Origin of the sequence: Brachybacterium sp. AOP43-C2-M15 (genome assembly GCF_052446295.1) — a bacterium.
Taxonomy (GTDB): domain Bacteria; phylum Actinomycetota; class Actinomycetes; order Actinomycetales; family Dermabacteraceae; genus Brachybacterium.
Window position 1 is genome coordinate 224,703 of the sequence record NZ_JBQSWB010000001.1, and the last position, 56,287, is coordinate 280,989.

Here is a 56,287-nt window from a genome sequence, read left to right on the forward strand (position 1 = left end):
GCCGCTCCAGCAGCGCATGTGTCCCGGCCTCGCTGACCTGCAGGTCCACGCCGGGGTGACGAGTGCTGAAGTGCGCCAGCACGTCCGCCACGAGGGAGACGCACAGGGTGGGCGGAGCACCGAGGTGCACCCTCCCTCGCCGCAGACCGGCCAGCTCGTCGAGCTCGCGACGGGCGGCTGCGGCGTCGGCCAGCATGCGGCGTGCGATCGGCAGCAGGACCCGGCCCGCCTCGGTGGGCGCGGCGCCGTGGCGGCCGCGCTCGAGCAGCAGGGCGCCGACGTCGGCCTCGAGGGTCGCGATCTGTCGCGAGAGCGAGGGCTGGGCGAGGTAGAGCTCCTGGGCGGCGCGCGTGAAGGTGCCCAGACGGACCACCGCCTCGAAGGTGCGCAGATGGTCGAGCCGCATGGGCCGAGGATACAGCTCCATAGCGGATGCGCATCGCGGTCACACGATTCCGGTATTAGCCGTATCGACTGTGCGTGCCTAGCGTGGTCGGCATGAGCATCGCCGCCTCCCCCGACCGTCTCCTGACCACGTCCGTCCTCGTCATCGGCACCGGCGGTGCCGGCCTGCGCGCCTCGATCGAGCTGGCCGAGCGCGGCGTCCAGGTGCTCGCCGTCGGCAAGCGCCGCCGGCACGACGCCCACACCACCCTCGCCGCCGGCGGCATCAACGCGGCCCTGGGCACCCTCGACCCCGAGGACTCCTGGGAGCAGCACGCCGCGGACACCCTGCGCGAGTCCTACTACCTCGCCGATCCGGAGGTGGTCGAGACCGTCACCCGCCACGCCGCCCGCGGCATCGAGGACCTCGAGCGCTGGGGCATGCCCTTCGCCCGCGAGGCCGACGGCCGCCTCTCCCAGCGCTTCTTCGGCGCCCACACCCACCGCCGCACCTGCTACGCCGGCGACTACACGGGCCTGGAGATCCAGCGCACCCTGATGCGCCGGGCCGCGGAGCTCTCGGTGCCCGTCATCGACACCGTGTACATCACCCGACTGCTCGTCGCCGACGGCACGATCTTCGGGGCCTACGGCTTCGACGTGGTCACCGGACAGGGCGTGCAGATCAACGCCGACGCGGTGATCCTCGCCGCCGGCGGCCACACCCGCATCTGGCGTGTCACCTCCTCGCGGCGCGACGAGAACACCGGGGACTCCTTCCGCCTCGCCGCCCTCGCGGGAGCCCGGATCCGTGATGCCGAGCTGGTGCAGTTCCACCCCTCGGGCCTGCTCGAGCCCGAGGACGCCGCCGGCACCCTGGTCTCCGAGGCCGCGCGCGGCGAGGGCGGCGTGCTGCGCAACGCCGACGGAGAGCGGTTCATGGAGCGCTACGACCCCGAGCGCATGGAGCTGTCCACCCGGGACCGGGTGGCGCTGGCGAACTTCACCGAGATCGCGGAGGGGCGCGGCACCGAGCACGGCGGCGTGCTGCTGGACGTCTCCCACCTGCCGCGCGAGCAGATCCTCGCGAAGCTGCCGCGGGTCCACCGCACCCTGATCGACCTGCAGATGCTCGACATCACCACCACTCCCATCGAGATCGCGCCCACCGCGCACTACTCGATGGGCGGGGTGTGGGTGCGCCCCGGGGACCACGGCACCGGGGTGGAGGGGCTGTACGCGATCGGCGAGGCCGCCTCCGGCCTGCACGGCGCGAACCGGCTCGGTGGCAACTCCCTGATCGAGCTGCTGGTGTACGGGCGGATCACCGGCCGGGCCGCCGCCGAGCACGCCGCCTCACGCACCGCGGTGCACCGCGACCCCGCCGCGGTCGCCGAGGCCCGCGCCGAGCAGGCCGCGCTGCTCGCGGGCGACGGGACCGAGGTGCCGCGCCGCCTGCAGCGCGAGGTGCGCGACGTGATGACCGAGCACGCCGGCGTGGTCCGCTCCGAGGAGGGCCTGCGCACGGGCCTGGAGAGGATCTCCGCCCTCGAGGAGCGTGCACGGGACGTGACCGCCCACCCGGACGTCTCGGGCTTCGACGATCTCGCCCACGCCTTCGACCTCAAGGGCTCCCTGCTCGCGGCCCGGGCGACCCTCGAGTGCGCGCTCGAGCGCCGCGAGACCCGCGGGTGCCACAACCGCTCCGACTTCCCCGAGCAGGATCCGGCCCTTCGGGGGAACATGGTGTGGACGCCCGGCGGCGGCGTGGACTTCGAGCAGCTGCCCGAGATCCCGTCGCGGATCCGCGCCCTGGCCGAGCAGCACCTCGAGCACTCCCTCCGCGGCAAGCTCGTGGAGTGACACGCCACCCCCACCCGACGAGGAGCACGCACGATGCGCATCACGAAGAGGTTCATGGTCCTGGACGCCGCCGATCCGGGCGCGGAGGCCGCCTTCTGGGCGGGGGTGCTCGGCGGCGAGGCGGTGCTCGCGGCCGACGAGGGCCCCTTCGCCGGGTGGCACGAGGTGATCGTGGACGGCCGGATCGAGCTCGGCGTGCAGCCGACGCCCGACCACATCGCGCCCACCTGGAAGAGCCCTGACCCGTCGGCGCAGAGGCAGCAGATCCATCCGGACCTCTACGTCGCCCGCGAGGACGCCCCGGCCGCAGTGCAGGAGGTGCTCGCGCTCGGAGCGCGGATGCTGCAGGAGGCGGAGGACCCGTCGGTCGACGGCGGGTTCCACGTGCTCGCGGACCCGGCGGGGCACCCGTTCTGCATCTGCTGGGAATGACCGCGGCCGCCCCCGTCCCGGCGGGTGCTCCGCGACGGGCCCCGGGGCGGTCAGGTTAGCCTGCCCGAACCGCAACAGTGCAGGTCAGGCAAGGCTTTCCATGGATGACAAAGTCGGTGGAGGGGTCTATCGTCGTGCCCATGAAGCTCAGCAATGACCTTGAGAAGAAGTTCCAGGACCAGATCACCCTCGAGTTCGCGGCGTCGATCACCTACCGCCAGCTCGCCATCGAGGCGGACGAGCAGGACCTCCCCGGCATCGCCGCGTGGCTGCGCCACCAGGCCGACGAGGAGATCGTGCACGCCAACAAGTTCATCCAGCACGTCTCGGACCGTGGCAACCATGCCGCCATCGGCGCCATCGAGGCGCCCGGCGTGAAGCCCGGCCTCTCGGTGCTCGAGATCTTCGAGGCCGCCCTCGCCCACGAGGAGAAGGTCTCCGAGTCGATCCGCGAGCTCTACCGCAGCGCGGACAAGGAGGGGGACTACGACTCCCGCCCGCTGCTGAACTGGTTCGTCGACGAGCAGATCGAGGAAGAGGCGACCGCCTCCGAGATCATCGGCCGCGTGAAGCTGATCGGCGACGACGGCTCGGGCCTGCTGCGGCTGGACTCCGAGCTGGGCGCACGTCCCACCCAGTCCACCGAGGCCGACGACGACTGATCCCCCGAGGTCGCGGGGGCGCACGCCCCACGACCATCGCCGCGCCGCCCCACCTCGGCGGTGACCGCCGGGCACGCCCCCTGACGCGTCGGAATGCGCCCGTCATTCCGACATGTCAGGGGGCGTGCCTGCGTCGGCGCGGAGCTGCGCCCCGCGGGTCAGGACGTGCTGTGCTCCACGGCCACGCGATGCACCTGGCCTCCCCAGCCGTCCTCCGGGAAGGCGTCGGAGACGCGCAGCAGCACGGCCCTGTCCTCGCCGGGGAGGTACGGGGTCAGATCGAGGGGATGATCGGCCCGGTTGGAGGCGTCCCGGATCGGCTCCTCCTCGCGCAGCACCTCCGTCCAGCTCTCGCCGTCCGGGCTCAGCTCGACCACGAACTGGTTGGAGATGGTCACGGTGGCCTCCGCCGAGGTGGTGCTCGACGGGAACGGGAAGCGGTAGGCGAACGAGCTGGTGCCGTCCGCGAAGCGGCCGGGCTCGTCGGTCACCCCGGAGCCGGAGTCCTCCCACAGCCACGGAGCGTCCTCGTCGGTGCCGGCGATGAACTCGATCCGGCGCGCCGCCACGACGCGCGTCCGGGCGGTCTGCTCGAGGCCCGAGTGCGTGCTCACGTCGACCCGGATCTCGTGCTCGCCGTCGGCGGCATCGGGCGGGACCGTCACGGAGGCGGGGATCGCGACCCTCGCGACCTCGCCGTCCCCGTGCCCTGCCGGCAGCTCCAGGTCGACGGCGCGGGGGAGGTCCACGCTCCAGCCGCTGGGCGCCTCCGCGGTCAGGCGCGCGGACACGCGGCGGGCGCCCGCGGCGGTCGCGGTCACGGTCAGCTCGACCTCGCGGGTCGAGGGGACCCCGTCGGGGATCACCACCGGCGGGCGGGTCAGCGATGCGGTCAGCGACCGCGGCGCGCCGTCGACGGGAACGTCGGCGATGAGGGCGCTGAGGGCGCTGGCCTGGGTGCGCCAGTCGGCGACGTTCGGGGACTCCGCGGTCGCCTCGCCGCTCCATCGCACGCCGAGACGGTCGGCCGCGGTGCGACTGCGCTCCCAGATCGTCGCCGCCTGGTGCGCGACGACCTCCCGGTAGCGGGCATCGCCGGTGGTGTCGGCGAGGTCCATGAGATAGCGCAGGAAGATGCCCTTGAACTGCTTGTGGTTGTCGTTGGTGGTCTCGCCGAGGGCGTCCGTCCACTCGACGAGGATCCCGTCCTCGACCAGGGCACCCTCGACGAGCGCGGCGTCCGCGAAGGCGCGGGCGCGCTCCAGCAGGTCCGGATCGCCGGTGGCGCGCCACAGCTCGAGCGCCGCACCGACGGCCAGTCCCTGGTTGTAGGTGTAGACGTGGTCGCCGTTGTTCTCGCACGAGTCGGTGAGCCCGTCGTTGAGCAGGCCCTCCTGGTTGATCATCCCGCTGTCGAGGTACCAGCCCCAGGCCTCCTGGGCGCGCTCGAGCCACATCGTGTCCCCCGGGATCCGCTGGTGCAGCTGGGCGGTCAGGCGGATCCACTGCCCGTTGGTGACGGCGTTCTTGTAGGTGCGCTCCTCGTCCCACCAGATCCCTCCGCCGCAGGTGCGGGGATCCCAGAAGTCGTTCATGAACTCACCGATGAGGACGGCCATGTCGAGGTACTTCGGGTCGCCCGTGAGGTCGAAGGCGCACATCCAGGTCAGCGCCCACCAGCCGGAGTCGTCGATCGCGCGGCTGGTGAAGTTCCCGTAGATCTCGTCGCCGGAGAGCTCCCCGGCCGGGAAGGGACCCTTGTTCTGCTCGAAGGTGAGATCGAGCTGCTCGAGGTGGCGCAGGTCCCCGCTGCGCAGCATGTAGTCGCCGATGGTCTGCAGCGCGACGGCGGAGTTCCACCAGCTCGAGGGGAACCATGCCTTGTGCTCGTCGTAGTCGCCCATCAGCACGTCGGCGGCGGCCCGGGCGCGGGAGAGCGCCTGGGGACCGTCCGCGCGCGGCGGCGCATCCTGGGACGACGGGTCCGCCTGCGCGGAGGCGGCGGTCGCGAGGACCGGCACGGCGGCGGCGGTGAGGACGGCGAGGGTGCGGCGGGACATCGTCATCGATGTGCTCACGATCTTGGTCTCAGGTGCGGGAGGCGTGGGAGGCGTGGGCGGTGTCCACGCCGTGGGAGCCGTCGAGGCCATCGGCGGCGTCGGAGGGCCGCCTCGGAGGAGAGCGGCCCGGCCGTCGTCGAGCCTTCCATTCCCCGCCCCCGGGGTCAACGACTCCCCCACCTCCAGCTAGTCGCGTTTTCAACTATCGGTTAGGCTGAGGCCATGCGAGCCTTCGGATTCCTCAGCTTCGGTCACTACGGCGGCAGCCCCGCACAGGGCGGCCTCTCCGCACGCCAGATGCTCCACGACGCGGTCGACATCTCCGTCGGCGCCGACGAGCTCGGCGTCAACGGCGCCTACTTCCGCGTTCACCACTACGCGCGGCAGGCCGCCTCCCCCATGCCCCTGCTGGCGGCGGTCGCCGCACGCACCCGGCGCATCGAGGTGGGCACGGGCGTGATCGACATGCGCTACGAGAACCCGCTGTACCTCGCCGAGGAGGCCGCCGCCCTCGACCTCCTCGCCGACGGCCGGGTCGCGCTGGGCATCTCCCGCGGGGCGCCCGAGGCGGCCGACCGCGGCTGGGAGTCCTTCGGCTACACCGGTTCGACCGATCCGCGCGGAGCGGACATCGCCATGTCGAAGTTCGAGGTGTTCCTCCAGGCCATCCAGGGCCGACCGATGACCCGCGCCGCCGCGCAGCCGTACATGTCCGACGCCGCCCCGCACGCCCCGCTGCGCATCGAGCCGCAGTCCGAAGAGCTCATCCGCCGCATCTGGTGGGGCGCCGGCTCCCGCGGGACCGCCGAGCGCACGGGGGCCCAGGGCCTGAACCTCATGAGCTCGACCCTGCTCACCGAGGCCACCGGCGCCGCCTTCGGCGACCTCCAGGCCGAGCAGATCGACGTGTACCGCGAGGCGTTCCGCGCCGCCGGCCACGCACACACCCCGCGCGTCTCCGTCTCCCGCAGCGTCTTCCCGATCGTCACCGAGCAGGACCGCCGTCTGTTCGGCATGCGCCCGGGCGAGGACTCGGACCAGATCGGCATCATCGACGACACCCGCTCGACCTTCGGCCGCTCGTACACCGGCGAGCCGGACCAGCTGATCGACCAGCTGACGGCCGACGCAGCCGTGATGAGCGCCGACACCCTCATGCTCACCATCCCGTCCCAGTTGGGTGTTGCTTATTGTACATCCATCCTCGAGTCGTTCGCGAAGCATGTCGCACCGTCGTTGGGGTGGAGGCCGAACTGGGAGGGGCCGGTCGAAGGGACTGCCGTCTAAGCGGTCCGGGTGTACGCCTGAACATTCCCGCGCAACCGCCGTGTTCTGCCGTGAGTCTGCGGTCTACCGCTGTCTACACGCACTACAAAGGCCGCACCGATTGAACGATGCGGCCTTTGCGATTGATGTGGCGTTACGGCGTGAACTTCGGCAAGACCTCGTCCGTGATGAACTGCTCCGCAACAGACTCATCTACGCCTTCATCCATTGAACTCGAGCTCGATCCAGACCGAGAGAACGACTGAAGCCCCGCAGTCATGCCGTCTGCCGAAACAGTAACGCCTGCGTTGCCCTGCGGATCGTCATCGCCCGCCGCCACGGAGATGTTGAAGTTCATCTCCACGTTGCTCCCAGAGTCATCTTCGTAGAACGCTTTCGCCTGGCATCGGATCGTTGCAGGCTTCGAGTCAGCCTCGGGAAAGTATTCGTCTCCCCATCCGCCATTCTCTGCGTACTTCTCGTCTTCGTATCCGAATTGTGCATCCGCCGGCACATCGAGCTGTAGCTTCTCGTACACGTCTTCAATACTCCCGAAGACTTGCTCGCACATCCCTTCAACGTTGTCGGCGTTGATCGACGAGATGCTTGTTCCTTCGCTTGCCTGTGACTGTTCCTCTGTATCGTCTGCATTGACCTCTGCCGGACCGTTTGAGCATGCCACAAGTGATGATGCAAGTGTTACCGCTCCAACAAGTGCGAGCGAGCGATGTAAAGTCCTCAAAGTTCATCCTTCCGATGTGACGCTTGATGCTGAGATGTGAGTCATGGCTGGAACTTCGGCAACACATCGTCCTTCAAGAACTGTGCGAGAACTTCGTCCTCGGGTAAGTCGGACGTCTGCAATGTCATACCTGCACTCATGTCTTCCGACCGTTCGCTCACTTCATTAACGCCGCTCGGATCGCCCTGGCCAGCCGCGACATTGATGTGCACGGACTCTGCGTCCTCTGCCTGTTCGCTAGCCGTGGCGTGACAACTGAAAGTTGCGGCAGTGGACCCAACTTGCTCTTCGTAGGATTCCGTCCATTCGCCATATGCGTCCATGTCAATGTCAGCAGTATCCACGTCGAGGCTTGACAACACTTCGTCTACTTCGCCGAGGATGCTCGTGCACAGTCCGTCAATGTTGTCTTCGGTGAGCATGCTAAAAGTGACAGTGCTCCCGTCGAAGGGTTCATCTTGTTGCTGCGATTCTTCGGCATCTTCTTCCGCGCCGCCCTGATCGCTCGCTTGGGACTGATCCTCTGTGTCGTCTGCGTTGACTTCCTGCGATCCTCCGCCACATGCTGCGAGTGTCGAGGCGAGGGTGACTGCACCGAAGAATGCTGCGATGCGTTTCGTGGCTACCAACTGCTGTCCTATCGTCGTGGGTCGTTGCCTGATTCGACGCTACAAGGACATTTGCGAGCTCCGGCCGCATGTACAGGCCCTCATACAAGCCCGCACAAGCCCGAACAGGGTGTGCGCAGCTCCGTGGGGCCGCATACGATGGTGCGTAGTTCGATGACGTAGCCGAGGACGCATGGGAGTGGGCGGGTTGAGTCGGGATCGTGGCGATGAGCCGCAGGCACAGGATACGTACGACAGTGTTGTCGGTGATCTGCGCGAACTCCGCGTGAGCGCGGGCGTCATACCCTATGCGGAGATTGCCCGGCGAATCGGGCGGCACCGCGGCCTAGTGAAAGGTGATGGCGCCAATCATGCACCTGCGCGATCCACGGTCTATGATGCATTCCGACTGGGACGCAGCCGACTTAATGCTGACCTTGTTGGGGAAATTGTTCAGGCATTAGGTGAAGACGAGCAATCCATTCGCCTGTGGAAACATCGCTGCTATCAAGCGCAAGCATCGTGTGAACGTAATGATGATCGCCAGGCAATATCCTCTCCGGATCGGGCTGAACCGACGGTCGATACTGAACCCCAGAAATCGCATCGCTCGCGGTACATCTACATCACCGTTGTGATGCTCGCATGTTTGCTTCTGAATGCTTTCGGACACGCTATAGTCGGCAAGCTTCATCTTGCTTTGTTCCTTGACATGGTCGGCACTGCGGCGGCAGCGATCATGTTGGGACCGTGGTACGGAGTTGCAATCGCGCTGCTCGGCAACGCAACCGGTATGGCGATTCACGGGTACATGGCGCTTCCATTCGCATTGGTGAACGCAGCCGGAGCGCTGGTGTGGGGATACGGTGTGCGACGGTCCACCTGGGGGTCGACACTCACTCAATTCTTCCGTTTGAACCTCGCGGTGGCGGTTGTGTGCACCATCGTCGCGGTCCCAATCTTAATGTTGGGCTTCCACGGCGGAACTGGTCACGAATCGGATCAGCTGACTCACACCTTTACATCTTCCGGTCAAAACATGCTGTTCGCGGTTCTCTTCTCCAACGGGATTACGTCGGTCCTTGACAAGCTAGCCACGGGATTCATTGCTCTCATCATCATTCAAGGGTGCGTGTCTCGAATGAAGACGGTTGATCCAGCCTTCTCGACTCCGGTTGACAACTTCTTCCGGTCTTCTGACCGATCGACACTTCCAATCGTGTGGCCCGCACGCCTCTACTCTGCGATCTACGCCCACACTTTCCGCACCCACACATTCGCACGTAGTTGTGGTGTTCTACCGTGAGTCTGCGGTCTACCGCCGTCTACATGCACTACAAAAGCCGCATCGAGTGAACGATGCGGCTCTTGGGGTTTTTCGTGCGGGAAGCTTCAGTCACGCCTCCTTCTTGGGTGTTGCCTTGAAGTCACCCATCGGTGTGATGTTGCGGAAGGCCGGGAAGCACACGGTGATGATCACTGCGAGTAGGATCGCTAAGATCCATCCGTAGGGCATGACGAGCGTGCCGTAAGCTCCGATTGCAGCCCAAACGAGTGTCCGTGGGAAAGCCCGGAGGACGATCCCGGCTACGAACATGATCGGGGCTAGCAGGATGAAGTAGTCGATTCCGGTGTAGACCCAGAATGCGCAACCGATGAGTGTGAGGATGACTGCGAGCTTGTGGTTCTTGATCCATTTCATGACGGATCGTCCTCCTTGTCGTTCTCGATTGTCTTGACAGCCTTGACGATGAGCGACTTGCTAACGGTTTCGGGCTTACCGTTCTTGTCGAATCGGTCCTTGGACAGTTCATTTGCGATTCGCCCGTAGCCCATCTTTTTGGTGCGCATGTCTTTGATTCGCAGCATGTCCGTGTCGGTGAGCTTGCGTGGTCGTCCTAGCTGCACCCCCTCGACTTCCTTGAGGTACTTCAGCTTGGCCTTGGTCGCGCTTCGTACTCGTTCGCGGTAGAGCGATGCGCCCAGTGCCTCGGCGGCGATTTGGAAGAGCTGCATCGTGTCGGTAGCGATGAATCGTGTGTAGCGACCGTCCGTTGTGGTGAATCCGATGCCTTGCTGATTGAGCGCGTCGAGTCCGTTCTGAAGCCCGAGGAAGTCCCTTGAGATTCGGGATGCGTCGACTACGACGAGTTCGAGGTTGTCCTTTTCGTGCTGTTGCGCGATGAATTCCTGTAGCGCGAGCCAGCCTTCACCCTTCACAAGGTTGATTGATCCTGAGACGCCGCGGTCGATGAAGATGTTGCCGTGCTCCACTCCGCATTTGGTCAGGGCGTCAATCTGCTGTTCGATGGTCTGTTCTTTGCCCGACTCCTTCTTGTCGGTGCTCACGCGTGCGTAACCGATTTTTACCGTGTCCATGGGTGTCTCCTGTGCCGTTTTGAGGTGCGTGGTTTATGCACCGTTTCTTATATCGTTTTGGGCGTTTGCTCACCGGTCTGACGCAACGGGTGAGTATTCGAGCGTTAGATGTACGCTCCGTAGGGACCCGACAACGGAAGCTCTGAGCGTCACGGTCGGCGTAACCAAACCCCTGCCCGCTACAGGCCGCGCGATCTGTGGCGAGAACGAGCACGGCGGACGCGGCAGCGCGAGAGTGCGGCGGGCCAGCGCAGAGCACGAGGCGCGCGACCGTCAGATGCACGCCCACCAACCACCTCGGCGCGGCTCTGGCACCGGCGGCGCCGGTGGACTAAGATCGAGGAAACGCCCGCCCGCCCTAAAGGAGCTCCGAATGTCCAAGGTGGACGTCGCGCCCTCTATACTCCGCTGGGCACTTGATCGCGCTGATCTCAACCCAGAAACAAGACGTTATGCCCGCTTCGAGCAATACGCGTCTGGCGAAAAAGTTCCGACGGTCAACCAACTCGAAGAGTTCGCGGCCGCGACCCACGTTCCTTTCGGCTACCTCTTTCTCCCAGAGCCGCCGAAAGAGGAGGTCCCTATTCCGGACTACCGAACTCTCGGAGATGCTGGAGTAGGCGAACCTAGCGCGAACCTTCTCGACGTCATCTATGAGGCTCAGATGCGCCAGGAGTGGTATCGAGAGTACGCCCGGTCGCAAGATGCAGACCCAATCGAGTTTTTCGGTTCCGCCTCGCTTAACGACTCGCCGCTAGAAGTTGCTGAACAGATCCGCGCGGCCTTGGACTTTACGATGGAGCGCCGTGGGCGATTCGGCACATGGGAGGAGTCATTGCGGTATCTGATCGACGCCGTGGAGGACACCGGCGTGCTAGTGATGGTCAGCAGCGTGGTTGGAAACAACACTCACCGAAGCCTAAGCGTCGACGAGTTCCGGGGATTTACTCTTGGCGATCCTTACGCTTCCGTAACATTCGTAAACGGCGCTGACACCAAATCAGCGCAGATGTTTACTCTCATGCACGAACTTGCGCACGTCTGGATGGGCGAGAGCGGCATTTCTGACGAGGATATGAAATCTCCGAGTAAGCTCGCGAATGAGCGATGGGCGAACTCCGTCGCGGCCGAGGTTCTAGTCCCGCTATCCGAGCTCCGCGGGGAGTATCAAGGTTCTTTGAACGCGGCTGAGGTATCGCGGCTCGCCAAGCACTTCAAAGCCAGCACGCTTGTCGTCATACGAAGAATTCGAGACGCACAACTAGTGAACTGGGACACTTACATCTCGCACTACCGCGCCGAAGAAACGCGGCTTAAGGAATTGGCCGTGAAGAAAAAACAGCAGGGCTCAGGTGGCGACTATTACAACACGCGTCCGTTGCAGGTTGGACAGCAATTCTCTCGCGCCGTCATTGTCGACGCTTACGAAGGGCGTACTTTGTATCGAGATGCATTTCGACTATTGGGAACAGTGAAGGCGAGCACGTTCGATGGTCTAGCGAAGAAGCTCGGGGTGGCGTGATGTACCTCCTTGATGCGAACATCTTCATCCAGTCAAACCGCGCGCACTACGGTCTAGACTTCGTACCAGCCTTTTGGGACTGGCTCGACCGCAATTACGCGGCGGGGAAGCTTCAGTCCATCAAGAAGGTGGGCGCGGAAATTGCAGCTGGTAATGATGACCTAACTACGTGGGCAGCCCAGCGCCCAAGCCTGTTCGTCGACCTCGATGGTGCCTGTGGGCCCCACCTAACGGCCGTCGCGGCCTGGGCGACCGGCCATCACTTCACCCCGGCCGCGATCAACGAATTCTTGGGTGTAGCGGATTACCAACTCGTCGCATACGCGCGGGCCCATAAAATGACAGTTGTGACGATGGAGAAGCCCGATCCTCAGCGCAAAAAGAAGATCAAGATTCCCGACGCATGTAACGCTATGGGAGTCGCGTGGGCAGGGCCATTCGACATGCTCCGTACCGAGAAGGCTTCATTCGTGCTCAAGTAGCCGCACTCTCGTAACGAAGCCCGCCTCCTTGCGAGAGACGGGCTTCATCGTTTGTTGTGGGGTGTGGGTCAGGCATTCACCTCCTCGTCATCGTTCAAGTCAGGAAGGCCTGTTAGGTCTTCCTCGAGATTGATTGACGTTGCATCCGACTGTTCGGGCTTGTCAACTTCGGCGGGTTCAGGTAGCGATGGAATGCCGCCGAAGAGATCGTCATCCTCCTTTGGGTAGTTCTTGATGACTTCAATGAGGTCATCGTCACTGGTGTAGGCAAAGCGAACTTTCACAGGGTCGCCGGTCTCCTGCTTCGAGAAACCGATACCTGCGTACTTGTACCCGTTCGCCTTGTTTGATGCAGGGATCGCAGTCGAGTCGAAGCCTCGTTCCGCCGCCTTTTCACCAAGGAACATGTCATTAAGGTAGACACTGTCCTGTCGGAGGACGATTACGTTAGCGAAGTTCACTCGCATACGGCCAAGTAGCTCCTTGTCGGCCGACTGTGTAGCCGCGACCACGTAAATGCCGAGTGATCGTCCCTTAGCGAGGATTCCCGTCAACTGTGAAGCTGTAGCCGCTCCCGGCTTGCCCAAATTTTTGAGCGAGAGCAACAGGTCAAGCAACTCGTCGATGACAAGGACAACCATCGGTGTTTCAGTGGTTGCATCGAGGCTGCGCTTCAAGTCACCCTTTTCAACATCAATCGTGGTTGACCGTGAACGGTTGTTCATGAGTTCGTACACGTGGGAGATCAATTCTTGAGCCTCCTCGGTGTCCTGCACGACATCCTCAAATACTGATGTTTCTCGATACGCTTTCAGTTCGCTCATCTTCGGGTCGATCCCGTAGAACTTCACGCGATCCTGTTCCCAGAAGCGCAGAAGCTGAAGGATCATTGCGTGGATTACTGAACCCTTACCTCCACCTGTGCCCGCAAATACGAGCGTGTGGTGCATAGGAACCGTGAAGATGTTGCCGCTCTGTGTAACTGCGCAAGGGAGCGCGCTGGGTGTCTTTGCCGGGTTGTCTTTAAATAGCTCCGATCCGTACTTTTGACCAACGAGCGGGTCTTCGGCATCGCTCTTGTGTGCAATGATGCTCATGGTGTAGTTGTCCGCTGTGTTGATTCGTTGGGTCTCACGGAGTCCGAGTTGCGCCTTCACTCGGCCTTCCAGATTCTCAATCTCCTTTCGGTCGTGGCCGTCGAGCTTCATGTCAATTCGGTAGTGCTCTTCGAGGTCACCGACAACATTGTCAGCCGCGTGCGGTGCGCGAACAGTGATGCACTTAGCTGCGGCTGCAACTTGTGCCCGAGCGTTGAGCTTGCGTGTTCTCGATACCGGGTTTCGCTTGATCGAAGCACGTACGGCGCGAGGGAATGGCGAAAGCCATGCGAATTGTGCGCCTCCCTTCTTGCCTTCATCGCGGTCATTGATGTACTGATTAGCGGGTGCGTACATCTCGCAAATGTCAGGCTGAGCAAGTAGTTCACGCTTGATTTTGAACAAGCTTCGAGGTGTTCGAGTGGTGAGCCGGCGGATGAGTCCAAGCACGTATGGCGTGCCGAAACGCACCACACAGGCAAGGGCCACAAGCCCGATCAAGATGAATGGGACGTAGGGTTTAGCAGCTTGCAGGAATGGGATGAATGGGCCGAATAGGCCTGAGAGTAGGGTTTCGAGTGCATCTAACATTGTTCATTTACCTCCGTTGCATCGTGTGGATGCTTGTGTGAGTGAGTGCCCGTCACCTAGTTTGGACACGCACTCTGTTGTTGCGTCGCAGTGGGTCACCGTCGCGGTTGCAGATGGGTAGTACAGTCAGCTTCCCGGAGCTAAACAGCCCGTAGTCACCTGCTGCATCAACCTTGCGGAGCAGTGTTTCGACGCCTGAGCCGATGGTGAAATACACCGCTCGGGCGTACACGTAGGGCTTTTCGAGTTCGGCCTTGAGCGTGGCTAGGATCGAATCGTAAGCTTCCCAAGACTTCTTGTTCAGTTCGACTTCAACGAGTAGGTTCTGTGCCTTCTGCTTACGATCCTTGTCAAGGTTGATGACTAGATCAGGCTGGTGAACGTACTTGAGTTTCGAGCCTTCACGTCGTGGGTAGCCGATTGTGTATAGGACGGGGTGTGCTTGGAGCAGGTCGCTTAATGCGATTCGTCCGTCTTGTGCTTCCTTGAAAGCACGCTGTAGCAGTTCAACTCGAAGCTTGCCGTAATCGTTGCTCTTGCCTTGCTTCTTGTTCTCGCTCAGCTTGCGCTGCACGGGTGTGAACGCTGCTCGCATTTCGTGTTCGCTGACGAGTTGTTCAAGTTCAACAGGCTCAACTCCGAGTGATTCTTCGAAGAATCCTTCAGGCGACGCGAACTGTGCGGCAACGTGAGCGATCATCCGGTAGTGCTTTAACCGTTCGAGACTGATGCCGTCGAGTGATGCTTCGTGTGTCAGGTCGTAGTCGAACTCGCGGGCGTAAGCTACACCGAGTTTTGTGAGCCCGTATGATGTGACTCCTGAGACTGCGTCACGAAATTTGGCGAGTGAGTCAAGGTTGTAAAGCTTGCGTAGGTATTGCTCAGTGCCTCTCACTGTCATGAGTTCGCCGCCTGTGCTGATGCGGCTTGGTTGGCTTCGGTTGAGGATTGACAATGCTTCACTGTCGACTCCGGGGAACATTCCGATGAATGCGAGCAGTCGTGCATTGCTTTCGGTAACGCGTCCTCGTGGTGTTCCAAGTCGTACGCTTTTGGGCTTTGAAGGTGTCTCGTTGCTGTCGAGTTCGGGAAGCTTGAAGTCGTTTTCGATGTTTGGCAGGGACATGTTTACTCCTACGACGATGGGTTGTGGTCGTAGGGTTTATATCGGAGCGGTTCGATGTTGAACGCGATGCAGAGCTTACGTGCTGTCTCGACACAAGTTGGGCGATCGCTACTGGCATCGAGTTTGTTTCGAGACTTCCCGATGCAGAGGTTTTCACACCTCGAGAACAAATGTTGGTCTTCCTCATAAAGGAAGCCCCAACAGTTACTAGCCCTAACTTTGGACTACCGCCGCGGCTGCTCCGAAGGCTTCCCTAAGACTCCGAAAGCCTCCTCGAAGACTTCCCAAAGAGTGGTCCACTAGCCAGCTAAAGAATTCTAAAAGTATTCCAGAACTCCTCTAGAGAACTCCAGCAAGCCAGAGTACTCCAGAGAACTCCAAGCAGTCCACTAGCAGTCCTCTAGCAGAATTCCGCCAGCAGTCAGCCTCACCAGTGGCCTTCGCTTGGTAGGCTCGTGGCATGGATGAGATGAGTGAGCACAGTGAGCTGGGACTGCGTGTGATCAGCACGCTCGACGCATGGAACCTCGCGGAGGAGTCACCTGTTGCCTCTGTGGAGGATTGCAAAGCTTTCATCGCTGGTGTTTGGCTGATGCTGGTTGCTGGCGACCTGGAGTATCCGGATGGATCTGCCCCGATTGAGGCTGCGGCCAAAGTCATTGATTGGAAGTTTCAAGATCCCACTGGCGACATGGGCGAGCTTGCGAGGTTGCTGACTGTGTTTGCTGAGCGTTGGCGAGCGGCTGCCTGACGCTGGATTGTAGAGCCTGGATCTCTACTCGATATGATTCTTTCGTTGTGATCGGAGGTCAGTCTGGTTCGCAACATTGAATGTCTTCTTGCACTTTGGGCATTCGTGTGGATCGAAACGGCCCGTAGTTTTCTGGATGAACTGCGGGCCGTTTTTAGTGCAAGAGTGAGATGTGGAATCCTCGTTGACCGTCGATATGATCCATTGAATGTAATTCACACGAAATGGAGGACGGCAATGAACAGGGACAAGTTGTCTAAGAAGGCAAAGCGGATTGCTCAGGCACATGCGAAGCAAGATGTTCCGCCTGCTTTGATTTGGTTGATTTCCCCGCCCGAACTTGGGATCAATGAGTGCTATGTTTGCTACCGTCTCGCCGAGGGTCAGTCGCGTGTCGTTGTCAAGCAACCCCTGCCGGTGACGTTTGCCGAGTGGGAGAGGTATGTGCGTTTCCAGTCGCAGTTCAAGAGGGGCGGCAGTCGGAAGGTCGCAGCTCACGATGAGAACAGAAAGAAGAAGAGGTATTTGGCCCGCACTTCGGAGTCGATGGCGAATAGGCACGCGGATTGGAGCATCCCGCCTCGTGACATTTGGGTTTTGCCGGCCACTGATTTAGGTCCTGATCATTACCGTGTTTGCTACAGGTTGGGCAAGGGCGGTGCAAGGGTTGTCATTGATGAACCTGTGGTTGCGACTGAGGCCATGTGGAATGAGTATTGCCGTAAGCAGTCTAAGTACATGCCCGGCTATCGTCGTCGCGTTGAAGAGGCGTTGGCGAAGACGGCCTGATTCGTTTTCCGATATGTGTGTCCATAACGTTCCGACCGCGTTGATTTTGCTTCGGTCGGATGTTGCAATTTCAATGCGGTCGGGACGTTTTCTTAGTTTGGCCTTCGGGCTGATCTTGACAACTGAATATAGCCACAGCATGACGTGTTCGATCCAACTCCATTATTAGGATCTATACAACGACCGAACACCGGCTTCGGACGAATGCGCCATGCTCTGCGATTAAAGCCCCACGGACGTTCTCCAGGCGGGGGGCACGGTTTCGCGGATCTCATGAGACTCGGTAAAGTGCAAGAGCCGGGTGCAACAAACAACGCTAGGTAGCGCATGTGATTGTGGGCAACGTAAGGAGGCCGTGAAAGCGGTTGTCGATAGGTGGTGATCGACCCTCTTGCACCCCCAACTTCGAGTTGGGGTCTTTGATACACCTCTACCTAATGCACAGGATCGTGCGTTCTCTCTTTTTCTTGTTGGACCTAGTCTCGTCGTTGAGGCTGGGTCCTTTTGTTTGCGCTCTTCGAGTTCCTTTGGGCTGCTTGAGCTGTGCAAAACTGTGGTGCGTGCTTGCTTAGGAGTCTGCGCACCAGCACAGTAACTGCATTTTCCGAACGGAACCACGGTCCAATGGGTTTCCGTGTCGTTCGTTCTCTAGGTCGCTAAAACGGCAGCTATGAGCCACGCCTATTCGTGGCTTGTAGCTGACGCTCTCAGGACGCAGTTTCGCTTGCTACGGAATCTGCGGCTTTCGTGTGTCTCAGGAGTTGAATCAGCCGTGGAGCGGGGCTGCTGCTTCTAGCGCCTTGGCAATTGCCGGGTCATACTGCTCGGGCGCTAGTGCTTGGCCGTCGACTTCAATGCCGGCGATGTATCCGAGGACGAACGCTTGCTCGAAGTCAGTCGGTCCTTGGCCTTTGGTTCGCTGGACGTGCTCGTTGAGCTTGGTTGAGATGATCGCCAGCTTGGCAGCCTGGGGGTTGATGTCTCCTGGTGCGCCTGGCTGGGGGCCGTCTGGGATGTTGAACTCTGTGTTTTCAGTCATCTGTCGAGTGTAACGGTGACTGCGGTCCTAGTGGTCGCTGTCTGTCATGCGGACCTGTCGGCCGACGTCTGCACTCGTTGTTTGAGTGTCCTGGGTGGGTTGACAGCTACTAGTCTCGTGATGTAGTTCCATCCATGACAACGAACACGAACACGAAGTCCACCGCCCCTTCTACTGACGATGTTGTCTTTGACCGCGCTGAAGTTTCGCGTGTTGTGTCTTTGATTCGTCATGAACTGTCTGTGCTTGCTCAGGATGCTGATCGTAAGCGTCCCCTGTATTCGAAGTCTGTCACTGAGGCTGTGGCTCGTCGTGATGCTTCGTTTAAGTCGTTGACGGAGTTCGCTTCGCATTTGGACTCGATGAAGCGGGGCTGACTACACGTACACTGGCCCGCGTGAGCAACAAGTCTCACGCGGGCTTTGTAGTTTCTGTGTTCATGTGTTCGGGTCGCCTCGAACGATGCGTGGTTGGCGGTTCCACGGGAGGGACGATCCTCGTTCTTTCGGATCTGGGTTGTTCCTGCGCTTCTCTTGGTGTTGCTCTACGTATTCTTCGTAGAACATCAGCTCATCGGGTCCGAAGGGAACGTACTCAAGTAGGTAGTAGTACATGCGCCCGTATAGCTCGTCTAGTTCCTCGCTGTCACCTTCGATGGTGCGTGTCATTCCCCAGGCTGCACTGAGTTCACGTTCGAGTGCGTAGATCTGCTCGACGAGTAGTCGTAGGTCGCGATGCGGCGTGTCCAAGTTGTTGAACGCCCGCATTGTGGCTCTTCAAGTGGCTGTTGCTGACCGGTTTGCTTCGCGCTCTTCTGCGATGGTTGTCATGTGAGTGTCAACGTGCTTCGGAAGTTTCACATGGGTGATGACTGCCGGAACTGTCTTTTTGTTGACCTTCTTGGAGACGAACCACTTCTTCACGTGTACGGGTGATTGTTTCGCCTCTGAGAGGATTTGCTCGACTGTTTCCTTCGCTTTTGCGTTGTCGTCTACGTCTGCGAGAGCGGATGCGGTCAGCTTCTGGAGTTCAACCTTCGCGGTCTTCTGCTTTTCCGCTGCGTCGTCTAGCTCTTTCCGTACGTTTTTGATTGCCTCGCGTACATCGACCTCTTCGATCAGCACGCTCAACGATTTTTGGAAGTCGGGAGATGATACGAGCGCGGTTTCAAATGGCTTGTATGCGTCTTGGTCGACCTGTGTGGCATCTTCGATGTCATGCAACTTCGCGTAAAGGTAGCGCAGGTCGCTGGTGGTTGTGACTTCGTCTGTTTTGAGGTCTGTCACTTTGTAGATCGCCATGTGTCGCGCTCCTGTACGTCTCAACAGTCAGTCTCTGCGGTCTAACGGTAGTGCCACGCCTGTGTGCACACATCGTTGCCTTTTGCGTGTCTGCCGCTCGCTCCGCAGTCTACTGCACGTGATGTGTGGCTGCCCTTAGCTCCGCCACACGATTTCGATTCGTTCGAGGAGAGCTTTGCCCCAGCCTGCTCGTCCTCGTTTGCCTTTGTGGATGACTACCGTGTCGATTTCGTTCTGCATCATGAGTTTCTTTCGTGCGATGTCCTCCTCTGAGTCATCCTTGTGTATCCCTGAGTCGGCATTGTCTATGAGTGATTGCACGAATGCTGTCGCGTCACTTCGGGTGACAGGTTCGGCCTGTTTCGCGTAGTGGTCGTCTCTTTCGGTGCGTAGAACTTGTCGTTTCTGGTCGAGTTCGTCTACCTGTGGGAAGACAATTTCGCCTGAGAGTGACCCCGCTTGGTATGCGCTCATGAGTTCGTCTATTTGGGTGTTGGTCCGGTCGAGTTCGTCCTGTCTCGGCCAGTCAGTGTCCGGTTTTTGTTCTTTGTTCGAGTCGCTCGCCTCGGACTTTTGCATCCGATCAAATAGTCGCCTGTACAGCATGGATTGCACGTATATTTCGAGCTTCTTGGCTGTGATGATGTTGTGGCCGTTGCCTGGCTTGCACCCGTAGGTTGGTGTGTCTGTGAGCTGTCCGTACATCTTGCCACCGCAGACGCCGCAGCGTACTTTTCCTGACAGGTACCACGTGCCCTGTCGGACCTTCTTGATGCTCCGTTGTCTGAGCATGACGAGTGCGTCTTCACGATCTTTGAGTGTGATGATTGCTTCCCATTCGCCCATAACGAGTTCGCCCGTAGCGTCTCGTAGGGGTTCGCGGTGGTAGGTTCGCACTCCGGCGGTGCGCCAGCCGACTAGCACCCTGTTTATGGTCTGCCAAGGCCATTCAGCATTGCCCGCTGCTGTCTTGATGCCTGCGCGTTCCCACTCTTGTCGTATCTGCGTGACGGAAGCACCTTGTTTGAGCTTTTCGACTGCCGCTCGTATGTGTGTGGCTTCGGGCTCCCGGATTGTGAGTCCGTCGTCTTCCCAGCCAAATGCGCGTTGCCGTTGGAGCTTGGGTTTACCTTGAAGCGCGCGGTGGAGGGATGCGGCTCGTTGGCGTTCTGCGATCCTGTCGGACTCTGCTGCGTCTACTGATGCTTTGATCCTTGCGACCATGCGGCCGTCGCTTGTTGAGAGGTCATCGTCTCCCGAGGCGACTGTGTGGATGACAACTGCTGATTGCTCGTGGAGTTGTATGAGGTCCTCGAGTTCGAGCATCCGTCTGGTGAGTCGCGAGTTGGAGTAGGCAAGTAGGTGGTGGAAGTTCCCGACTCTCGCGTCTGCAATCATTTGTTTGTAGGCGGTTCGCTGTTTTGTGTCTGATGTCCTGTCGGAAGCGCCTATGTCGTTGTCTGTGTACACCTCGACGACGTTTAAGTGGAGACGGTCGGCAAGCTCGCGGCACAGTCGTTCTTGTCGCTCTACGCCTTCCCCGTCCCCTTCGGCATCGCGACTGATCCTGCAGTAGATGGCTGCATCTTTGCTCGCGCTCACGTTTGCTCCGTCCTCTGACCACTCTTTAATACATGCTAAGTGATCCCGAACCAGGCGGGCGTGGACCTCAACCTCCACATCCTGGAGAGCTTCGCGCAGCACGTCGCGCCGGCGCTGGGCTGGAGGCCGAACACGGAGGGGCCCGTCGTCGGCGACCCCGTCGGCGCGCCGACGCCCGGCACGGACGAGGTCTGAGACCCCGCTGCGGAGGGAAGCGCGGCCGGCCGGACAGGCCGACGCGGCGCGCCGCGCCGGGCCGGTCCGTTCGGCGCCCCGCGTCGGTCAGAGCTCGGCGGCCGTCCGCAGCCCCCACAGCGCCCAGACCCCGGCCAGCACCAGCAGCCCCGGGGGCACGATGCTGATCGCGCTCCTGATCGGCGCCTTCCCTCCGCTCTCTCCGCGCTCCCCGCTCCCGGAGGGGCGCGGCGTCTCCTGCCGCCAGCGGGCGAGGGCGTCCACGACGGTCTGCACGGACGCGGGGACGTGCCGCTCCACGTGCAGCCGGCGCCTCTCGTCCCGGCGCACCCTCCGACCGGCGCTCGGCAGCGCCCAGACGCCATGGGCCCTCCCGTCCTCCGCGTGGACAGTGAGACCGAGGCGGACGTCGAGACGGTCGATGCGGGAGAACGGGATCGTGGTGGTGCGGGCGATGCCCACGATGGTGAGCGCCTCGGGGGCGAGGACGACCCGGGGACGCAGGTAGCACACCCACGCCACCGCCGCGAGCACGGCGGGGAGGCCCAGGAGGGCGGGCACGCGCTCGAGGGGGATCTGGATGACCATCAGCAGCGCCGCGAGCACGGCCGCAGCCAGCGCGAGCGCTGCGACCACCGGCGCGCGGCCGTTCCGCAGCACCAGTGGGCGCACGGGGTCAGCGGACTCCCCCGAGGATCCACGTGGCGCATCCTCCGGTCCGTCACGGGGCTCCGACCGGTGCATGACCCGAGTCTAGGGCCCTGTCACGGTGGCACCGCCTGCCCATCGCCGCGCCGCCCCGCGTCCGGACACGGCACCTGCCCCACGCGCCGCCCCCGCCCGGCGCTCAGGGCATCCTCGACCGGCATTCCCGAGCTCCCCGACCTCATGGACCGGGCCTCCCGATGCCATCCCCCCACAATCACGAACTGGTAACGAAAGGCCATGCGTCGTCAGGACGGTGGTCCCCGGGAGCATTCGATCCCTAGAGTCGGGGCACCCCATACCGAGAGAACCGACCTTCCGCAAGTCGTGATCACGCCTCGACCACGAGGCACGGTCACCCATCGCCCTCGACGTCGAGCACACCAGGAGCAGACATGAGAAGACGAGAATTCGGAGCGGGGGTCGCGGTCACCGCCGCGGCCATGATCGCCGCGTCCTGCACACCGCCCGGCGAGGACGACGACAACGGCGGCGACGGTGGTGCCGGCAGCGTCCTGAACATCGGCTGGAACGAAGCGTTCCGCAGCATGAACACGGAGACCACCAACGGCAACGCCGTCTCCAACTCGATCATCACCTACATGATGAACGACAACTTCGGCTACTACGACGACCAGCTCGAGGTCCAGCCCGGAGCACTCGGGACGATCGAGCAGGTCTCCGAGGACCCCCTCCAGATCAAGTACACCTTCGCCGACGACGCGACCTGGTCGGACGGGACCCCCGTCGACGCCGCGGACATCGTCCTGCAGTGGGCCGGGATCTCCTCGAACTTCAACACCGAGGAGGAGGGCGACGTCGAGGACGAGCGCGATGACGAGGGAGAGCTCGAGGACCTCTCCGAGGGCTCGGTCTTCTTCGACGCGGCCAGCCCCGGCGCAGCGCTGATCACGGACTTCCCGGAGATCTCCGAGGATCGCAAGGAGGTCACCTTCACCTACTCCCGGAACTTCGCCGACTGGGACGTGGAGCTCGGCTTCGGTGCGGACGGCGTGGGCGTGCCCGCGCACATCACCGGCAAGCTCGCCCTGGGCGAGGAGGATCCGGAGGCCGCGAAGCAGGCGGTGCTCGATGCGATCGAGAACGAGGACAACGCCGCCCTGTCCGAGATCGCGAACGCCTGGAACACGGGCTTCAACTTCACCTCGATGCCCGAGGACACGGATCTCATCGTCCACAACGGTCCGTACAAGATGGTCGACTTCGTCGAGGGCCAGTACCTCACCCTCGAGCGGGAGGAGAACTACTCCGGCCCCACCGAGGTGGGCGTCGACCAGATCACCGTCCGCATCAACGGCGATCCGATGGCCTCGGTGCAGGCCATCGAGAACGGTGAGCTGGACATGATCCAGCCGCAGGCCACGGCCGACGTCCTCTCCGCCGCGGAAGCCATCGACGGCGTGACCGTGGACGGGGGCGAGGGTGCCACCTACGAGCACTTCGACCTGACCTTCGACAACGGCGGTCCGTTCGACCCCGAGACCTACGGCGGGGACGAGGAGACGGCCAAGCTCGTGCGCCAGGCGTTCCTCAAGACGCTCCCGCGCGAGCAGATCCTCGAGACGATCATCCAGCCCCTGAACCCGGACGCCACGCTGCGCAGCTCCTTCACGATGGCTCCGGGCTCGCCGATGTACGACCCGATCGTGGCGGGCAACGGGATGGACGAGGAGTTCCCCGGCAGCGACCCCGACGCCGCGCGGGCGCTGCTGGAGGAGGCCGGCGTCGAGTCGCCGGCGGTGCGCGTGCTCTACGACGACACCAACGAGCGCCGTGTCCAGCAGTTCACCCTGATCAAGGAGCAGGCGGAGGCCGCCGGCTTCGAGATCATCGATGAGGGCGACGTGAACTGGGGCTCGCGCAGCGGCGACGGCACCTACGACGGATTCCTCTTCGGCTGGCAGGCCACGAGCACCGGCGTCACCTCGTCCGATGCGAACTACCGCTCCGGGCAGCAGAACAACTACGGCGGGTACTCGAACGAGGAGGTCGACGAGCTCTTCGACGAGCTCCAGGTCGAGCTCGACGAGGACCGCCAGCTCGAGATCCTCACCGAGGTGGAGAAGCATCTGGTCGACGACGCCTTCGGGGTGGTCCTCTTCCAGCACCCGCAGCTGACGATCTATCGGGACCGGGTGGAGAACGTCTCGAACACGACGGTCTCGCCGACGATGTTCTGGAACTACTGGGAGTGGCAGGTCAGCTGAGCCCCACCGCGTCTCGTGAGATCGAGACGTCGGCCGCCCTCCCGGGGACGACCGCGGCACGCCCGGCGAGGGCGAGGCGCCGCGGTCGTCCCCACGACCCCCCGATCGTGATGTGCCGATGATCAGATTCCTGCTCCGCAGAACCCTGTCGACCGCTCTCGTGCTGCTGGTCGTCACCTTCGTCCTGTACCTGCTGCTCGACCTGACCCTGGACTACTACTTCGACCTGCGGGCGAGCACCGCGCCGAACATCGAGCAGCTGTTCGCCAACCGTGACCGGCAGCTGGATCTCGACACCCCGGCGGTCGTCCGGTACCTCCAGTGGCTCCTCGGAGCCTCCGGCTGTCTGGTGGGATCCTGCGATCTGGGCTCGGCCTGGTACGTCGGCCAGGACGTCACCTCCCAGCTGCCGGGCGCGATCGCGAACACGATCAAGCTGGTCACGCTGGCGACGCTGGTGTCCATCGTGATCGGCGTCTTCGTCGGCATGGTCTCCGCGATCCGGCAGTACACGGGCTTCGACTACTTCATCACCTTCCTGAACTTCCTGCTCTACTCGCTGCCCGTGTTCTGGGTCGCGGTGCTGCTCAAGCAGTACGGGGCGATCGAGTTCAACAACTTCCTCGCCGATCCCGTCATCGGGTGGGGGACGATCATCGTGGTGTCCCTGATCTCCGGTGTGGTGTGGACGGCCGCGCTGGGAGGCCGGCTCCGGCGCCGCGCGATCTCCTTCGTCGGCGCCACCGTGGTCACCCTCGCGACCATCTGGGTCATCCTCGCCACCGGGTGGCTGAACGAGCCGTCGTTCGGGATCGTCGGCGTCGGCGTGCTCGGCCTCGTCGCCGCCCTGGTGACGACGTACCTCTCGACCGGGTTCGGGAACCGGCGGGCGCTGCTGACCGCGCTGGCGGTCGCGGTGATCGGCATCGCGCTCTACATGCCGCTGCTGAACCTCTTCTACTACGTGTCCATGACCTGGCTGTGGATGGCGCTGCTCTTCGTGGCCGCTGTCGCGATCGGCCTCGGCGTCGGCCTCCTGCTCCGCGGGCCCGACCCGTGGGTCTCGGCGCGGGGCGGAGCGATCACGGCCGGGCTCATGAGCCTGATCGTGTTCGTCGACCGGATGTTCCAGGAGTGGCCGCGCTACAACCAGCATCCGGCGATCAACAATCGACCCATCGCGACCATCGGCGCGAGCACCCCGAACCTCGAGGGCGGCTTCTGGATCACGAACCTCGACACGTTCACCCACCTGCTGCTCCCCTCGATCGCCCTCATCTGCATCTCGATCGCGTCCTACACCCGCTACACGCGCGGGTCGATGCTCGAGGTGCTGGGCCAGGACTACATCCGCACGGCCCGCGCGAAGGGCCTCCCGGAGCGCACGGTCGTCATGCGCCATGCGCTGCGCAACGCCCTGCTCCCGCTGGCCTCGGTGGTCCCCGTCGACATCATCACCATGATCGGAGGTGCCGTCATCACGGAGTCCATCTTCGGCTGGAACGGGATGGGCAAGCTCTTCATCGACTCCATGAACCGCAACGAGCTCGACCCGATCATGGCGTACATCGTCATCACGGGCCTGCTCGCCGTCATCGCCAACCTGGTGGCGGACTTCCTCTACGCGGTCCTCGACCCACGGATCCGGGTGAACGCCTGATGAGCACTCCACAGCCCGAGAAGGGGGACGTCGCCTTCAGCCCGTCCTCCGGCACCACCGACGACGTCGCCGAGAACGCGATCGAGCACAAGGAGACCGAGGGGCTCAGCCAGGGCGCGATCGTGCGCCGGAAGTTCTTCCGCCACAAGGGCGCCGTCGGCAGCCTCATCATGTTCGCCCTGATCGCGCTGCTCGCCTTCAGCGCCCAGGGCGTCGGGCCGATCCCCGGCTGGTGGATCCACGACCACACCAGCTCCGCCCCGATCGAGAACCCGGCCGGCGCGCCGACCTGGTCCCTCTCGGACCCGCTGAACCCCGGCAGCCGCCCCTTCGGCCAGGACGAGATCGGCCGGGACAACTTCGCCCGGGTCATGAAGGGCATCCAGATCTCGATCATGGTGATGGCCATCATCGGCCTGGTCTCGCTGGTGATCGGCACGATCGTCGGCGCCCTGGCCGGCTTCTACCGCGGCCCGCTGGACCGTCTGCTGATGCGCGTCACCGACGGCTTCATCATCCTGCCCACGATCGTCATCGGATCGATCCTGGGCAAGCTCGTCAGCGGCCCGAACTTCTCCCTGTTCGGCATCCCGCAGGGGCTCTACATGGCACCGATGCTCGCGATCGCCCTGGGCTGCATCCTGTGGACATCGCTCGCCCGCCTGGTGCGAGGGGAGTTCATGGCGCTGCGTGAACGGGAGTTCGTCGACTCCGCCCGGGTCTCCGGAGCGGGGGACGTGCGCATCATGGTCAAGCACATGCTCCCGAACTCGATGGGCGTCATCATCGTCGCCACGACCCTGCTGATGAGCCAGGCGATCGTGCTCGAGGCCGCGCTGAGCTTCCTCGGCTTCGGGATCCGCCCGCCGCAGATCTCGCTGGGCCAGCTGATCAACGAGTACCAGTCGGCCTTCGCGAACCGCCCCTGGCTGTTCTGGTGGGCGGGCCTGTTCATCATCCTCATCGCGCTGTGCGTGAACTTCGTCGGCGACGGCCTGCGCGACGCCTTCGACCCCCGCACCAAGTCCATCCCCTCGCAGCGGAAGATGGATCGTGCGGACCGTCGTGCCGGCCGCCTCGGCGAGGACGGCGGCTCGGGCACGAGCACCGCGCCGCGCGGGGGAGCGTCCGCGACGGCGGGGTCGACCCTCGACGACGGGGCCGACGGCACGGCGACCGCGGACGGAGCGCCCGAGGGCACGGGATCCGCCGACGCAGGATCCGGCGCCGTGGATGATGACGACGAAGGAGATGAGCGCCGATGACCGCACAGCACCGGGACGGGTCCGCCCCCGCCGACGCCCCCGCGCCCATTCTCTCGGTCCGCGACCTCGGGGTGCGGTTCTGGGTGAACGACGAGTGGTTCACCGCCGCCCGCGGGCTCACCTACGACCTGCACCCCGGCGAGGTGCTCGCGATCGTCGGGGAGTCGGGTTCCGGCAAGTCGCAGTCCTCCATGTCGCTGCTGGGCCTGGTCCCGCGCAACGGCCGGGCCTCGGGCTCGGCGACCCTCAACGGGCGCGAGCTGATCGGGATGAGCCAGGAGCGCCTGCAGCAGGTGCGGGGCAAGGACATCTCGGTGATCTTCCAGGAGCCCATGACGGCGCTGAATCCCGTGTACACGGCGGGCTTCCAGATCACCGAGACGCTGCGCGCCCACACCGTGATGGGTCCGCGGGAGGCCAAGCAGGAGGCCCTGCGCCTCATGCGCCTGGTCGAGATCCCCGATCCCGAGGAGCGCTACGACTCCTTCCCCCACCAGCTCTCCGGCGGGCAGCGCCAGCGCATCATGATCGCCCAGGCCCTGGCCTGCGAACCGAAGCTGCTCATCGCCGACGAGCCCACCACCGCCCTCGACGTGACCGTGCAGGCGGAGATCCTCAAGCTCATGCGCGATCTGCGCCGGAAGGTGGACGCCGGCATCATCCTCATCACGCACGACATGGGCGTGGTGGCGGACATGGCCGACCGCATCCTCGTCATGAAGCAGGGCGAGGTGGTCGAGGAGGGCACGGCCGCCGAGATCTTCACGAGCCCCCAGCACCCCTACACCCAGCGGCTGCTGGACTCGGTGCCGCACCTGGGAGCAGGATCGCAGGAGGTGGCCTTCGGCTCCGACGCCGAGGCGGCCGACGAGGCCCAGTCCGCCCCGGTCATCCCGATCACCTCCGACGAGACCTTCGTCCACCCCGGCAGCGAGCCCTCCGAGGGGGCCGCGGCGCTCCAGCTCGCGGGGACCTGCATCGAGTACCCGGGCACGGGGAGGAAGAAGGCGTTCCGCGCCGCCCACTCGATCGACCTCACGATCGGCCCCGGTGAGGTCGTGGGGCTCGTCGGCGAGTCCGGCTCGGGCAAGACCACGATCGGGCGGGCCGCCGTCGGGCTCGTCCCCGTCGTCGAGGGCTCCCTCACGGTCGACGGCTTCGAGGTCGCGGGGACGACGAACAAGCAGCTGCGCCAGATGCGCAGCACGGTCGGCTTCGTGTTCCAGGACCCCGGGTCCTCGCTGAACCCGCGCCTGCCGATCGGCGAATCGATCGGGGAGCCGATCCTGCTCCACCAGGACCTGGACGCCGCCGAGCGGGGCCGTCGCGTCGAGCAGCTGCTCGACGCGGTCGAGCTCCCCCGCTCCATGCGCAACCGCTACCCGCACGAGCTCTCCGGCGGGCAGCGCCAGCGCGTCGGCATCGCCCGGGCCCTCGCCCTGCGGCCCAAGCTCCTGGTCGCGGACGAGCCCACCTCGGCCCTGGACGTCTCCGTGCAGGCCACGGTGCTCACGCTGTTCCGGAACCTGCAGGAGGAGTACGGCTTCGCGTGCCTCTTCATCAGCCACGACCTGGCGGTCGTGGAGATGGTCGCGAGTCGGATCGCGGTGATGCGCCGCGGGCACCTGCTCGAGGTCGGCCCGTCCGCCGCCGTCGTCGGGGATCCCCAGCACCCCTACACGCAGCGCCTGCTGGCCGCGGTGCCGGTGCCGGACCCCGTCGAGCAGCGTCGGCGCCGCGAGGCGCGCGACGCGATGATCGCCTCGACCGCGGAGGACCTCGCCGGCTGAGGGCCCCGTCCGATGAGGGCCCCGCCGGCTGAGGACCCCGGGGCCGGTGCGCCCGTCGACGCGCCCACCGCGCCGGAGGACACGTAGCCTCGCACCATGCTCCGCATCGCCACCGCCAACGTCAACGGGATCCGGGCGACGCATCGGCGCGGTTTCGGCGACTGGCTGGCCGGGCGCGGATGCGACGTGGTCGCGCTGCAGGAGGTGCGGGCGCAGGTCGACAGGATCCCCGCCGGGTCCTTCGGCGCCTATCACGTGGCCCTCGACACCGGCTCCCTCCCGGGCCGCAACGGCGTCGCCGTGCTCACGCGGGAGGCACCCGTGGCGGTGCGGACCTGGAGCGGGGAGGCGCACGTGGGCGGGCCGACCGTCGGGTCCACGGCAGCGGACGGGCCCGCGGCCGCAGTCGGTCCCCGAGCTGCCGACGGGTCGACGGGAGGGGACGCCGCCCTCCGGCCCGTCCCGGCCCCGGACCGCGTCCCGCTCGCCCGCGGGCTCGGGCGCTTCGCCGCGGAGGGCCGCTACCTCGAGGTCGACCTCGCGGACGCGCCGCTCACCATCGCCTGCCTCTACCTCCCCAAGGGCGGCCTGCCCGCCGCGCTGCAGCGTCCCGAGCGGATGCGGGAGGCGCCCGACGGGGGTGCGCGCTACGCCCGCAAGATGGCGTTCATGGCCGCCTTCGCCCGACATCTCACCCGCACCCGGCGTGCCGCCGCGGCCGCCGGTCGCGAGTTCCTGCTGATGGGCGACCTGAACATCGCCCACACCCGCCAGGACCTGGCCGCGTGGCGACGGAACCAGCACAACGACGGGTTCCTCCCGGAGGAGCGCGAGTGGCTGGGGCAGCAGCTGACCCCGCGCACCCTGGTCGACGTCGTGCGCAGCCTGCACCCCGATCAGGACGGCCCGTACTCGTGGTGGTCCTGGCTCGGGCAGTCCTTCGCGAAGGACTCCGGCTGGCGCCTGGACTACCACCTCGCGACCCCGCGCCTGGCCCGGAGCGCCCTGCGTGCCGAGGTCGACCGGGACGTCCGCGGCGTGCGGCTCTCCGACCACTCCCCGGTGGTCGTCGACTACGACATGCCCTGACCTCCCTCGACGGCGACCACCGCCCCGCCGCGGCACGGGCGCGTCACCACGATGAACCCCGGCCGCCGCGCCGATGGCCGGTCGACGAGCGGTCGGTGACAGGTCGATGACCGCTCGATGACGACCTCTGCGAGTCGTCGCGAACCCCGCGACGCCGACGCTCCGCCGTGATACTTATGAAAAGAATTCTCTTCTCAGAAAAGGATCATGATGGATCTTTCCGCCGGCCTCCTCCCCGTCGACCCCGTCCTGCCCACCCGCTTCGTCGCCCCGGACCGCCGCGCGAACCTCGCCCGGCAGCGCCGGATGAGCCGCCGCATCTTCACCGGCGCCTCGCTCACCACGCTCGCCGCCGCCGGTGTGCTCGGCGTGCAGCCGGCACGGGCGGACGGCGGCTGGCAGCAGCAGGACCCCTTCACCCTCGGGATCGCCTCGGGCGACCCGACCAGCAGCTCCGTCGTGCTGTGGACCCGCCTGGCGGTGGACCCTCACGTCCTCGACGGCCGCGGCGGCATGCCGAACGCTCCCGTGGAGGTGCGCTGGGAGCTCGCGAGCGACTCGACGTTCCGCAGCATCGTGCGCCGGGGGACGGAGACCGCCCGCCCCGAGGAGGCGCACAGCCTGCACGTCGAGCTCGAGGACCTCCCCGCGGACTCCGAGTTCTTCTACCGCTTCCGCGCCGGGCGGCACGTCTCCCCCGTGGGTCGCACCCTGACCACCCCGGCCGACGGCAGCACCCGGACCCTGCGGATGGTGCACCTGTCCTGCTCCCACTGGGAGGGCGGCTGGTTCACGGCGTACCGCCGGGCCGCCGAGGAGAACCCGGATCTCGTGTTCGCCCTCGGCGACTACATCTACGAGGGCGGGCCCGGCACCGACGTGGTCCGCACCCACCCGCACAAGCTGTGCACCACGCTCGAGGACTATCGGCTGCGCTACGCGACCTACAAGACCGATCCCGATCTGCAGCAGCTCCATGCGGCGGCGCCGTGGATCGTCACCTGGGACGACCACGAGATCCAGGACAACTGGGCCGGGGAGTACCCGAAGGACGGCGTGCCCACCGACGCCTGGGCGGCCCGCAGGGCCGCCGCCACGCAGGCCTACTACGAGAACATGCCGCTGCGGCGCTCGAGCGCGCCGGTCGGCTCCTCGATGCAGCTGTTCCGCCGCCTGCACTGGGGGGACCTGGCCACCTTCCACGTCCTCGACACCCGCCAGTACCGCGACCTGCAGGCCTGCCATGACGGCGGCTCGACCTGGTGGTTCACCGACTGCGAGGAGCAGACGGATCCCGAGCGCACGATGCTCGGGTGGGACCAGCGGCAGTGGCTGATCGACGGGATGACGGAGTCCTCCGCGCCCTGGCAGCTGCTCGCCCAGAGCGTCTTCTTCGCCAAGCGGGACAACGCCGCCGGCCCCGAGACCACCCTCGGATCCGACGGATGGGACGGCTACCGGGCCGAGCGCGACGAGATCGTGAGCACCTGGAGCGAGCGCGGCATCGCCAACCCCGTGGTGCTCACCGGGGACGTGCACGTCCACTTCGCGAACGAGCTCAAGGCCGACTTCTGGGAGCCGGACTCCCCCACCGTGGGCGTCGAGCTGGTGACCACCGCGATCACCTCGGGAGGGGACGGCAGCGAGGTGGTCAACGGTGAGGAGGAGGTGCTCGCCGAGAACCCCCACATCAAGTACATCCGCGGGCGGCGCGGCTACGTCCTCTCCGAGTACTCGACCGAGGAGCTGCGCGTGGAGTTCAAGACCATCCCCGAGGTCACCCGTCCCGATGCGGAGGTGAGCGTGGACCGCACCTATGTGGTGCCGGTCGGGGAGCCCGCGCTGCACGAGGTCTGAGATCTGCGCGAGGTCCGGGATCTGCGCGAGGTGGGAGGACCGCGGGCGCACGGATCCGCGAGGACGCGGATCGAACCGAGGGCGTCCGGCGGACCGGCGAGGATCACCGTCGCCACCCTGGCCCTGCCCCCGAGGTTCCCATAGAGTAGGAGGCCGTGGGCGCCGACCGGTGCGCTCGATCAGCACCGCTCCACGGAGGACCCGATGCCCGCGCCGCAGACCGCCGCCGCCCCGGCTGCGCCTGCCGTGCCCGCTCCCGCCGCACCAGTGCCCGCCGCGCCGTCGGCCGCGACCACCGGCACCCCCTCCGCCCGCCGCCTGCTGCGTCCCGAGTCCGCCGCGCGCCCCCTGACCCTGTGGGGCTCCTCCTCGATGAGCTCGGAGGGCGGGGCCGAGGCCACCGCGCTGCCGATCCGCATCCACGAGCACCTCGCGCTCTCGGCGGCCCCCGCCCCGGTGCACGCCTTCGGCGTGGGTGCCACGAGATCGCCGCACACCCTGCTCATGCGCGGCCTGGACACGCCCGCCCTCGAGGTGCTGGGCGACCCGGATCCCGCCACCGGCGAGGTCCGGGTGGCCCTGGACCCCGGTCTCGACCCCGCCGGTCCGCTGCGGGTGCCAGGCCGCGTGGACGGCACCGCCGGCATGCTCGACGGCAGCTCGGGCAGCTGGCTGTTCACACCGGCGGCTCCTGCCGCCAGGATCGACGGCGGCACCTTCGCCTCCTCCCTGGCCGAGATCGCGGAGGGCTCGCGCCAGGTGCTGTGGGCGGGCAAGAACAACATCCTCGACGTCCCCGGGGTGCTCGAGGACACCCGCCGCCTGTACGAGGCGGTCCCCGAGGGCGACTCGCTGGTGCTGGGCCACTGGTGCACCGAGAGGGATGCCCGGGGCTCGACGACCGGCGAGGCGGTGGCCGAGGTCAACGCCGAGCTCGCCGCGCGGCACGGCGAGCACTTCCTGGACCTGCAGCGGCTGCTGACCGACGAGGAGGGCCTGAGCAGCTCGCCGCTCGCACCGCTGCAGCTCCTGGAGCAGGGCACCACGCTGGAGGCGCTCGGCCGCGCGGTGGTCCCGCCGCTGCTGGTCGCCGCCGACGGCATCCACCTCAACGGCTGGGGGAACCTCGTGGCGAGCTGGGCGATCGTGCGCAGGATGCGAGAGCTGCAGTGGCTCTGAGACGCCCCGCCGCCCCGCACCTGCGCCCCGGCCGCCCCGGAGCGCCGACCGCCGCCGCGCACGCCTCTGCACCGTCCCCGGCACCCGCCTCCGCACCCGCATCGACACCCGCATCGGCACCCGCCTCCCGCGCCGCGGGGCCCGCACGCGTCCTGCGCGCCCCGAGCCGCCGCACCCTGCTGCTGGCGGGGGCTGCGGCCGCCGCGGCGGGCGGCACCCTCTCGGCCGGCGTGCTCCTGACCCGCGCTCTCGGGCCCACCACCAGCCCGTTCACCGACGTGGCCGACGGCGCCGCGGGGCTCGAGGAGATGATCTGGGCCGAGGAGACCGGGGTGCTGCCCGCGGCGGGCGGCACCTTCTCCCCGGGCGCGTCCGTGACCCGCGGGGAGGTCGCCGCCGCGCTGCACCGCTTCGCCGGCACTCCCGAGGTGCCGCTCGAGGGCATGCCCGTGCTGATCGTCGACCTCGACGAGGCCCCTGAGCAGGTCTCGGCCCTGCTCTGGCTGCACGGCCGCGGAGCGCTGTGGGGCGATGCCGAGCTCAAGGTGCACCCCGCACGGCGGGCCACGCGCGACTGCGCGGCCGGCATGCTCGCCGCCCTGCTGCGCCCGGCGCTGGCCGCGGTGGGCGCGACCTGGGACCCGGCGGCGGGGACCACGGACGACTCCCCGGCCGGGATCGCGCTCCCGCAGGACGCGGCCTGGCTCGCGGCGGCGGGCATGGCGCCGGGAGCCGACGCCGGATGGCAGGGTGAGGCGGACGTGACCCGCGCCGAGCTCGCGGCCGCCCTGCACCGGGCGGACGCCGTCATCGCCGACGCGCTGGGCTGAGATCCGGGCCGGGCGGCGCGATTTCCCTCGTCCGCCGTCCGTGCTCCGGCATAGGGTGGAGACCATGCCGACGACGCCCGCCCATGCCGCGTACCTCCGCCACCCCGATGTCCGGGGCGAGCTCCTGACCTTCACCGCCGCGAACGACGTCTGGCTGGCCCCGCTGGCCGGCGGTCGCGCCTGGCGGCTGACCGACGAGGGCGCCCCGGTCGCGTACCCGCGCTTCTCCCCCGACGGGGAGCACATCGCCTACACCTCTCGCACCTCGGGCGGCCCCGAGGTCTGGGTGATCGACGCCGAGGGCGCCACCGCCCCGCGACGGCTGACCTCCTGGGGCCGGCCGAGCACGAAGGTCGTCGGCTGGCTGCCCGACGGCCGCATCGTCGCCTCCACCAGCTACGCCGCCCCGATCGCCCGGGACGCGCAGCTCTGGGCGATCACCCTCGACGGTGAGGCCGAGCTGCTGCCGCTGGGCCGCAGCGGCGAGGTCGCGATCCACCCCTCCGGCACCACCGTGGTCTCCACCCCGTGGCGCCGCGACCAGGCCTCCTGGAAGCACTACCAGGGCGGCACCGCGGTGAAGCTGTGGATCTCCCACGAGGACGTCCCGCTCGAGGCCCCGACCGAGGCGCACGCCGGCCGGTCCTGGGAGCCGCTGCTGGACGAGATCCTCGCCTCGAAGCTGCGGATCGCCTGGTACGGGGACCGGCTGCTGTTCGCCGCGGACACCCCCGGCCCCGGCGCGGCCCTGACCGACCGCGCCGCCGCGAACCTCTGGTCCGTCGCGATCGACGGCTCCGACCTGCGCTCCCACACCTCCTTCAGCTCCGAGCAGGGCTACCTGCGCGAGCCCGCGACCGACGGCACGAGCATCGTGTTCAGCTCTCGCGGACGGCTCTTCGCGATGGACTCCCTGGACGCCGAGCCGCGCGAGGTCGAGATCCTGGCCGCCGGCGTCGGCGCCTCGCGGCTGCCCCGCCCGGCCTCGCCGAGCAGGAACCTGCTGGCCATGCGCCCGCTCCACGACGCTCGCGCGAGCGTCGTCGAATGGCGCGGCAGCGCCCATGCGCTCACCCACCGCGGCGGGCCCTCGCGCCTGCTGGCCGGGACGTGCGGACTGCGCCTGCGCGAGGTGCGGCCGCTGGGCCGCTCCGACTTCGCGCTGTTCGTCTCCGATGCGGAGGCGCAGACCGACAGGGAGAGCGGCGGGATCGGCTCCGACGTGCTCGCCCTCGCGCGGCTGGACGGCGGCGGGGAGGAGATCCGGCTCGATCTCGGCGAGGTGGGACGGATCCTGCACGCGATCCCCTCCCCGGACGGCTCCAAGCTCGCGATCTCCACCCACGACAACGTGGTGCGCCTGGTGACCCTGCGCGGCCTCGAGGACCCGGCGCGCTCCAGCACCTCCGCCCCGCGCCGGAAGCAGGCGGCGGCCGCGGCCTGGGAGCAGGATGCCGAGCACGCGGTGCCCGCGCCGCGGCTCGACCACGTGCGCGAGATCGGCCGCAGCGGCGGCGGCGAGGTGCGCGACCTGGCCTGGTCGCCCGACGGCCGCTGGCTGGTCTGGGCCGAGCCGAACTCCTGGCAGCTCAGCCGCCTGATGATCTCGGACACCGAGGACCCGGAGCCGACGGGTCGCGCCCTCACCTCCGGGAAGTACCAGGACTCCGCCCCGGCCTTCAGCGCCGACGGCAGGCACCTGGCCCTGCTGAGCCTGCGCACCTTCGAGACCGCGTACGACGACATGGTCTTCGATCTGGGATTCGTCAACGCCGAGCGGCCCTTCCTGCTGCCGCTCGAGCGCACCACCCCCGATCCCTTCGGCCCGCACCCCGACGGCTGGGGCCCGGCCGAGCCGGACAGGACCTCCGCGCCCGACGCACCGGGCACGGAGGGCGGCGGCGCCGGCGACCCCGGCAGCTCCGCTCCCGGCGGCGCGGCAGCGGCCTCGGCGAGCACGGAGGCCGCGTCCGAGGCGTCCTCGCACCCGGCCACCTCCCACAGCGCGGCCGGCGCCGACGAGGCGCAGCGTCCGCCCGCGACCCGCGTCGACCTCGAGGCGGTCGAATCGCGCCTGGTGCCCTTCCCGGTGGTCTCGGGCTACTACTCCCATCTCACCGTCGTCAGCGGCGGCTTCGTCTGGCTGCGCCATCCGCAGCAGGGGGTGCTGGGCAGCTCCCGCGCCGGCGTGGAAGGAGAGGCGCCGGCGCCGACGCTCGAGCACTGGAGCCTCGCGGACCGCAAGCTCACCGTGCTCGCCGAGGGCGTGACCGACCTCGCCGTCTCCGGGAACGGCGAGACGCTCGTGATCACCCAGGGCGAGAACCGGGTGCAGGTGCCCGCCGCCCGGAAGGTCGAGGACGAGGACCCGGCGCGCGTCGTCATCGACACCTCCCGCCTGCGCCTGACCGTGGACCCGGTCGAGGAGCGCCGCGGCATGCTCTGGGACAACTACCGGATCATGGCCCAGCAGTACTGGCGCGCGGACATGGACGGCATGGACTGGCACGCCATGACCTCCTGGTACGACCCGGTGATCGAGCGCGTGGTCACCGAGGACGACTTCCAGGACCTCATGTGGGAGGTCCAGGGCGAGCTCGGCACCTCGCACGCCTACGTGCAGGGCGGGGTGTACAAGGCCGATCCGCCGATGCTCCCGGCCTACCTGGGTGCGGACTTCGCCGTCGAGGACGGGCGCTGGGTGATCACCCGGATCCTGCCCGGCGACTCCTCGGACCCCGACGCCCGCTCCCCCCTGCTCGCTCCCGGCGTGGGCGCCGAGGTGGGCGATGCGGTGGTCCGCGTGGACGGCCGTCCCGTGCTCCGCGAGGGCGTGGAGGCCGCACTGGTGGGTGCGGCGGGCAAGCCCACCGAGCTGGTGCTGCTGCGCGACGGCGCCGAGCACCGGGTCGCGGTCACGCCGCTGGCCGATGACTCCGCGCTGCGCTACCAGGCGTGGGTCGAGTCCCGACGGGCGCTGGTCGACGAGCTCTCCGGCGGGCGCCTGGGCTACCTCCACATCCCGGACATGGTCTCCTCCGGCTGGGCGCAGATGCACCGCGACCTGCGCGAGGCCACCACCAAGGAGGGTCTGGTCGTGGACGTGCGCTACAACAGCGGCGGGCACACCTCGCAGCTGGTCACCGATCGCCTGGCCCGGCGGGTGCTGTCCTGGGACTACCCGCGCCACGAGCGGCCGGGCACCTACCCCTCCTTCGCGCCGCGCGGCGCGGTGGTGCTGGTGACCAACCAGGAGGCGGGCTCCGACGGCGACATCGTGAACGCCGTCGCCAAGGCCATGCCGATCGGGCCCGTGATCGGGACCCGCACCTGGGGCGGCGTGATCGGCATCGACGGCCGCTACGACCTGGTCGACGGCACCGGCGTCACCCAGCCCAAGTACGCCAGCTGGTTCGAGGGCGTGGGCTGGTCGATCGAGAACTACGGCGTCGAGCCCGACATCGAGGTGCCGCTGCCGCCGAACGCCTGGGTGAGCGGGCAGGACCCGCAGCTCGAGCGCGGCGTCACCGAGGCGCTCGCGCTGCTCGAGGACACGCCCGCTGCGGTCGCTCCGCCGCTGCCGGCACCCCGCTTCGGCCGCCAGGAGGGCTGATCCGCACGGTGCGGGCGGGTGGCGCAGCCGGGTGACGAGACCGGGTGGCGCAGCCGGGCATCACCGACGGGGTGGCGCGGGCCGGGAGGCCCTCGCCGCCCCGTCAGCGCAGGGCGTGGGCGGCGATCCCGGGGTAGCGGACGGCCAGGTCCTCGCTCGGCGCCGCACCCCGGAACGAGGGAGCGTCTGCCCAGATCGACCCGTCGGCCCAGGACGACCCGGTGCGTCGCTCCGCGGTGCGCGCGATCGGACGGAGGTCGTCGGGCTGGAGGTCGCGGGCGATGGTCTCGTTGCCCAGGGCGATGCGGTCCAGCGGGGTGAGGAGGCCGTGGGAGCGGGGGCGCGGCGCGATGATCCGGGCGGCGAGCAGCCGGGTGAGCGCCCCGAGGGCGACGGTCACGGAGGCGATGAGGAGGATGAGGGCGATGCCGATCAGTACGGAGAGCATGCCTCGATCCTGCGCGCGCCATCCCGTAAGGACAAGCGATGATTCGCACCCCTCTGTTCAGCTCGACTGAATGGACGTAGGGTCGTCCCATGCTCGATCCCGTGAAGCTCCGCGTCCTGAGATCCGTCGTCGAGACGGGCAGCCTCCGCGCGAGTGCCGAGGCGCTCGGCTACACCCCGTCGGCCGTCAGCCAGCACCTGTCGGCGCTGCGCAGGGACACCGGCGTGGCCCTGGTCGAGCGCACCGGCCGCGGCATCACGGTCACCGCCGCCGGCTGCCTCATCGCCAAGCACGCCGGAGCCGCGCTCGACGCGCTGGACGATCTCGAGCGGCTCTCCCGGGAGCTCGCCGAGGGCCGCACCGGCTCCCTGACCTTCGGCTACATGACCTCCGTCGCCGCGACCTGGGTCCCCGTGATCGCCCGGGACGTGCGCCGAGCCTTCCCCGACCTGTCCTTGGACCTGCTGCATCGCGACTGCTCGGTGCAGGAGACCGGCAGCCGCGCCGACATCGTCCTCACCGACGACGTCACCCCCTCCTTCGGCCCGGACTGGGTCGAGACGGACCTGCTCGAGGAGGTGTACTCCGCGCTCGTGGGCGCGGAGCACCCCCTGGCGGACCGGGAGGACGTCGCCCTGCAGGAGCTCGCCGACCTGCCCTGGGCCACCGACGACCCTCTGGACTCGTGGTGGTTCGACCGCATCGCCGCCGCCTGCCGGGCGGCCGGCTTCTCGCCGCCCGTCGAGGCCAATCCCTCGGACTTCGCCGCGGTCACCGGCTTCGTCGCGACCGGCGACTACGTGAGCGTCCAGCCCTCGCTGATCACGGCGGACGTGCGCTCCGACCTCGTGGCGGTCCCGCTGCGTCCACCGGCCCCCACGCGCCGCGTCCAGATGCGCGTGCGCCGCTCCACGACCGCCAACCCGGCGGCGCGCTTCATCATGGACAGGGTCCGTGCGATCGCCGTGGAGACCGCCGAGCGGATCCCGGGCGTCGTCGCGCTGTGATCGGCGGCATCGCCCCTCACCGGGACTTTCGCCCGTGCCGGTCGAGGGGCTCCAGGCCTAGGATGAGGTGACCGACGGCGGACTCCACCCCGGGGGCGCCGCCGTCGGACCTGAGAGCCCCCGGCCCAGGAGGTCGAGATGCACGACGACGACGTCACCGCTCAGTCCCCCCTGCCCGTCGATCCCGACGCCCGCCCCCATGGGGTCCTCGTCGGCTACGACGGCTCCGACCACGCACTGCGGGCGCTGCACTACGCCGCACGGGCCGCGAAGCGCCTCGACTGCATGCTCACGGTCGTGACCGCCTACACGGTCCCCACCATGGCGTACGCGGACGCCGCTCTCCTGCCCAGCGTCCCCGCGCCCGTCGCTCGGCTCGCCGCCGCCCAGGAGGTGCTCGACCGGGCGCGCGAGCAGCTGCACGGCTACTCGGGGGCGGTCGATCTGCGCACCGAGCACGGCGATGCCGCGGGGGTGCTCGTGCGGCTCTCCGCCGCGGCGCAGCTCGCCGTGGTCGGCGCCCGCGGCCGCGGCGGCTTCTTCGGACGCCTGCTCGGCTCCGTCTCCTCGGCGCTGCCGGCGCACGCCCACTGCCCCACCGTGGTGGTCCCGCGCCAGTACGAGATCCTCCTCGACCAGGGCGCGGCGAGCTTCGCCCTGCTCGAGGACGACTCCCCCGTCGTGGTGGGGGTGGACCGCTCCGAGCAGAGCAGCGCCACCGTCGAGCTCGCGGCGCAGGCGGCGCTGACCCGTCGCGCCCCGCTGCACCTGATGATGTCGATGCCGATGCCGGAGAGCTGGGGCAGCTCCTACATGGCCTGGCTCCCCGACCCCGACCTCCTCGAGCGGCATCGCGCCGAGCTGGCCGAGGGCCTCGAGGCCGACGCCCAGGACCTGCGCACGCGGTACCCGGAGCTCACGGTCACCTCCGACGTGGTGCTCACCGAACCGGTGACGACCCTGCTGGAGCACACCTCCGCCGCCCAGCTCACCGTGCTGGGCACCCGAGGCCATGGGCGCATGGCCAGCACCCTGCTCGGCTCCGTCTCACGGGCCGTGCTGCAGCGCGCCGAAGGGCCCGTGATGGTGGTGCCCGATCTGAGCGGCGAGCGGCAGGGCAGGTTCCCGGAGCGCCCGCGCTGAGCCCGTCCGCGCGGGGCCCATCCGCGCTGAGCCCGTCCGCGCGGGGCACAATGGGTCGCATGACCGCGAGCCGCACCCCTCTGCGCCTGCTGCGCGGGGGCACGGCCGCCTCGCTCGCCACCGCGGTCGCCCTGGGCGGGCACCTGGTGGGCGGTGGGGCACCGCCGTCCTGGCTCGGGATCGCGATCCCCTGGTGGCTCGCCGTCACCGCGTGCACGGTACTGGCCGGCACCCGCTTCTCGCTGCCCCGCATGGTCGCGGCAGTCGTGACCAGCCAGGCCCTGTTCCACGGCCTGTTCACCGCCGGCACCCCGGGGGATCCGGGCCTCACGCTCGTCGCCCCGCCGGGCTCCCATCTGGGCCACGGTGCGCACGGCGCCCACGGCCCCGGCGCGATCCACACCGGCACGATCCCTGTCGGCACGGCCCTCGAGCACTCCGGGCCCGCCGTGACCGGGGGCGTCCACGGAGCAGGACACGGAGCAGGGCACGGTGTCGCCGAGGTCGCCGAGCACGCCCTGCACGGCAGCCATGGGGATCTGCGGATGCTGCTGTGGCACCTCGCGGCCGCCCTGGTCACCTCGCTCCTGCTGCATCGCGGGGAGAGCTTCCTGCTGCGCTGCGCCGCGCTGGTGGGCGCGGTCCTCACCGTGCTCGCCGATCCGCCGCACGGGCTGCCGCTGCCCCGCGTCGTGCTGCCCCGACCGGCACGCCCGGTCCCCGATCTCGTGCACCTTCCGCCCGCCCAGCGGGCCGTCCTCGCTCCCCAGCTGCGCCGCGGCCCGCCCCTGGTCCTGGCCGCCTGAGCCCCGTCGACGCCGCGCGTCGCCGGTCCTGCCCCTGCGCCTGCTCAGGCCGCCTGTCGGAGGAACGCCCCGCACGCGCCCGTCGTGCGGGTCCCGCACCGCTCCCCGTCGGCCGCGACCTGCGCCGCCGGCCGCCGGAGCGATCCCGAAAGGACCACTCATGTCCCGCAGCACGTCCCACAGCTCCGCCCTGCCCGTCACCGCATCCGTCTCCTCATCCGTCTCCGCATCCGTCTCCCCACCCGCCGCCCTCCCCGTCTCCGCGCCGCTTCCCCGACGCGCGGCCCTCGCCGCCCTGCTGCTCCCCCTCGCCGCCTGCTCCGGCGGCACGGGAGGCGGCGCCGACGGGGCGCGGAGTGCGAGCGACGGCGGCTCCGAGGACGGCGCCGAGGCACGCGCCGACGGGGGCGGCCTCACCGTCACCGACCCCTGGATCAAGGCCGCCGCGAGCGGCATGAGCGCCGCCTTCGGCACGGTCACCAACGGCACCGACCAGGATCTGGTGCTGGTCGCCGCGACCACGCCCGTGAGCCCCGCCGTCGAGCTGCACGAGACCGCCTCCGACGGCTCCGGCGGCATGAGCATGCGGGAGAAGGAGGGCGGCTTCGCCCTGCCCGCCGGCGAGGAGCTCGTGCTCGAGCCGGGCGGGAACCACCTCATGCTCATGGACCTCGCCGAGCCGCTGCTGCCCGGCGACGAGGTGGAGCTGACCCTCGAGTTCGAGGACGGCACCGAGCACCCGTTCACGGCGACGGTCAAGGACTTCGCCGGGGCCCAGGAGCAGTACGAGCCCGAGCACTCCCCCGGGTCCGGCGCGTCCGACGGCGGCGGCGAGCACGACGAGAGCGGTCACGCCGAGCACGGGGACGCCGGGCACGGGGCCGACGAATGAGCGCGCACGAGCCCACCCCGCCCCCTGTCCCTGCCCACGGCCCGTCGCGTCCCGGCCGCCGCCAGCTGCTGCGCGCCGGTGGCCTCGGCATGGGCGCGCTCGGTGTGGGCGCGGCGGCCGTCGGCCTGGACCGCTCCCTGCAGGGCCCTCGCGCAGCCGGCGCGGCGAGCGGACGGGACGGCGCCGATGCGTCCGCGGTGCACGGCGGCCTCACCGTCCCCTTCCACGGCGAGCACCAGGCCGGGATCGGGACGCCCGCCCCGGCCTCGGCGATGTTCCTGGCCCTGGACCTGCGCGAGGGCGTGGACCGCGACGGGGTCCTACGGCTGCTGCGCCTGCTCACCGACGACGCGGCCCGCCTCACCCGCGGCGAGCCCGCCCTGGCGGACACCGAACCGGAGATGGCCTCGGAGCCGGCCTCGCTCAGCGTCACCGTCGGCTTCGGCCCGGGCCTCATGGAGCGCGCCGAGCGGAGGTCCCCGCCGTGGCTCGCCCCGCTGCCGGCCTTCGGGATCGACCGGCTCGAGGACCGGTTCACCGGCGGTGAGCTGCTGCTGCAGGTCGCCGCCGAGGATCCGCTGACCGTCTCCCACGCGGCGCGGATGCTGCTCAAGGACGCCCGGTCCTTCACGACGGTGCGCTGGGTGCAGCCGGGCTTCCGCCGCGCGCGCGGCACGCAGGCGCCGGGCATCACCATGCGCAACCTGTTCGGGCAGCTCGACGGCAGTGCGAACCCCGCGCTCGACTCGGAGCACTTCTCGACGGTGGTGTGGATCGAGGAGGGGCCCCTCGCCGGAGGCACCTCGATGGTGATCCGCCGGATCCGGATGGATCTGGACGGCTGGGACGAGGCGGACCGTGCGGCCCGGGAGGCGGCCGTCGGGACCCGTCTGGACTCCGGGGCACCGCTCAGCGGCGGCACCGAGTCCACCGCACCGGACTTCGCGAAGGCCTCCGCCCATGGCTTCCCGGTGATCGGCGAGTTCTCCCACATGCGCCGGGCCCGGGGCGTGGACGAGGGCCAGCACCAGGAGATCTTCCGTCGGCCGTACAACTACGACGAGGCACCGCCGCCCGGGGCCGGGTCGGTCTCCGAGTCGGGGCAGATCTTCGTGTCCTTCCAGGCCGATTTGGAGCGACAGTTCCTGCCGATCCAACGCCGACTGGACACGCTGGACCTGCTGAACCAGTGGACCACCCCGATCGGCTCGGCCGTGTTCGCGATCCCGCCGGGATGCGCCGAGGGCGAGTACCTGGGACAGTCCGTGCTGGAGTAGCCGGGCGCGCCGACGGGCCGGGACCACGGGCGCCGCGTCGTCGTCCCGGCCCTGTGGCAACCCGCGGCCAGGCGCCGGCCGGTGCCACGGCGGCTCGTATGCTGGTCCGACGGCCCGCGCCGCCGCCTCGACGCCGAGCGCGCGCAGGCACCCCGACGACTGCAGGAGACCTCCATGCCCCGCTTCAGCATCCCGGCCGAGGACGCCCAGGGCCCCCTGGTCGTCGGGATCGACATCGGCTCCGGCGGCACCCGCGCCGCGGTCTACGACGCCTCCGGCCGCGAGGTCGACAAGCGCACCCACAAGGAGGCGCACGCCTTCACCGTGGACGACGACGGCACCAGCACCATCGACGCCGATCAGGTGGTCGAGGAGATCCACACCTCCCTCGCCGCGGTGCTCGGCGACGGGCCGCTGCCCGGCGAGGTGCTCGCGATCGGCTTCGACACCTTCGCCTCCTCACTGGTCGCGGTCGACGCCGACGGCAGCGCGCTGACCCCCTGCATCACCTACGCCGACACCCGCTGCCACGCCCAGGTGGACCAGCTCGCCGCGACGCTCGACGTGGACGCGCTCCATGAGCGCACCGGCGCCCGCCTGCACTCCTCGTACACCGCGCCGCGCCTGTCCTGGCTGCGCGAGACGCATCCCGAGGTCGTCGCCCGCACCGACCGCTTCATGGCGCTCGGCGAGTACGCGGCCCTCAAGCTTCTGGGCAGGGCCGCGCTCGGCACCGCCTCGGCCGCCTGGTCCGGCATGATCGACCGCCGCACCGGCCAGTACGTGCCCGAGCTGCTCGAGGCCGTGGGCGTCGATCTGTCGATGATGGGGCCGGCGGTGGACCCGGACGACGCGCTGCCCGTCGAGGGCACCCCGCTCGCCGCGGAGTTCCCGCAGCTGCGGCGCGCCGTGTGGCTGCCGGTGATCGGCGACGGCCTGGCCGCGAACCTCGGGATCGGCGCGCTGGGCGCCGGGACCTGGGGCATCTCCACCGCCACCTCGGGCGCGATCCGCCAGCTGCTGGACTCCGAGATCCCCGCCCTGCCCAGCGGGCTGTGGGCCTACCGCGTGGACCAGCAGCGCACCCTCGTCGGCTCCGCGATGAGCGACTGCGGCCGCGTGCTGGACTGGTGCCGCAACGAGCTCGCGATGCCCTTCGACATCGACGCCACCGACACGGCGACGCTGTTCTCCGGACCTCCCTCGGACGGCACCCCACTGGTGATCCCCTTCTTCTCCGGGGAGCGCGGCACCAAGTGGCGCGGCAGCTCGCGGGCGATGTTCGCGAACGTCGGCGCCTCCACGACCTGGAAGGACATGCTGCTCGGGGCGATGGAGGGCGTGGCCCTGTCCTTCCTGCGCATCGCCGACCAGATGCGCGAGGCCGGCGGCGAGCCCGAGCGGATCGTGCTCTCCGGCGGCATGACCGGCGCGATCCCCGGCTGGCTGCACCTGCTCTCCGACGCCCTGGCGATGCCGATCGACCACGTGGCCGTCTCCCGCTCGACCATGCGCGGCGCGGCCGTGATGGCGCTCGAGCAGGCCGCGCCGGGCGTGCCCGTCGCCGAGGTCCCGGTGCTCACCCGCGTCGAGCCCGTCGCCGCGCACGCCGAGTACTACCGCGAGCGCCTCGAGCGCTTCGAGAAGCTCGCCGACCTGGCCTGAGAATCGGAGGCCGGGTCCGCGCCCACCGGGCCGACTCTCCTGGTCCCGCCTCGTCCGCGGATATCCTGGCTCGGCCATGCCACTGCTCCGCCGCGCGTCGGGTCGCGCCTACTTCGCCCTCCAGGCCCTCGCGGGCGCGCTGTGGTGGGTGCTCGTGCCCACGGTGGAGGCAGTCCGCACCGCGACCCTGGGCCGGCTCGATCCGCTGCTGGTCGGGGCACTGGACATCCCTCTGTTCGTCGTGGCCTCGGCGCTGGTCGCGCTCGGCGTGCGCCGTGCCGCCTGGGTGGCGGCGCCCTGGACCCTGCTGGTCACCACCGGGATGGTCCTGTACGCGACGCTCACCGGTGAAGCGGGATGGGGTGCGGTGGCGATGCTCGCCGCCTCCGCGGGCTCGGTGGGCGCGGGGCTGCTGGTGCTCCAGGGCCGGATCCCGGTGGAGCGGTTCCTCGTGGGGCCGTTGGCCTTCCGCCCGGCCCGTCGGCCCCTCTCCGAGTCACCCCTGGTGGCCACGTTCGTGCAGATGACGGCATTCTGGACCCTGTTCCTGGTGGTTCTCCCGCTGCCGGCGATCTGGCTCGAGCGCCGCTGGGGCGTGGCCGTGCTGCTCGGTCACGGCGCCGCCGTGGCGATCGCCGTCGCCGGGATGGTGCTCCTCCTGGTCGCGAGCGCCCTCGGCGTGTGGTCGGCGGCGACGATGGCCCGGCTCGGCAGGGGCACTCCCCTGCCCGGGGCGATGGCGCACCGCCTGGTGGTCGCCGGCCCGTACCGCTGGGTGCGGAACCCGATGGCGGTCGCCGGGATCGCGCAGGGCGTCGCGGTGGGCCTGCTCGGCGCCTCCTGGCTGGTGATCGTGTACGCCCTGGCCGGCGGGGTGCTGTGGCATCTGCTGGTGCGTCCTCTCGAGGAGCAGGACCTGGCCGCGCGCTTCGGCGAGGACTACGCCCGGTACGCCGCCACGGTGCGCTGCTGGCTCCCGGCCCTCCCCCGCTCCTCCTGGCCCGCCACCCCCTGACCCGCGACCTCTCGCGCCCCCAACCCCTGTCCCCCTGCGGTGACCGAACAGTCTGGTGCGTCTGTGTTCCACCCATGGAACACAGACGCACCAGACTTCGCGGTCCGCAGGTGATGGCCGAGCGCATCTCGTGACGGTAGGGGTGCGCACGGGATCGGACGTGCCCGCACGGAGGACGCCACGGAGCACGGTTCCTCCCCAGCGGCTGCGCATCCACAGGACGAGCTTCGGTCTCGCCCCGCCGTCGGGTCCTGCTCTACGGTCCTCGCCCATGACACCTCGTTGGTCCCCAGGTCCCCGCAGCCTGTACCGACGGTCCGAGCTCCGTGCCCGGGGAGTGCACCCGAGACGCCTGGCCTCCCCGGAGTTCGTCGAGGCCATCCCGGGTTTCCTCACACCCTCGGCAGCCCCGGCGAGGCTCGAGCTCGTGGCCCGACTGCTCGTGCGCGAGCTGGGGCCACGTGCCGTGATCAGTCACGCCTCCGCGGCCGAGCTGCTCGGCGTCCCCCTCCCCCGCCGCCTCGAGTACGAGCGCACACGCACCGTGCACTGCACCGTCCCCCGGTCCGAGCGCCGCCGTTCCGCAGGCGGCGCCGTGATGCACACCGGTCCAGGCGGACGGACGACGCAGGTGGGCGGCGTCCGGGTGAGCGGACCGCTCGCGCTCCTCGCCGAGCTGGCCGCGGATCTCGACCACCTCGCCCTCGTGGCCGCCTGCGACCACCTGGTGGGTCCTGCCTCGAGGGTCCTTCCCCTGGTCCCGCTCGAGCGGCTGAGGAGCGCGGCCGAGCAGGCCGTGGGCACGTACCGCATCGGCCGGGTCCGGGCGGCCGCGGCCGACGCCCGCGAACGGGTCGAGTCGCCCAAGGAGACCGAGACGCGCCTCCTCCTGCAGGGCGCCGGATTCGCGGAGCCCACGATCAACCTGCCGCTCCGGGCGCCGCGGACCGGGGAGAGGTTCCGTCTGGATCTCGCCTACCCGGAGCTCCGGATCGCGATCGAGTACGACGGCTTCTGGCACAGCACGGATCGACGGCGCCACCGCAGGGACCGCCGCAAGGACGACGTGCTCCACGAGCTCGGCTGGCGGGTGGTCCGCGTGTCGGACGAGGATCTGCGCGACCCCGACCACTTCCTGGGGCGCCTGACCCACCTCGGCGTCCCCCTGAGCTGACCCCGGCCCCACCCCTCCCCAAGAGTTACTGATAGGTCTGGTGCGCTGGTGTTCCGATCATGGAACACCAACGCACCAGACTGTCCGGTCACTGCATGAGGACGGGCCAGTGCCGGGCCGGGCAGGGTCGGGGCGGGCCGCGACTCAGGGGCGCGGGAGGCGCCGCTCCTCGGCGATGACCGCGTCCACCAGGGGGTCGATGGCCGGGACGTCGAGCAGGGCGAGCAGGGAGCTCACGCGCTCGGTGGTGTCCTCGAGCGCGACCGCCGCCGCGATGGCCTCGGACTTCGGGTCCTGCACCTCGTGCCCGCCGCGCACGCGGTCGGTGACCCAGGCGGTCCAGGCGGCGATCGCGGAGACCTCGCCGGGCGCCGTGTCCGGGCCGCCGAGCTCGGCGATCACCGGCAGCGCCCGCACGGGCAGCTTCGCGGTGCCGTCGGCGGCGATGCGGATCAGGTTGTCGGCCAGGCGCGGGTTGCGGAACCGCTCCTCGAGGGCGTCGGTGTAGGCGTCGAGCTCGTCGGCCGGCAGGGGCAGGGTCGCACGGGCCTCGGACCACAGCTGCTCGACCAGGGCCCGCACCTCGCGGTGCGCGATCGCCTCGTCCACCCGCTCCACCCCCGCGACCTGCCCGGCGTAGGCCATGAGGGTGTGGGCGCCGTTGAGCAGGCGCAGCTTGCGCCGCTCGTGCACCTCGAGGTCGTCGGTGAACTGCACCCCGGCCTTCTCCCATTCGGGGCGACGACCGCGGAATCGATCCTCGAGCACCCACTCGGTGAAAGGCTCGGTGACCACGGGGACGGCGTCCACGAGGCCGGTCGCGTCGCGGACGGTCTGCGCGGCGTTCTCGTCGGCCGACGGGGTGATGCGGTCGACCATCGAGGAGATGACGTCCACGTGGTCCTCGCACCAGGCGCGGGTCTCCTCGTCGAGCTCGGCGAGCACCGCCTCGCGCAGCACCTCGCCGTTGCCGGTGAGGTTGTCGCAGGAGACCAGGGCGATCGGCTCGGCGACCCCGGCCTCGCGGCGGGCCTGCAGCCCGAGCGCGATACGGGCAGGGACGGAGGTGGCCGGGTCGCTGCCGGCCGCGTAGCCCTTCTCGGTGATGGTCAGGGTGACCACCGCGGTGAAGGGATCGGCGAGCAGTTCCACCAGGGTGTCGACATCGGAGGCGGGGTGCACCGCGTCGATGACGTCCACGAGGCTGACCTCGTCGCCCTCGGCGCCGCGCACGATCAGTCCGTACTCTCCGTGCTGCGCGTTCAGTGCATCCGCCATCGCGGCGGAGCGACCGGTGAACGCCACGACGGACCAGCCGCCGGCGCGCTGGGTGGCGACCAGGGTGTGGGCGCGGGCGAAGTTGCCGATCCCGAGATGGACCAGGCGGCCGACGTCCGAAGGGCTGGGAGTGCTCATCAGTTCTTCTCTCCTGCGGCGCCGAGGCGGAAGACCTCGCGCGGCTGCTGGTCGGGCAGGGTGGCCACGAGCTCCTCGGCGTCCTCGAGACGCAGACGGTGCTCGGCGACCAGTCCTGCGAGGTGCGTCGCGTCGAGACGACGGGACATGTCGTGCCGGGCCGGGATCGAGCAGAAAGCGCGGGTGTCGTCGATGAACCCGCTGGTGCGGCTGTAGCCGATGGTCTCGGAGACCGCGCGGCGGTAGCGCAGGATCGCGTCGGGCGCATCGATGAACCACCAGGGCGCCCCGGCGTACACCGAGGGGTAGACGCCGGCCAGCGGGGCGATCTCGCGGGAGAACACGGTCTCGTCGATCGTGAACAGCACGGTGCGGAAGTTCGGCGAGTGGCCCACGTCGTTGAGCATGGGGCGGAGGTGGTGGACGAAGTCGACGGCGACGGGGATGTCGAAGCCGACGTCCGCACCGAACCTGTCGAACATCTCGTCGCTGTGGTTGCGCGCGACCGCCGGGTGGAGGGTCATCACGAGCCCGTCCTCCGCGGCCAGGCGGGCCTGGTCGGCCAGCAGGTGGCGGCGCAGGGCCACGGCCTCGTCGGCGCCGATCGCGCCGTCGCGCGCGGCGGTGTAGAGGCGTCGCGCCTCCTCGTCGCCCAGACGCTCGGTGCCCGGGTCGATGTGGGCGTGGTCCGAGGAGACGGCGCCGTGGTCGCGGAAGTACAGGCGGCGGGTGCGCATCGCCTCGAGGTGACCGTCGTAGGTGCCGGTGTCGACCCCGGCGGCCTCGCCGAGCGCGTCGACCAGCTCGCGGAAGTCGGCGCGGGCGGGCTCGAGGTACTTGTCGGGGCGGAAGGTGGGGATCACCCGTCCGGTGAAGGCCTCGTCGGCGGCCAGCGCGTCGTGCGGGGCGAGGTCGTCGACCGGGTCGTCGGTGGTCGCGAGGACCTCGATCCCGAACTGGTCGAACAGGGCGCGGGGGCGGAACTCCGGGCGGGTGAGCTTCTCGGCGATCTCGTCGTACATCGCATCGGCGGTGCGCGGGTTCAGCACGGTCCCGAGGCCGAACACCTCCGAGAACTCGTGCTCCATCCAGTAGCGGGAGGGGGTGCCGGCGTAGGCGTGCCAGTGCTCTGCCAGCAGGTGCCAGGCCCGGCGGGAGGCGGATTCGTCCAGCGGGCCCTGGCCCACGCCGAGGTCGGCGAGGTCCACTCCGCGCGAGTGCAGGAGGCGGTTGACGTAGTGGTCCGGGGTGATGAACAGCGACGTCGGGTCCCGGAAGGGCTCGTCGTCCAGCAGCAGACGGGGATCGACGTGGCCGTGCGGCGAGACGATCGGCTGGTCCTTCTCCAGCTCGTACAGGCTGCGGGCGATGTCGCGGACTGCCGGGTCCGCGGGCAGGAGGCGGTCGGGGTGCGGAACGTAGGCGTCGTTGCTCATGGCGACATCCTCGCAAGCAAGCGGTGCTCCTTCCGGTCGTTGTCACCGGTTGCCGGGCCGACGGGCCCGTCCCCTCCCACCCGTCCTCAGGATCCGGACGTGCGCGGGCCGGTGGTGCCTCGCGGCACCAGCCGCACCGGCAGGGAGCCCTCGACCGGGGTGCGATGGGCCGACGGGTTCTCGATCCGCCGCACCAGGCGCTCGATGGCCGCCCGGCCCTGGGCCCGCTTGGGGCTGACCACGGTGGTGAGCCCTCCGCCGACGAGCCGGGAGAGCTGGATGTCGTCGTGCCCCATCACCGACAGCTCGCCGGGGACCTTCACGCCGACCCGCAGCGCGGAGATCAGGAAGCCGAAGGCGACCAGGTCGTTGTAGCAGACCACCGCGTGCGGGAGGGACTCGCGCAGCTCCTCGAAGGCCTGCTCACCGCCCGCGGTGGTGGGGGCGAAGGGACCGTGCCGCTGGATCTGCAGCCCGTGCTGGCGGGCGGCGACGCGCGCGGCGCGCCAGCGCTCCCCGTCGGACCAGGAGTTCACCGGACCGGCCACGTAGGTGACGGTGCGGATCCCGTTCTCGGCCAGGTGGGCCATCGCCTGGCTCATCCCGTGCTCGAAGTCGGGGGTGACCGAGTCGAGGCCGGCGACGCGGCGGTTCATCACCACCACCGGGATGCGCTTGGTGAGGTGGTTGAGGGTGGCGTCGGAGAGGCGGGACCCGGAGAGCACCAGTCCGTCGACCACGTTCAGGGCGCTCTCGAGGCTGGAGCGCTCGCGGATCTCGTCCTCGACGGTGTCCAGCAGGAGCAGCAGGAAGTCCAGCTCGTGAGCGGCCTCCTGCATGCCGGAGACGAGTTCGGCGAAGTAGGGGTTGGTGAGGTCGGGGACCTCGATGCCCAGGCGGTGGTGCCTCTCGGGCCGCTCCTGTGCCTCCGGCGCGGAGGTACGGTAGTCGAGCGCCTTCGCCGCGGCCATCACCTTCGCGTGGGTGGCGGCGCTGACCCGCCCGGGGCGCGAGAAGGCCCGGGAGACCGTGGACGGGGCGACGCCGGCGGACTCGGCGACGTCGTAGATCGTCACGCGCTTCTCCGCCATCCTGCGGCTCCGTCCTCGCCGCTGCCGGCGCTGCCTCGGTGCGGGCGCGCTGCGCCCTGATGTCCAGGTCGAAGCCTACCCCGTCAGAGGGCAACCGGCGGCAACCGGTCCGGGGAGCGGTGCGGCGAGAGCAGCGCCGCCGCGCAGCGCGCACCCGGACGGTCGCGCAGGGGTCAGTGCGCCCCGCCGAATTCGATGAGCAGCACGCCGATGGCGATCAGGCCCATCCCGCCAAGCATCACAGGGGTGAGCGCCTCGTGGAACAGGGCCCGCGAGATCAGGGCGGTGAGCACGATCCCGATCGCGGCCCACAGCCCGTAGGCCACCCCGAGCGGCATCCCGGCCGCGAGCGCGCCGGACAGCAGCGCGAAGGCGAGCAGGTATCCGAGCACCACCAGCGCGTACCAGGCGCGCCGGCCGTCGGTGGCCACGCGCAGGGAGAGGGTGGCGGCCACCTCGGCGAGGATCGCCCCTCCCAGCAGCAGCGCGCTCATCGTGCCTCCTCCGCCCGTGCGGTGCGGGAGCCGAGCTCGACGACCGCGACCCCGGCGGCGACGAGCACGATCCCGGCGATCTTGAGAGCCGTGAACGCCTCCCCGAACAGCACAGCGGACAGCAGCGCGGTGAGCACCACCCCGCAGGCGCCCCAGAGCCCGTAGGCGACGCCGAGACCCATGCCGCGCTTCAGCACCTGCGCGAGCAGCACGAAGGAGACCGCATAGCCCGCCACGACGACGACGTAGAGGACAGGGTGATCGAGCGCCCCGCGCAGGGAGAGGGTCGCGGTCACCTCGCTGAGGATCGCGCCGAGCAGCAGCAGCCACGCGATCATGCCGTCTCCCCGAGCAGCTCACGGGCGAGGCGACGCAGGGAGTCCGCCTCCGGGGCGGAGATCTCCAGCAGCCCCGAGGCCCGGTCGAACCAGGCGCCGTCGGCTAGGAGGCGCACGGCGAGGAGTCGGCGGCGGCCGTCCTGCCCGGTCCCGACGGGCACCTCGAGCCAGCGCTCCAGCTGCGCCTGCCAGCGCTCGGTGAGGGGGACGCGCAGCCTGGGGTCGGCGAAGATGACGAGGTCCGCCGCGGAGAGCGCGGCGTCGCAGGCCCAGTCGAGGTAGGCGAGGTGGCGCTGAGCAGCGGGGACGTCGGGCAGATCCGCGGCGCCGGTCCCGGCCCGTCGCCGGACGACCTCGAGCAGCTCGCTCTCGTACCGCGTCATGGTGTTCTCGAGCACGGCGGCGAGCAGCTCCTCCTTGGTGGGGAAGTGATACATCAGTCCGGCCTTGGTGACACCGGCCGCGCGAGCGGCGGTCTCCAGGGTGAGGGTGCCGCCGGCGCCGAGGTGGACCTCTGCGGCCGCGAGCATCGCCTCTCGGCCGGACGGGCGGTGCGCGGGGCGTGGGCTGCGAGCGGACATGCACTTACTTTACCCACCGGATGGGCAAGTAAGGAAGGCCGTGGTGGGCGACCGCACTCATCCAGGTCTACGATCACGGCCACGAGTCCCGTGCAACGGGCAGGGCGGCTCGGGTGGCCTGAGGAGGCGTCGACCGGATGACGGCGGTGCGGGTGGTGCCTGCGACAGCGGAGAGATGGCCGGAACTGGGGCGGGCCTTCGGGCCACGGGAGAAGAATCCCCACTCGTGCTGGTGCCAGCGGTTCCTTCGCCACGAGGAGCCCGATGACCGGAGCGCGCTCCAGCGTGAGATCCAGGACGCCCGGGAGCCCGTCGGCCTGTTGGCCTATGACGGCGGCGACGTGGTCGGCTGGACCCGGGTCGTGCCCCGCTCGACGCTTCCGGGGGTCACCACGAACCGGGCACTGGCCAGGATCCTCGACGATGACCCGCGTGCATGGTGGGTGTCCTGCTTCGTGGTGCGACGCGAGAACCGTGGGAGCGGCGTCGGGGGCTCGCTGCTGGACGCTGCGGTGGACTGGGCTGCACAGCACGGTGCTTCGGTCCTCGACGGTCACCCTGTCGACGTGGACGGGATGACCGGCACCCCATCACCCTCCGCCCTCTTCACGGGAACGCTCGCCATGTTCCAGCGGGCAGGGTTCACCGAGATCGGGCGCACCTACCGCACCCGACCCGTGATGAGACACCAGCTCCGGCACCGCCGGCCTCGCGTCCGCGACGCTTCGACCTGAGTGCGATTCCGCTGTGCCGGCCTGCTCGATCGGCCCGCCGAGCAGCGGCGAGCGAGCTCTGGGGATCAGCGCTCCGGCGGCGGGGCCCAGCGGGCTATCTGGGCCGCGAGATGGCCGGCACCGTAGCCGTTGTCGATGTTCACCACGCCGATCCCAGGGGCGCAGGCCGAGAGCATGGTCAGCGCCGCGGCGCGGCCCCCTTCGGCGACGCCGTAGCCGACGGAGGTGGGCAGGGCGACCACGGGCGCGCTGATCTGCCCGGCGACCACGGTGGGCAGCGCGCCGTCCATCCCGGCGGCGACCACCACGCAGGCGGCCTCGCGCAGCTCGGGCAGGCGCGCGAGCAGGCGGTGCAGCCCGGCGATGCCGATGTCCGCGATGAGGCGGGTGGGACGGCCGAGGTAGCGGGAGGTGAGCTCGGCCTCGCGGGCCACGGGCAGATCGCTCGTGCCCGCGCAGGCCACGACGACCAGGCCTCCCGTCGGCTCCGGGGGCTCGGCGGGCCAGGCCAGGAAGCGGGCGCCCTGGTCGTGGCGTGCCTCCGGGAGGGCGGAGAGCACGGCGGCGGCGCGGGCCTCGTCGGCCCTCGTGAACAGCACCGGGCCGAGGTCCTCGCGGCCCTCGGCGTGCAGGCGCGCGTACTCACCGGCGATCGCGGCGACCTGGTCCACGCTCTTGGCGTCGCACAGCACCGCCTCGGGGGCGCCGCGGCGGCGGGCACGGTCCAGGTCCAGCTCGACCAGGCCGTCGATCCGGCCGTCCGCAGCACGCGACGGCTCGAGGTTCTCAATCATCGGTGTCCGCTCCCTCCGGGGCATCGGTGGCGGCGTCACCGGTCAGGGCCTCGTGCACCGTGGCGGCGATCAGCTCATAGCCCTCGGCGGTGGGGTGGACGCCGTCGGGGCCCATCAGGTCGGGGTGGTCCTCGAGCGCCGCGTGGATGTCGATCAGTCCGGCGCCGGTCGCCTCGGCGACGTCCCGGACGGCCGGTCGGGCCTGTTCCGAGATCACAGCAGGGTCGAGCCTCCCAGCGGAGCCGACCACCGGGGGCGGGGTCAGGAGGTGGACGTCCGGGGCGCTGTCCAGCTGCTGGTACTCCTCGACGAACGCGGTCAGCTGCTCCTCGTAGGCGGCGACGTCCCAGGCGGGGTCACGGGCGTCGTTGGTGCCCAGCATGATCAGCACGATGTCGGGCTGTGCGTCGTGGGAGAGCCGGTGGGCGCTCTCGTCCCGGTACGGGAACTGTGCGTCCTCCAGGAGGCTGCGGTTGTCGACGCCGTAGTTGAGGACCTGGTGCTGCTCCTCGCCGAGCAGCTGCTGCAGGTGCTCCGGGTAGGAGGACGCGCGACCGGTGGCGGGGGCGGCGACGCCCAGGGTGTTGCTGTCCCCGACGGCCACGACCACGGTCCGGGAGGGATCGGCCTCGCCGGCTCCGCCGCTCTCACCGGCCTCGGGAGTCTCCGCGGTCCGCACGACGTGCACCCCGACCGCGGCGAGCAGGACGGCCAGCACCACCAGCGCGCCGGGGACCCACCATCGGGCCCGGTGCCGCGGTGGTGCGGGCGGGTCCGTGCCCTCAGCCATGTCCTGGCGCCCCCTTGCCGACGATCTGCAGGGAGAACAGTCCCGAGCGGATGCCGTCGAGGTCGATGGTCACGTGGGAGAACCCGGTCTCCTTGCCGGCGGCGACCAGCGCCGCGCGGATCTCGGGCTCCATGGCGCGGGGCAGCTCGTCGGTGGGCAGCTCGATGCGGCCCACCTCGCCGTGATGGCGTACGCGGCAGTCGCTGAAGCCCTGCTCGTAGACGGCGTCCTCGAGGTCGTCGATCTGGCGCAGCTTCTCGGGGGTCACGCTCTGGCCGAACGGGATCCGGGAGGCGAGGCATGGCGCGGCGGGCTTGTCCGCGACCGGCAGGGACAGCGTGCGCGCCACATTCCTCACCTGCCCCTTCGTCATCCCGACCACGGACAGCGGCCGCAGCACCCGGTGCCGGGTGGCGGCGCCGGCGCCGGGGCGGTCGGTGCGGGTGGCGTCGTCGGCGTTCTCCCCGTAGGCGACCGCGTCCAGCCGGTGCTCGGCGACGATCTCCTCGCCGATGCGGGTGAACAGCTCGTTCTTGCAATGAAAACACCGAGCAGCGTCGTTCTTCTGATAGTCGGGGTTCTCGCCCTCATGGGTGTGCACCTCGACCACCTCGGCACCGATCACGGCGGCGACCCGATGGGCGAGGCGGCGCTCGCGGCGAGCGAGCGAGGGGGAGACGCCCAGCAGGGCGACCACGTTCTCGGCGCCGAGGGCGCGCACGGCGAGCGCCAGCAGGGTCGCGGAGTCCACGCCGCCGGAGTAGGCGACGCCGAGGCGGCCGACGCCCTCGAGCTGTGCGGAGACCGCGTCGGCCAGGACGAGCTCCTCCCTCGCGAGCGCGGAGGTGGTCATACCGGTGACCTCGAACTCGGGTCGGCCGGGTGCGAACAGGGAGGCGGGGCGGAGGTCGGTGCTGGTCACGCGTCCTGCTCCCCGGCGCTGTCGCGCTCGGAGGCGAGGCGGAACAGCACCTCGCCGGCGTGGTCGATGACGAGGGTGTCGGGGTCGCTGCGCAGCGCCTCGATGTCGAGAGAGGCCGGGTCCATGTACAGCACGTTGTGCGCCTCGGTCTCCTCCTTCGAGATGGAGGTGGCGAAGTAGCGGTTCACCCGCTGCTTCTCCTCCCCGGTCGCGGGGTCGTAGGTGCCCAGGCCGGTGACGTGCGTGGAGTGGGCGAGCTCGCCCCAGGGGTGGTCCTTGAACCGGTCCCACTGCTTCGTGAAGTACTCGATGTTGTGATAGCCGATGTCGCGGATGCCGGGATGCATCGCGGCGACCTCGGTGATGTGCGGGGCGTAGATGATCACGTCGCCGCCGTCGGCGCAGACGGGCTCGGACTTGTAGAAGCCCTTGGCCCCCGTCCACATGTCGTCGTACATCTCCGGGACCAGCGCGACGATCCGCTGGTAGGGCTTGTCGACGTAGGTGATGTGGGTGAGCGCGGAGATCTTCGCGCACGCGGCCCAGGCGGCCTGCGGATCGCCGTAGGCGATCGCGCCGAGGTCCTCGCCGCCCTCCTTCACGTCCATGGTGAAGCAGTGCTTCTCGGTCTCGATGAGGCCGCTCGCGGCGTCGACGAGCTGGCGCACCGGGGTGATGCCGAGGGTGCCGATGATGCGGCTGGCCGTGATGAGGGCCCCCACCCAGTGGGAGATGTCGATGACGTCGTGCACCGAGCAGCCGGGGAAGAAGTACTTGTTGCCGCCGGAGAAGCCGACCACCTCGTGGGGGAAGACGGGGCCGACGATGAGGTTCACGTCCGACTCGACGCACAGGCGGTTGATCTGCACGCGCATGGGGACGTCGGTGAGCAGCCCTCCGGTGAGCTCGGCGATCCGCTCGGCGGAGATCTCCCCGAGGTCGGCGATCTGTGCGGGATCGTCCCAGGCGTGGTTGACGACGGTCCACTCCGGGTAGGTGGCCTGCGCGCCGCGCTCGGTGGAGCCGAGCAGCCTGTCGATCGCCTCCTCGCCCATCGCGGCATGGGTGCCCAGCGCGATGAGCACGGTCACGGAGGCGGCGCGGCCGGCGAGCGCGTCGTGGATCGCGGGCAGCACCTTGGGCAGCGGCACGGAGCG

The 56,287-nt window shown here is 68.5% G+C and carries 52 protein-coding genes (2 of these 52 only partly in view); 28 read left to right on the forward strand and 24 right to left on the reverse strand.

Annotated features, from left to right (window positions below):
* Positions 1-406 carry the start of a LysR family transcriptional regulator gene (locus ACT3SP_RS00975; RefSeq protein ID WP_444585363.1) on the reverse strand. Its footprint begins 545 nt before the window's first position, so the window shows 406 of its 951 coding nt (coding positions 1-406); it begins with the start codon at positions 404-406; its stop codon lies beyond the left edge, outside the window.
* Between the two features lie 92 nt (positions 407-498).
* Between ACT3SP_RS00975 and ACT3SP_RS00980 the strand changes: the two genes are divergently transcribed.
* The 3 genes from ACT3SP_RS00980 (at position 499) to ACT3SP_RS00990 (ending at position 3,341) form a co-directional block, all read left to right on the forward strand.
* The gene (locus tag ACT3SP_RS00980; RefSeq protein ID WP_444585364.1) at positions 499-2,247 is read left to right on the forward strand and encodes an L-aspartate oxidase; all 1,749 of its coding nucleotides are present in this window, start codon (positions 499-501) and stop codon (positions 2,245-2,247) included.
* Positions 2,248-2,280: 33 nt separating this feature from the next.
* Positions 2,281-2,679, forward strand: coding sequence for a VOC family protein (locus ACT3SP_RS00985; RefSeq protein ID WP_444585365.1), 399 nt, complete (start codon positions 2,281-2,283; stop codon positions 2,677-2,679).
* A 140-nt stretch (positions 2,680-2,819) separates the two neighbouring features.
* Positions 2,820-3,341, forward strand: a complete 522-nt coding sequence (locus ACT3SP_RS00990) for a ferritin (RefSeq protein WP_444585366.1) — start codon at positions 2,820-2,822, stop codon at positions 3,339-3,341.
* A 158-nt stretch (positions 3,342-3,499) separates the two neighbouring features.
* On the opposite strand, the gene ACT3SP_RS00995 is transcribed toward ACT3SP_RS00990, so the two are convergent.
* Entirely contained in the window at positions 3,500-5,419 is a 1,920-nt protein-coding gene (locus ACT3SP_RS00995; protein ID WP_444585367.1) for a glycoside hydrolase family 76 protein, read from the reverse strand.
* Positions 5,420-5,623: 204 nt separating this feature from the next.
* On the opposite strand from ACT3SP_RS00995, the gene ACT3SP_RS01000 reads away from it, so the two are divergent.
* Positions 5,624-6,688, forward strand: a complete 1,065-nt coding sequence (locus ACT3SP_RS01000) for an LLM class flavin-dependent oxidoreductase (RefSeq protein WP_444585368.1) — start codon at positions 5,624-5,626, stop codon at positions 6,686-6,688.
* Between the two features lie 133 nt (positions 6,689-6,821).
* Here ACT3SP_RS01000 and ACT3SP_RS01005 read toward each other — a convergent pair whose 3' ends face one another.
* Together ACT3SP_RS01005 and ACT3SP_RS01010 are read right to left on the reverse strand one after the other, a co-directional pair.
* Entirely contained in the window at positions 6,822-7,409 is a 588-nt protein-coding gene (locus ACT3SP_RS01005; protein ID WP_444585369.1) for a hypothetical protein, read from the reverse strand.
* Between the two features lie 41 nt (positions 7,410-7,450).
* Positions 7,451-8,038: a hypothetical protein gene (locus tag ACT3SP_RS01010; protein ID WP_444585370.1), complete on the reverse strand. Its 588-nt coding sequence runs from the start codon at positions 8,036-8,038 to the stop codon at positions 7,451-7,453.
* A 172-nt stretch (positions 8,039-8,210) separates the two neighbouring features.
* Between ACT3SP_RS01010 and ACT3SP_RS01015 the strand changes: the two genes are divergently transcribed.
* Positions 8,211-9,323, forward strand: coding sequence for a hypothetical protein (locus ACT3SP_RS01015; protein ID WP_444585371.1), 1,113 nt, complete (start codon positions 8,211-8,213; stop codon positions 9,321-9,323).
* A 90-nt stretch (positions 9,324-9,413) separates the two neighbouring features.
* Here ACT3SP_RS01015 and ACT3SP_RS01020 read toward each other — a convergent pair whose 3' ends face one another.
* Positions 9,414-9,719, reverse strand: a complete 306-nt coding sequence (locus tag ACT3SP_RS01020; protein WP_444585372.1) for a hypothetical protein — start codon at positions 9,717-9,719, stop codon at positions 9,414-9,416.
* The gene (locus tag ACT3SP_RS01025) at positions 9,716-10,396 is read right to left on the reverse strand and encodes a recombinase family protein (RefSeq protein ID WP_444585373.1); all 681 of its coding nucleotides are present in this window, start codon (positions 10,394-10,396) and stop codon (positions 9,716-9,718) included. Before ACT3SP_RS01025 ends, ACT3SP_RS01020 begins: the two co-directional genes overlap by 4 nt.
* 373 nt (positions 10,397-10,769) lie before the next feature.
* On the opposite strand from ACT3SP_RS01025, the gene ACT3SP_RS01030 reads away from it, so the two are divergent.
* Together ACT3SP_RS01030 and ACT3SP_RS01035 are read left to right on the forward strand one after the other, a co-directional pair.
* Positions 10,770-11,918 carry an ImmA/IrrE family metallo-endopeptidase gene (locus ACT3SP_RS01030; RefSeq protein WP_444585374.1) on the forward strand — a complete coding sequence of 383 codons (1,149 nt, stop codon included), beginning with the start codon at positions 10,770-10,772 and terminating at the stop codon, positions 11,916-11,918.
* On the forward strand, positions 11,918-12,400 hold the full coding sequence (locus ACT3SP_RS01035) for a DUF4411 family protein (RefSeq protein ID WP_444585555.1): 483 nt from the start codon (positions 11,918-11,920) through the stop codon (positions 12,398-12,400). The genes ACT3SP_RS01030 and ACT3SP_RS01035 overlap by 1 nt, the downstream gene beginning before the upstream one ends.
* 68 nt (positions 12,401-12,468) lie before the next feature.
* Here ACT3SP_RS01035 and ACT3SP_RS01040 read toward each other — a convergent pair whose 3' ends face one another.
* Positions 12,469-14,088, reverse strand: coding sequence for an FtsK/SpoIIIE domain-containing protein (locus ACT3SP_RS01040; protein WP_444585375.1), 1,620 nt, complete (start codon positions 14,086-14,088; stop codon positions 12,469-12,471).
* 52 nt (positions 14,089-14,140) lie between these two features.
* Entirely contained in the window at positions 14,141-15,214 is a 1,074-nt protein-coding gene (locus ACT3SP_RS01045; protein WP_444585376.1) for a hypothetical protein, read from the reverse strand.
* Positions 15,215-15,674: 460 nt separating this feature from the next.
* On the opposite strand from ACT3SP_RS01045, the gene ACT3SP_RS01050 reads away from it, so the two are divergent.
* Together ACT3SP_RS01050 and ACT3SP_RS01055 are read left to right on the forward strand one after the other, a co-directional pair.
* Entirely contained in the window at positions 15,675-15,965 is a 291-nt protein-coding gene (locus tag ACT3SP_RS01050; protein WP_444585377.1) for a hypothetical protein, read from the forward strand.
* Positions 15,966-16,202: 237 nt separating this feature from the next.
* Positions 16,203-16,754: a hypothetical protein gene (locus ACT3SP_RS01055; protein ID WP_444585378.1), complete on the forward strand. Its 552-nt coding sequence runs from the start codon at positions 16,203-16,205 to the stop codon at positions 16,752-16,754.
* Positions 16,755-17,520: 766 nt separating this feature from the next.
* Here the strand turns inward: ACT3SP_RS01055 and ACT3SP_RS01060 are convergent.
* From ACT3SP_RS01060 to ACT3SP_RS01075, 4 genes are all read right to left on the reverse strand, one after another.
* Positions 17,521-17,793 carry a hypothetical protein gene (locus ACT3SP_RS01060; protein WP_444585379.1) on the reverse strand — a complete coding sequence of 91 codons (273 nt, stop codon included), beginning with the start codon at positions 17,791-17,793 and terminating at the stop codon, positions 17,521-17,523.
* Between the two features lie 437 nt (positions 17,794-18,230).
* Entirely contained in the window at positions 18,231-18,560 is a 330-nt protein-coding gene (locus tag ACT3SP_RS01065; RefSeq protein ID WP_444585380.1) for a hypothetical protein, read from the reverse strand.
* 9 nt (positions 18,561-18,569) lie between these two features.
* A complete protein-coding gene (locus ACT3SP_RS01070; protein ID WP_444585381.1) occupies positions 18,570-19,094 on the reverse strand; it encodes a hypothetical protein in 525 nt (174 codons plus the stop codon).
* Positions 19,095-19,229: 135 nt separating this feature from the next.
* Positions 19,230-20,696, reverse strand: a complete 1,467-nt coding sequence (locus tag ACT3SP_RS01075; RefSeq protein ID WP_444585382.1) for a recombinase family protein — start codon at positions 20,694-20,696, stop codon at positions 19,230-19,232.
* Between the two features lie 39 nt (positions 20,697-20,735).
* On the opposite strand from ACT3SP_RS01075, the gene ACT3SP_RS01080 reads away from it, so the two are divergent.
* Entirely contained in the window at positions 20,736-20,891 is a 156-nt protein-coding gene (locus tag ACT3SP_RS01080) for a hypothetical protein (RefSeq protein WP_444585563.1), read from the forward strand.
* An 87-nt stretch (positions 20,892-20,978) separates the two neighbouring features.
* On the opposite strand, the gene ACT3SP_RS01085 is transcribed toward ACT3SP_RS01080, so the two are convergent.
* Positions 20,979-21,563, reverse strand: coding sequence for a hypothetical protein (locus ACT3SP_RS01085; protein ID WP_444585383.1), 585 nt, complete (start codon positions 21,561-21,563; stop codon positions 20,979-20,981).
* Between the two features lie 428 nt (positions 21,564-21,991).
* On the opposite strand from ACT3SP_RS01085, the gene ACT3SP_RS01090 reads away from it, so the two are divergent.
* The 9 genes from ACT3SP_RS01090 (at position 21,992) to ACT3SP_RS01130 (ending at position 37,107) form a co-directional block, all read left to right on the forward strand.
* Positions 21,992-23,824, forward strand: coding sequence for an ABC transporter family substrate-binding protein (locus tag ACT3SP_RS01090; protein WP_444585384.1), 1,833 nt, complete (start codon positions 21,992-21,994; stop codon positions 23,822-23,824).
* Positions 23,825-23,942: 118 nt separating this feature from the next.
* Positions 23,943-25,484, forward strand: a complete 1,542-nt coding sequence (locus tag ACT3SP_RS01095; RefSeq protein ID WP_444585385.1) for an ABC transporter permease — start codon at positions 23,943-23,945, stop codon at positions 25,482-25,484.
* Positions 25,484-26,749 (forward strand): ABC transporter permease, encoded by a 1,266-nt coding sequence (locus ACT3SP_RS01100; RefSeq protein ID WP_444585386.1) that lies wholly within the window; start codon positions 25,484-25,486, stop codon positions 26,747-26,749. The genes ACT3SP_RS01095 and ACT3SP_RS01100 overlap by 1 nt, the downstream gene beginning before the upstream one ends.
* Positions 26,746-28,539 carry an ABC transporter ATP-binding protein gene (locus tag ACT3SP_RS01105; protein ID WP_444585387.1) on the forward strand — a complete coding sequence of 598 codons (1,794 nt, stop codon included), beginning with the start codon at positions 26,746-26,748 and terminating at the stop codon, positions 28,537-28,539. The genes ACT3SP_RS01100 and ACT3SP_RS01105 overlap by 4 nt, the downstream gene beginning before the upstream one ends.
* A 96-nt stretch (positions 28,540-28,635) precedes the next feature.
* Complete coding sequence (locus ACT3SP_RS01110; protein ID WP_444585388.1) at positions 28,636-29,628, forward strand: exodeoxyribonuclease III; 993 nt, start codon at positions 28,636-28,638, stop codon at positions 29,626-29,628.
* A 210-nt stretch (positions 29,629-29,838) separates the two neighbouring features.
* Positions 29,839-31,485 carry an alkaline phosphatase D family protein gene (locus ACT3SP_RS01115; protein WP_444585389.1) on the forward strand — a complete coding sequence of 549 codons (1,647 nt, stop codon included), beginning with the start codon at positions 29,839-29,841 and terminating at the stop codon, positions 31,483-31,485.
* A 204-nt stretch (positions 31,486-31,689) separates the two neighbouring features.
* Positions 31,690-32,664 (forward strand): hypothetical protein, encoded by a 975-nt coding sequence (locus ACT3SP_RS01120; RefSeq protein WP_444585390.1) that lies wholly within the window; start codon positions 31,690-31,692, stop codon positions 32,662-32,664.
* Positions 32,655-33,494 carry an S-layer homology domain-containing protein gene (locus ACT3SP_RS01125; RefSeq protein WP_444585391.1) on the forward strand — a complete coding sequence of 280 codons (840 nt, stop codon included), beginning with the start codon at positions 32,655-32,657 and terminating at the stop codon, positions 33,492-33,494. The genes ACT3SP_RS01120 and ACT3SP_RS01125 overlap by 10 nt, the downstream gene beginning before the upstream one ends.
* Before the next feature lie 64 nt (positions 33,495-33,558).
* Positions 33,559-37,107, forward strand: coding sequence for a S41 family peptidase (locus ACT3SP_RS01130; RefSeq protein WP_444585392.1), 3,549 nt, complete (start codon positions 33,559-33,561; stop codon positions 37,105-37,107).
* A 103-nt stretch (positions 37,108-37,210) separates the two neighbouring features.
* On the opposite strand, the gene ACT3SP_RS01135 is transcribed toward ACT3SP_RS01130, so the two are convergent.
* Positions 37,211-37,555, reverse strand: a complete 345-nt coding sequence (locus ACT3SP_RS01135; RefSeq protein ID WP_444585393.1) for a hypothetical protein — start codon at positions 37,553-37,555, stop codon at positions 37,211-37,213.
* A gap of 89 nt (positions 37,556-37,644) precedes the next feature.
* Here ACT3SP_RS01135 and ACT3SP_RS01140 point away from each other — a divergent pair, with 89 nt between their 5' ends.
* From ACT3SP_RS01140 to ACT3SP_RS01175, 8 genes are all read left to right on the forward strand, one after another.
* Positions 37,645-38,562 carry a LysR family transcriptional regulator gene (locus ACT3SP_RS01140; protein ID WP_444585394.1) on the forward strand — a complete coding sequence of 306 codons (918 nt, stop codon included), beginning with the start codon at positions 37,645-37,647 and terminating at the stop codon, positions 38,560-38,562.
* Between the two features lie 138 nt (positions 38,563-38,700).
* Positions 38,701-39,705 (forward strand): universal stress protein, encoded by a 1,005-nt coding sequence (locus tag ACT3SP_RS01145; RefSeq protein WP_444585395.1) that lies wholly within the window; start codon positions 38,701-38,703, stop codon positions 39,703-39,705.
* A 59-nt stretch (positions 39,706-39,764) separates the two neighbouring features.
* Entirely contained in the window at positions 39,765-40,511 is a 747-nt protein-coding gene (locus ACT3SP_RS01150) for a hypothetical protein (protein WP_444585396.1), read from the forward strand.
* A gap of 160 nt (positions 40,512-40,671) precedes the next feature.
* The gene (locus tag ACT3SP_RS01155) at positions 40,672-41,403 is read left to right on the forward strand and encodes a copper chaperone PCu(A)C (RefSeq protein WP_444585397.1); all 732 of its coding nucleotides are present in this window, start codon (positions 40,672-40,674) and stop codon (positions 41,401-41,403) included.
* Positions 41,400-42,680 carry a Dyp-type peroxidase gene (locus ACT3SP_RS01160; protein ID WP_444585398.1) on the forward strand — a complete coding sequence of 427 codons (1,281 nt, stop codon included), beginning with the start codon at positions 41,400-41,402 and terminating at the stop codon, positions 42,678-42,680. The genes ACT3SP_RS01155 and ACT3SP_RS01160 overlap by 4 nt, the downstream gene beginning before the upstream one ends.
* 174 nt (positions 42,681-42,854) lie before the next feature.
* Entirely contained in the window at positions 42,855-44,345 is a 1,491-nt protein-coding gene (locus ACT3SP_RS01165; RefSeq protein ID WP_444585399.1) for a gluconokinase, read from the forward strand.
* Positions 44,346-44,421: 76 nt separating this feature from the next.
* Complete coding sequence (locus ACT3SP_RS01170) at positions 44,422-45,360, forward strand: methyltransferase family protein (RefSeq protein WP_444585400.1); 939 nt, start codon at positions 44,422-44,424, stop codon at positions 45,358-45,360.
* 427 nt (positions 45,361-45,787) lie between these two features.
* Positions 45,788-46,534 carry a DUF559 domain-containing protein gene (locus tag ACT3SP_RS01175; protein WP_444585401.1) on the forward strand — a complete coding sequence of 249 codons (747 nt, stop codon included), beginning with the start codon at positions 45,788-45,790 and terminating at the stop codon, positions 46,532-46,534.
* A gap of 144 nt (positions 46,535-46,678) precedes the next feature.
* Here the strand turns inward: ACT3SP_RS01175 and ACT3SP_RS01180 are convergent, their stop codons facing one another.
* The 6 genes from ACT3SP_RS01180 to ACT3SP_RS01205 all read right to left on the reverse strand — a co-directional run bounded on the left by ACT3SP_RS01180 (position 46,679) and on the right by ACT3SP_RS01205 (position 51,890).
* A complete protein-coding gene (locus tag ACT3SP_RS01180; protein ID WP_444585402.1) occupies positions 46,679-47,950 on the reverse strand; it encodes a mannitol dehydrogenase family protein in 1,272 nt (423 codons plus the stop codon).
* Positions 47,950-49,386, reverse strand: coding sequence for a glucuronate isomerase (gene uxaC, locus ACT3SP_RS01185; RefSeq protein ID WP_444585403.1), 1,437 nt, complete (start codon positions 49,384-49,386; stop codon positions 47,950-47,952). The genes ACT3SP_RS01180 and uxaC overlap by 1 nt, the downstream gene beginning before the upstream one ends.
* An 86-nt stretch (positions 49,387-49,472) precedes the next feature.
* Positions 49,473-50,477, reverse strand: coding sequence for a LacI family DNA-binding transcriptional regulator (locus ACT3SP_RS01190; RefSeq protein WP_444585404.1), 1,005 nt, complete (start codon positions 50,475-50,477; stop codon positions 49,473-49,475).
* A gap of 173 nt (positions 50,478-50,650) precedes the next feature.
* The gene (locus ACT3SP_RS01195; RefSeq protein ID WP_444585405.1) at positions 50,651-50,971 is read right to left on the reverse strand and encodes a DMT family transporter; all 321 of its coding nucleotides are present in this window, start codon (positions 50,969-50,971) and stop codon (positions 50,651-50,653) included.
* The gene (locus ACT3SP_RS01200; protein ID WP_444585406.1) at positions 50,968-51,309 is read right to left on the reverse strand and encodes a DMT family transporter; all 342 of its coding nucleotides are present in this window, start codon (positions 51,307-51,309) and stop codon (positions 50,968-50,970) included. The genes ACT3SP_RS01195 and ACT3SP_RS01200 overlap by 4 nt, the downstream gene beginning before the upstream one ends.
* Positions 51,306-51,890: a TetR/AcrR family transcriptional regulator gene (locus tag ACT3SP_RS01205; protein ID WP_444585407.1), complete on the reverse strand. Its 585-nt coding sequence runs from the start codon at positions 51,888-51,890 to the stop codon at positions 51,306-51,308. Before ACT3SP_RS01205 ends, ACT3SP_RS01200 begins: the two co-directional genes overlap by 4 nt.
* Positions 51,891-52,027: 137 nt before the next feature.
* Here ACT3SP_RS01205 and ACT3SP_RS01210 point away from each other — a divergent pair, with 137 nt between their 5' ends.
* On the forward strand, positions 52,028-52,624 hold the full coding sequence (locus ACT3SP_RS01210; RefSeq protein WP_444585408.1) for a GNAT family N-acetyltransferase: 597 nt from the start codon (positions 52,028-52,030) through the stop codon (positions 52,622-52,624).
* Between the two features lie 65 nt (positions 52,625-52,689).
* On the opposite strand, the gene larB is transcribed toward ACT3SP_RS01210, so the two are convergent.
* From larB to ACT3SP_RS01230, 4 genes are all read right to left on the reverse strand, one after another.
* Positions 52,690-53,418 (reverse strand): nickel pincer cofactor biosynthesis protein LarB, encoded by a 729-nt coding sequence (gene larB, locus ACT3SP_RS01215; RefSeq protein WP_444585409.1) that lies wholly within the window; start codon positions 53,416-53,418, stop codon positions 52,690-52,692.
* Positions 53,411-54,208: a GDSL-type esterase/lipase family protein gene (locus tag ACT3SP_RS01220; protein ID WP_444585410.1), complete on the reverse strand. Its 798-nt coding sequence runs from the start codon at positions 54,206-54,208 to the stop codon at positions 53,411-53,413. The genes larB and ACT3SP_RS01220 overlap by 8 nt, the downstream gene beginning before the upstream one ends.
* Positions 54,201-55,061 carry an ATP-dependent sacrificial sulfur transferase LarE gene (larE, locus tag ACT3SP_RS01225; protein WP_444585556.1) on the reverse strand — a complete coding sequence of 287 codons (861 nt, stop codon included), beginning with the start codon at positions 55,059-55,061 and terminating at the stop codon, positions 54,201-54,203. Before larE ends, ACT3SP_RS01220 begins: the two co-directional genes overlap by 8 nt.
* A gap of 65 nt (positions 55,062-55,126) precedes the next feature.
* Positions 55,127-56,287, reverse strand: partial view of a lactate racemase domain-containing protein gene (locus ACT3SP_RS01230; protein WP_444585411.1) — the 3' portion only. Its footprint extends 195 nt past the window's final position; only the last 1,161 of its 1,356 coding nucleotides appear in the window; its start codon lies off the right edge, out of view; its stop codon occupies positions 55,127-55,129.

Coding starts and splice junctions, on each gene's coding strand:
- ACT3SP_RS00980 (WP_444585364.1), top strand. CDS start 499: ATGAGCATCGCCGCCTCCCCCGACCGTCTCCTGACCACGTCCGTCCTC.
- ACT3SP_RS00985 (WP_444585365.1), top strand. CDS start 2,281: ATGCGCATCACGAAGAGGTTCATGGTCCTGGACGCCGCCGATCCGGGC.
- ACT3SP_RS00990 (WP_444585366.1), top strand. CDS start 2,820: ATGAAGCTCAGCAATGACCTTGAGAAGAAGTTCCAGGACCAGATCACC.
- ACT3SP_RS01000 (WP_444585368.1), top strand. CDS start 5,624: ATGCGAGCCTTCGGATTCCTCAGCTTCGGTCACTACGGCGGCAGCCCC.
- ACT3SP_RS01015 (WP_444585371.1), top strand. CDS start 8,211: ATGGGAGTGGGCGGGTTGAGTCGGGATCGTGGCGATGAGCCGCAGGCA.
- ACT3SP_RS01020 (WP_444585372.1), bottom strand. CDS start 9,719: ATGAAATGGATCAAGAACCACAAGCTCGCAGTCATCCTCACACTCATC.
- ACT3SP_RS01025 (WP_444585373.1), bottom strand. CDS start 10,396: ATGGACACGGTAAAAATCGGTTACGCACGCGTGAGCACCGACAAGAAG.
- ACT3SP_RS01030 (WP_444585374.1), top strand. CDS start 10,770: ATGTCCAAGGTGGACGTCGCGCCCTCTATACTCCGCTGGGCACTTGAT.
- ACT3SP_RS01035 (WP_444585555.1), top strand. CDS start 11,918: ATGTACCTCCTTGATGCGAACATCTTCATCCAGTCAAACCGCGCGCAC.
- ACT3SP_RS01040 (WP_444585375.1), bottom strand. CDS start 14,088: ATGTTAGATGCACTCGAAACCCTACTCTCAGGCCTATTCGGCCCATTC.
- ACT3SP_RS01045 (WP_444585376.1), bottom strand. CDS start 15,214: ATGTCCCTGCCAAACATCGAAAACGACTTCAAGCTTCCCGAACTCGAC.
- ACT3SP_RS01050 (WP_444585377.1), top strand. CDS start 15,675: ATGGATGAGATGAGTGAGCACAGTGAGCTGGGACTGCGTGTGATCAGC.
- ACT3SP_RS01055 (WP_444585378.1), top strand. CDS start 16,203: ATGAACAGGGACAAGTTGTCTAAGAAGGCAAAGCGGATTGCTCAGGCA.
- ACT3SP_RS01060 (WP_444585379.1), bottom strand. CDS start 17,793: ATGACTGAAAACACAGAGTTCAACATCCCAGACGGCCCCCAGCCAGGC.
- ACT3SP_RS01065 (WP_444585380.1), bottom strand. CDS start 18,560: ATGCGGGCGTTCAACAACTTGGACACGCCGCATCGCGACCTACGACTA.
- ACT3SP_RS01070 (WP_444585381.1), bottom strand. CDS start 19,094: ATGGCGATCTACAAAGTGACAGACCTCAAAACAGACGAAGTCACAACC.
- ACT3SP_RS01090 (WP_444585384.1), top strand. CDS start 21,992: ATGAGAAGACGAGAATTCGGAGCGGGGGTCGCGGTCACCGCCGCGGCC.
- ACT3SP_RS01095 (WP_444585385.1), top strand. CDS start 23,943: ATGATCAGATTCCTGCTCCGCAGAACCCTGTCGACCGCTCTCGTGCTG.
- ACT3SP_RS01100 (WP_444585386.1), top strand. CDS start 25,484: ATGAGCACTCCACAGCCCGAGAAGGGGGACGTCGCCTTCAGCCCGTCC.
- ACT3SP_RS01105 (WP_444585387.1), top strand. CDS start 26,746: ATGACCGCACAGCACCGGGACGGGTCCGCCCCCGCCGACGCCCCCGCG.
- ACT3SP_RS01110 (WP_444585388.1), top strand. CDS start 28,636: ATGCTCCGCATCGCCACCGCCAACGTCAACGGGATCCGGGCGACGCAT.
- ACT3SP_RS01115 (WP_444585389.1), top strand. CDS start 29,839: ATGGATCTTTCCGCCGGCCTCCTCCCCGTCGACCCCGTCCTGCCCACC.
- ACT3SP_RS01120 (WP_444585390.1), top strand. CDS start 31,690: ATGCCCGCGCCGCAGACCGCCGCCGCCCCGGCTGCGCCTGCCGTGCCC.
- ACT3SP_RS01130 (WP_444585392.1), top strand. CDS start 33,559: ATGCCGACGACGCCCGCCCATGCCGCGTACCTCCGCCACCCCGATGTC.
- ACT3SP_RS01135 (WP_444585393.1), bottom strand. CDS start 37,555: ATGCTCTCCGTACTGATCGGCATCGCCCTCATCCTCCTCATCGCCTCC.
- ACT3SP_RS01140 (WP_444585394.1), top strand. CDS start 37,645: ATGCTCGATCCCGTGAAGCTCCGCGTCCTGAGATCCGTCGTCGAGACG.
- ACT3SP_RS01145 (WP_444585395.1), top strand. CDS start 38,701: ATGCACGACGACGACGTCACCGCTCAGTCCCCCCTGCCCGTCGATCCC.
- ACT3SP_RS01150 (WP_444585396.1), top strand. CDS start 39,765: ATGACCGCGAGCCGCACCCCTCTGCGCCTGCTGCGCGGGGGCACGGCC.
- ACT3SP_RS01155 (WP_444585397.1), top strand. CDS start 40,672: ATGTCCCGCAGCACGTCCCACAGCTCCGCCCTGCCCGTCACCGCATCC.
- ACT3SP_RS01160 (WP_444585398.1), top strand. CDS start 41,400: ATGAGCGCGCACGAGCCCACCCCGCCCCCTGTCCCTGCCCACGGCCCG.
- ACT3SP_RS01165 (WP_444585399.1), top strand. CDS start 42,855: ATGCCCCGCTTCAGCATCCCGGCCGAGGACGCCCAGGGCCCCCTGGTC.
- ACT3SP_RS01170 (WP_444585400.1), top strand. CDS start 44,422: ATGCCACTGCTCCGCCGCGCGTCGGGTCGCGCCTACTTCGCCCTCCAG.
- ACT3SP_RS01180 (WP_444585402.1), bottom strand. CDS start 47,950: ATGAGCACTCCCAGCCCTTCGGACGTCGGCCGCCTGGTCCATCTCGGG.
- uxaC (WP_444585403.1), bottom strand. CDS start 49,386: ATGAGCAACGACGCCTACGTTCCGCACCCCGACCGCCTCCTGCCCGCG.
- ACT3SP_RS01190 (WP_444585404.1), bottom strand. CDS start 50,477: ATGGCGGAGAAGCGCGTGACGATCTACGACGTCGCCGAGTCCGCCGGC.
- ACT3SP_RS01195 (WP_444585405.1), bottom strand. CDS start 50,971: ATGAGCGCGCTGCTGCTGGGAGGGGCGATCCTCGCCGAGGTGGCCGCC.
- ACT3SP_RS01200 (WP_444585406.1), bottom strand. CDS start 51,309: ATGATCGCGTGGCTGCTGCTGCTCGGCGCGATCCTCAGCGAGGTGACC.
- ACT3SP_RS01205 (WP_444585407.1), bottom strand. CDS start 51,890: ATGTCCGCTCGCAGCCCACGCCCCGCGCACCGCCCGTCCGGCCGAGAG.
- ACT3SP_RS01210 (WP_444585408.1), top strand. CDS start 52,028: ATGACGGCGGTGCGGGTGGTGCCTGCGACAGCGGAGAGATGGCCGGAA.
- larB (WP_444585409.1), bottom strand. CDS start 53,418: ATGATTGAGAACCTCGAGCCGTCGCGTGCTGCGGACGGCCGGATCGAC.
- ACT3SP_RS01220 (WP_444585410.1), bottom strand. CDS start 54,208: ATGGCTGAGGGCACGGACCCGCCCGCACCACCGCGGCACCGGGCCCGA.
- larE (WP_444585556.1), bottom strand. CDS start 55,061: ATGACCACCTCCGCGCTCGCGAGGGAGGAGCTCGTCCTGGCCGACGCG.